The following is a 49,759-nucleotide window of genomic DNA, read 5'->3' as shown; positions in this document are numbered from 1 at the left end:
CCCCGGACCACCGCCCCCGCCTGGACCGCCCGACCCGGTACCGCCCTCCCCGGTACCGCGCCCGCCCGGCCCCGGCCCGGACCCGGTCCCCGAGCCGTCCCCGGCCCCCACCCCGCTCCGTTAGGGGCGGCCCCGCACCACCGAGGAGGTGCTGATCATGGCGATCGCCACGGTCAATCCGGCCACCGGCGAGACCCTCAAGACCTTCGACGCCCTCAACGCGGGCGAGCTCGAAGACCGTCTGGTCCTGGCCGAGCGGGCCTTCCAGGAGCACCGCACGACATCGTTCGCCCACCGGGCCGAGCTGCTGCACAAGGCCGCCGAACTGCTCGAAGCCGACCAGGAGTCCATCGCCCGCACCATGACCACCGAGATGGGCAAACCGCTGGCCGCGGCGCGCGCCGAGGCCGCCAAATGTGTCAAGGCCATGCGCTGGTACGCGACCCGCGCCGAGGAACTCCTCGCCGACGAGGCCCCCGACCCCGCCGACGTGCGCGACTCCGGAGCCGCCCGCGCCCTGGTGCGCTACCGCCCGCTGGGCACCGTCCTCGCGGTGATGCCGTGGAACTTCCCGCTCTGGCAGGTCGTGCGGTTCGCCGCGCCCGCCCTGATGGCGGGCAACACCGGGCTGCTCAAACACGCGTCGAACGTCCCGCAGACCGCCCTCTACCTGGAGGAGCTCTTCCGCCGGGCGGGCTTTCCCCGGGGCTGCTTCCAGACCCTGCTGATCGGCTCCGGCGCCGTCGAGGACGTGCTGCGTGACCCGCGGATCGCCGCCGCCACACTGACCGGCAGCGAACCGGCCGGCCGCTCGGTCGCCGCCATCGCCGGTGACGAGGTCAAGAAGACGGTGCTGGAACTCGGCGGCAGCGACCCGTACCTCGTCCTGCCCTCCGCCGACCTCGACAAGGCGGCCGCCACCGGCGTGCGCGCGCGGGTCCAGAACAACGGTCAGTCCTGTATCGCCGCCAAGCGGTTCATCGTCCACACCGATGTCTACGACGCGTTCGCGGAGCGGTTCACCGCGGGGATGGCCGCGCTGACGGTCGGTGACCCGATGGACGAGGGCACCGATGTCGGGCCGCTCGTCAGCGAGCAGGGCCGCTCCGACCTGGAGGAACTGGTCGACGACGCGGTCCACCGGGGCGCGCGGGCGATGTGCGGCGGCCGGCGCCCGCCCCGGCACCCCGCGGGCTGGTTCTACGAGCCGACGGTGCTCACCGGCGTCACCCCCGGGATGCGCATCCACCACGAGGAGGCGTTCGGTCCGGTCGCCACCCTCTACCGGGTCGCCGACCTGGACGAGGCGGTGGCGGTCGCCAACGACTCGCCGTTCGGGCTGAGTTCCAACGCCTGGACCCGCGACGCGGCCGAACAGGAGCGGCTGGTACGGGACTTGCAGGCCGGCGGCGTGTTCTTCAACGGTATGACGGCCTCGCACCCGGGACTGCCGTTCGGCGGCGCCAAACGCTCCGGCTACGGACGCGAGCTCTCCGGGCACGGCATCCGCGAGTTCTGCAACATCACCACGGTGTGGTACGGGCCCCAGGACTGAGCGTACGTGGGCGAACGTCGGCCGATCGGGGTCCGGTGGCGGGACGGGGACCGGCCCGGTTCCCGGGATCCGCGGACATGGGCGGATCCCGGGGAGCCCCTTCAGGCGGGCAGCGCGGCGAGCCAGCCGGTCAGCAGCCGGTTCACCTCGTCGGGGCGCTCCTGCTGGATCCAGTGGCCGCAGCCGTCGAGGACGTGCGAGGAGACCAGACCGGGCAACGTGGTGGGGTACGCCTCGATCGCGTCGGCCAGCCAGGTCGTGGAGGCGTCCAGAGCGCCGCCGATGAACAGGGACGGCTGGGGGATGGGGGCGCCGTCGAAGTCGGCGAGATCCGCCCAGTCGCGGTCCATGTTCCGGTAGCGGTTGAGCGCCCCGCGCATCCCGGTCCGCTCGAACTCCCCGGCATAGACGTCGAGATCGTCCTCGCCGAGCCAGCCGGGCAGCTTGCCGGCCGGGAACCGGTCGCGGAGCTGTCCGCCCCGGCCGATGAAGTGCGGGTCCGGTGCGCCGGGTGCGGGCATGGTGTCGCCCGAGAAGGCGGCGTAGAAACCCGCGAGCCAGCCGCGGATGTCGGGTTCCATCTCGCTCTCGGCCCGTCCGGGCTCCTGGAAGTAGGAGACGTAGAACTCCTCGTCCCCGCCCATCCGCGCGAAGATCTCACCGGGCCGCGGTCCGCCGCGCGGGGCGTAGGGCACGCTCAGCAGGCCGACTGCGCGGAAGACATCGGGCCTGAGCAGGGCGGTGTTGGCGGCTGTGGTCGCGCCCCAGTCGTGGCCCACGACCACCGCCGACCGCTCGCCCAGGGCGTGCACCACGGCGACGTTGTCCTCGACCAGGTCGAGCATCCGGTACGCGGCCGTGTCCTCGGGTTTGGCGGAGCGGCCGTAGCCGCGGACGTCGACGGCGACCGCGCGGTACCCGGCGGCGGCCAGTGCCGGCAGCTGGTGGCGCCAGGAGTACCAGGACTCCGGGAACCCGTGGAGCAGCAGGACCAGCGGCCCGGTGCCCTGCTCCACCAGATGGATCCGGCCGGCGGGAGAGGGGACCAGACGGTGGGTGCGTTCCGTGGCCTGGGCGGGTTGCGACATGAATCCTCCGGGGCGTCGAGCTGTTCTTGGCCGAGCGCGGCGGCAGGCCGGTTCCGGAACCGGATGCGGTCCGCCGTCCGAGCCATGATCCATCGGCGGGCGGCGGTCGCCATGGCCTCTTTGCCGTCTACGCAAAGAGGTCGGCCCTTCGGGGTTCCCGGCCGGGCGCACCCCGAAGGACAGACGGCCGGCCACCGCACGCCGCCCGTGAGGGAGTTCAGCGTCCGGGCTCCGGGCCGGGAGCGTGCGGAGCCCCCGGAGCCCCCGGAGCGTCCGCCGCGTGCCCCTTCTCCGCCCCGTCCCCCGCGTCCGGTACGTCGAACTCGCACCACAGCGCCTTGCCGGAGCCGCGCGGTTCGGCGCCCCAGCGGTCCGCGAGCGCCTCGACCAGCATCAGCCCGCGGCCGGAGGTGGCGGTCTCGCCGGGGCTGCGCCGTCGTGGCCACTGGCTGGAGCGGTCCTCGACCTCCAGCCGGATCCGCCGCGGGGTGCCGGGCAGCAGCTCCACGCAGACCAGGGCGCCGCTCTCGGTGTGCGTCAGCGCGTTGACGATCAGCTCGGTGGCGGCGACCTCCACATCGTGCGTCACGGCGCCCGCCCGCCACTGGTCGAGGGTGCGGCGCAGCGCCGAGCGGACCTGCGCCGTCCCGGCGGGATCCGCCTGGTGGATGTGGAGCCGCAGCCGCGGTGTGGTGGCCGGTCCCGGGCCCGGCAGCCGGTGCAGCAGCAGGAGGGCCATGTCGTCCTCCGAACCGGGCTCGGCCCACAGCTGGTCCGAGAGCTGGTCGGCGAGGGTCTCCAGCTCCGCGGGCCCGGTGCGGACCGCCTCGGACAGCGCGTCGATGCCCGCCGAGATGTCCTGGCCCGGCTGCTCCACCAGACCGTCGGTGCACAGCAGCAGCGTCGATCCCGGCTCCAGGAACAGCTGGGTCTCCGGGAAGTGGTCGTGCCCGAAGACCGTGGCCAGGCCCAGCGGCAGACCGCCCGGGATCTCCGGCCAGTCGATGTGCCGGGAACTGTCACTGATCAGCGGACCCAGGTGCCCGGCCCGCGCCACGTGCAGCGCCCCGGACTCCAGATCGGCCTGGATGTACGTACAGGTCGCGAACCGCTCGGTCTCCAGCTCGGCCAGGAAACGGGAGGCCCGCACCAGCACGGTCTCCGGTGTGTGCCCCTCGCTGGCATAGGCGCGCAGGGCGATGCGCAACTGGCCCATCACGGCCGCCGCATGGGTGTCGTGGCCCTGCACATCGCCGACGACCAGCCCGGTTTGGCCCTGCGGCAGCGGGATCACGTCGTACCAGTCGCCGCCGATGTCCCGCCCGACGCTCGCCGGGTGGTAGCGGACGATGAGCTCGCCGCCGGTGATGGACGGCACCCCGCGGGGCAGCATCGTCGCCTGGAGCTGCGTCGCGAACTCCCGCTCCTGGTCGAAGAGGGTGGCCCGCTGGAGCGACTGCGCGACGACCCCGGCCAGCGCCAGCGCCAGGTTCCGGGCCTCCGCCGACTGCACCGACGGTTCGGCGTTGAACAGCCCCAGCGACCCGATGACGGTGTCCTGGGCGACCAGCGGCAGGAACGCCGAACTGCCGGCCGGCAGCATCTCGGCGTACCGGCGCAGCCGCGGGTAGCGGGCGATCAGCTCGCCCCGGGTGCTGAGAAACGTGGGCCGCCGCGAGCGCACCACATGGGACAGCGGCAGGGTGTCGTCCACCCAGGAGTGCGTCATCCCCTCGGGCACCTCGCCCGCCAGCCCGGCGGTCGTGATGACCTCGAACCTGCCTTCCGTCACCAGCCCCAGGAGCAGCGCGTCGGCCCCGAACCGCTGGGCGCCCTCGGTGTCGGCGAGCACCCGCGTGACGTCCTCGACCGACAGCGCGCGGGCCAGCGCCGCCGTGGCGTGCTGCACCATCACGGTCTGCCGCTGCCGCTCCTGCTGGCGCGAGCGCAGCAGCGCGGAGTCCGCCAGCTCACCGGTCGCCTCCCGGACGATGCCGATGATGCGGTACGGCAGCCCGCTGCCGTCGTGCAGGATGCGGCCCTGGGTGTGCGTCCAGCGCAGCGCCCCGCCGCGGCACCGGACGCGGAAGTACACGCCGTAGGACGAGCTGCCGTCCTGGAGGGCCTGGGCGAGCGTCGAGTCCATCCGCCGACCCTCGTCGGCCGGTACCCGTGCGGACAGCGACTGCGGTCTGCCGTCGTACTCGTCCGCGCGCAGATCGAAGACGGCCAGCGCGCCGGAGTCCAGGATCATGCGCCCGCTGTCCAGGTCCCAGTCGAAGGTGCCCATCCGGTTGAGCGAGAGCCGGGTGTGCAGGCCGACGGGCTCATGGCGGTACATCGCGGGCGCGTCCTCCGTGCCCCGGCGCGGATCCCGGCCGGTACGCGGGTCGTACCCGTCGCGCCGTGGCCGGTGCTGTCCGGTCATGGCGTGCGGCGCCCCGGCCCCGGGACAGGCGCGCCCCCTGCCCTCGGTCGCGCGCCGCGGACCGGGGCCGATATCCACCGGAACGCGGCCATGCGCTCACCTTAGGCCGGGGCGGTGACCCGCGCATTCCCGGAACGGCGTAGCCCGGCCCACAGCCGTACGCGCCCCCGCGGCGACCGCTCCCGAGCGGGCGGCGAGCCGGTGAACGGGGCGGGCAATCAGCCGGGGGCTCCGGAACCGGGAGCGGACGCGGAAGCCGGTGCCGATGCGGGCGGGGGTGACGGTGCGGGTGCGGCGGGGGCCGGACGCGCCTGGGCCAGTGCCATCAGCCGGTTGAGGCGCAGGGTGAGGGTGCGTACCGACGGCCGGCCGCCGTTCAGCCTGCTCAGCGCGGTCAGCGAGACGGCGGGCGCGGCCAGGCGCAGCCGGGCGGCCTCCAGGACCTCGGACGGTGCGGCGCCGCCGACCCGCGCCACCGCGTCGCGGACGTCCTGGGCCGTGGGCCCGCTGCTGTACGTGTTGCGCAGCAGCCGCTGGATCTCCGGCGTCCAGGCCAGCCCGGCGGCGGAGAGCAGCCGGCGGGTGGCGTCCAGCCCGTGCAGCACCACGAGCGGAGCCGGTCCGTCCGGCCGGATCTCGGCGGGGCGCAGCGCCACCGCCCCGGTCAGCGCGGCCACGGTGTCCGCGACGGCGGGTGAGGCGCAGACGATCTCGATCCGGCGGTCCTCCATCCCGTGCGCGGTGCGCACCCCCGGCACGACCGTCCCGCCGGCCAGGAACGCCGCCCGCAGCGCGGCCCGCCGGCAGCACTCCCGGGCGCGAGCGAGCAGCAGCGGTCGCGGCAGCTCGTCCGGACCGTGGAGCTCCGCGACGGGCGGCCGGGGGCCGGACGGATCGGGCTCCACCGCGTAGGCGCGCGACACGGGGTGGTGGAGCGGGCGGGGGACGCCGTCCGGACCGTGCGCGGCCGCTGCCCGCCGGCCGTCGTCCGCGCCGGGAGCCGGTACCACATACGTCCGGCAGGAGATCCCCCACAACGACCGCAGCAGCTCCTCCAGCCGCCGCGCGACCGCCTCGCCGCGTACGACGTACCGGGGGTGGCCGGCCACGCCGCCGGTGCCCTCGGCGGGGTCCGGCCCGTGCAGCAGTACCGCGGCTTCGGTCCGGGCACAGCAGCCGGCCGCGTACGGGGTCCGGGCCAGTGCGTCCGCGACCACCTCCGCGGCGTCCTGGTCCAAGAACGCGGTGTGCCGGTCCGGGATCCTCGCGTCGGCCATCTCCGCTCCTCTGCGCGTCCGTACCGGTCCGGGGACCCGTGCGGACGCCTCGTTCTCACCGCACTTCGGGCCGCCCCCTCGCGTACACCGCTCCGGCCGGCTGTCGCCGGCCGCCGGCGGCGGCCCGTTGTCGAGGCTAGTCCCGCGGCCGGGCGCCGGCGTCCTCCTCAGGGACCGGGTGGTCCCGGCCGCCGGGGGACCAAAGTCCCGGCCGCGCCGCCCCCGACGGCCCGTCGGAGCGCCTCAACGGCCGCCGGGGCGGGGGCGGTTCGCCAGCCGGCGCAGGGTCCGGCCGCAATGCCGGGCGTACGCGCGCTGCAGAACGGGGACCAGGGGGCCCGCGAGGCGGGTCCAGAACCGGTCCGGCCGGCTGAAGGCGGTGACGGTGAACCACACCGAGCCGTCCGCCCGCAGGGTGACCGTGAACGCCTCCTCGCCGCGCTCGGGGTGCCCGTCGCGGGTGCCGTACGCGAAGCCGACGCGGTCCTCCTCGGCCACGCTCCACACCACCCGGCACGGTGCCCGCAGCCGCAGCGGGCCGATGCCCAGCGAGACCTCGACGGCCCCCCCGGGGCGGCCCGCGGCGCGTCGGCCCGGATGCCGACGCCCGCCGCGCGGTGCATCCGGAAGGTGGTGACCGCCTCACCGGCCGCCGCCAGCACGGCGCGGCCGTGGCCGATCGGCATCTCCTGGTGGAGATGGTGATAGCCGGGCGGCAGCGGGGTGTGCCGAGTGCCGCCCACTTCGGGGTAGTTGACGTCGGTCATGCGGTGCGCTCCTTCGGGGCGGGGACGGCCGGTGCCGGGAGGCCGCGGGCCGGACCGCGGGCGCTCGGGGACGGGCTCGCCCCGGCCCGCAGTCGTTGCTGGGCGACCACGGCGCACAGGGCGAACCCGAGGGCGTTGCCGAGGCCGTGGGTGGCGGCCGTCCAGCCGAGCGAGAGGTGCGGCAGCCCCGTCGCCTCGCCGACCGCCCAGCTCAGGGCGAGCAGCATGGTCGCGACGAGGACGACCGCGGAGCAGCCGAGCAGCGCGCGGGTCGTCCGGTCCCGCCCGCGCGGCCGCAGCTCGCGCCAGGTCAGCAGCGCCACCAGCCACATGCCGCCGGTCAGTACGAGCGCGCCGGCCAGCTCGGCCCAGTCGTTGACGAAGTATCCGGCGAGCACCAGCAGGGTGCCCGCCGGCACGCTGTACGCCGCGGTCCGGCCCGCCCGGCCGGTGCCCGCACCGCGGCAGACCAGCCCTGCGACCAGCGCCGCGGCGAATCCGGCGAAGTGGAAGTGCGCCACGGTCAGTGCCAGGGTGTCGAGGTCGAAACCGAGCAGCCGGTGCCCCGCGCGCTCGGCGACCAGCGCGATCCCGGCGACGGCCGGAGTGGCCAGCGCGGTCAGCACCGCGATCTCGGACGGCGCGAGCGAGCGGGTGCGGGCGAGCCGCCGCGGGGCCTGCGCGGCGAGTACCAGGGTGGCCGCCGTGTACCCGGCCGCGCAGAGGACGGCGACCGGACCGCGCGGCAGCCAGAGCGCGGCCGAGCCCGCGAGGGCGGCGAGCGGCCAGCGCCGGCGGATACGGGTGAGCCGCCGCCCGCCGATGAGCGAGAGGCCCATCGGGATCACGACGAACATGCCGAGCATGACGAGGAGCGTGACCAGGACGTGCGCTGCTGCGGACACCGTGTCCCCTTCCGTGACCGGGTGTCCGACACGGTACGCGGAGAATTGAACGCGTTCAAGAATGCCCGTCCGGCGGCCACGCGGAAGGGCGCGGCGGCGGCTGGGGCGGTGCCGCGTCAGCAGGTGGCCCCGCCACCCGAGGCGCGGATGCGGGGCTCGGCCGGCGGGCCGCGCGGCGGGCGAGGGCGCCCCCGTCGCACGGCCTGGCGGCCCGTTTCACCCCAGCCGTACCACTGCCCGCTGGGTGACCCCTCCTGTCCCGCGGAGGTCGCCGAAGGTGAGGGTGAGGGAGGAACCGGTGGTGGCGGCGGTGAGTGTCGCGGGCCGGGACAGTACGGCCGCGACCGGCCGGGCCCAGGTCAGCGTCAGCGCGGTCCGGGCCCGCATCGGGTCGCTGACCCCGATGACGGCGGTGCCGTCGGACCTCTCGTGCACCGTCACGCTCGCGGGCGCGTCGGCGGTGAGCGGCCCCGCCGTCCCGCCGAACCAGAAGTTCACCCCGGTGAACCCGAGCGAGGGAACCGAAACCCCCTGGATGTCATCGGTGTTGACCAGGATCCGCAGCCAGCCCTCGTCCGCCGCCCGCTGCGCGGTACGGGCCGCGCTCGCGCCGGGCAGCAGGACATAGGCGTAACCGGCACCGGCCGGATCGGTGCCGTGGTCGGTGAGCAGGGTCAGATAGCGGCGTTCGACCGGGGTGGGGGAGCCGCCCGCGTTGATGTCCCGCCAGGCGCCGGTGCGCGCTTCGCGCAGCGCCTTGAGCGTCGTCCCGCCCGGGAACACATAGCCCGCGTGCCCGGCGAGATGCGCCCAGCGGGCGCCGGGCAGCGTCGCCGACCAGGGGTAGGCGGTGGGCTGCGGACGGTCGTCGACGGTGAGGGGCGCGCCACCTGCGGCGCCCAGGTTGCGGTTGTCGACGATCGTTTCGATCGATTGGCCGTCCTTGGCGGTGATGCCCGCGCCCAGGCAGACCACCGCGTCGTCGAGGAAGAACCAGGACTTCTTCGCGAGCAGAGTGCTGGCAAGCCCCTTGAGGTACTGGCCCGCGGTGGCGTAGCCGTCGGCCTCGCTGCCGCCGACCCAGGACACGTCCGGCCGGGCCGCGCCCCACGCACCGCCCTGGCCGTCGGCGAGCTTCTTGCGCGAGGCGGTGGTGCCGGGCAGCCGGGTCGGGTCCACGGTGGGCCAGAAGGAGTCGCTGTACTGGCCGTTGGCGAAGGTGTCGCCCCACCACGAGAGCATCCCCGAGCCGGTGTGCCAGCCGCGGACGTTCTCGCCGTTGCCGTTCTCGTAGTACGTGATGCGCCGGGACGCCATGGAGAGGGCGGCGGCCCAGCCGGGGCGCCGGTGCACCACCCGGTCCATACCGGGGAACTGCCGGTGGCCGGACGGCTCCGGGACGGGGGTCACCGAGGTGTCGTCCAGGACGTTCTTGAGCCGGGCCAGCGCGCCGACCGACAGGCTCGGATCGCTCAGTACGGGGGAGTAGTAGTCACGTTGGCACCACCCCTTGGCCAGCCCGCGCCAGCGGTCCCGCTCCGCCGCGCTCGCGCCCTCGCCGAGCAGCAGTATCGAGGCGATGACCGGGTGGCCCCGGAGGTGGTCGTTGGCCTCGGTCCCGGCGGGGTCGCCCGCGGCGACCCCGCGGCTGATCGCCCGGCCCGAAACGCCGTCCATCATCAGGCCGTTGAAGAGGAACGGCGCGTAGGAGTGCTCGACCGAGTCCAGGAACTGCTGGCGCTTCGGGTCGACGACCGCCCAGGGGGAGCCGCTGAGCAGCGCGAAGAGCCTGCTGAGGCCGTCGATCAGCACGGCGCCGTAGGAGCCGGTGTAGGGCACGTAGGTGTGCTGGACGATGGAGCCGTCGGCGTAGATGCCGTCGCCCGAGGTGACGTACGGGAAGACGGGGGTCAGGGCGTCCCGGGCCAGCGCGATCTTGCCGGCGTCCGCGCCCACGACCCCGCGCAGCGCCAGGACGCGGCAGAGGTCGACGCGGTTGGCGCCGGTGCTGGTACCGGTGTACGAGCCCACCGCGGAGTCCGGGACGAAGTGGTCGACCGCCGCGAGATAGCGGGTGATCCGGTCCGCGGCCAGCTGGTCGTACAGGAGGACGCAGCTGTCCAGGAGGGCCTGCGGGGCGCCGATCTGCCAGTTGTACCAGTTGCCGTAGCGGGTGGTCCGCTCGTTGTAGACCTGCTCGTAGAGGTGGTCGAGGCCGGTCCGCAGGGCCGTGGCGAGGGCCTGGTCGCCGGTGAGCCCGGTGCCGGGCTGCGCGTACGCCTGGGCCATCGTCCGCAGCCGGACGTAACTGGTCTGCAGCCGCTCCGAGTAGCCGAACGACTCGGGGTCCGTGTTCGGATCGGGGTCGGCGTACACCGCGTCCGGCCACAGCGACCCGTCGGCCGGTGCCATGCTCGCGAGCAGTCTCCCGGCGTCGGCGCCGAGGGTGGCGAGGCGGTCCTTGAACGGCTGGGCGGTGGGGCTGAATCCGGTGCCGAGGGTCAGCTCGCGCCAAGTGGTGCGCAGCGCGGCGAAGTCGGCGGCGGACGCGGCGGGCCGGGCCGGGCCGGTGCCGGTTCCCGTGCGGGCGGCGGCAGCGGCGGTGGCGGCGGGCAGCCCGGCGGCGAGGGAGACACCGCCTGCCGTGATGAGCAGGGAACGACGGGTCCATGGGTGCGTCATGGGGGCTCCGTGGCCGGGAGGCGGAAGACGGCGGAACGCCGCAGAGGGAGGGGGAGAGCGTCGGCGGTGCGGTGTGCCCGTATGAAACACGAGGGCCGTCAAACGCTCAAGAGGTTCACATCAAACGATCGAAACGATCGCTCGATCTCTTCGCTCACGGGTGCGGCGCGCCCGGCCCCCGCCACCGACGGCCCGCTTCCCCGCACCGGTCCGGCTCCGCCGTCCGGCCCTGCGACCACCGCGCCCCTCCGGCCACCGCCGCTCGCCCCTCGTCCGCCGTTCCGCCGCCTACCGGTCCGCCTCCCCGTGCCGCCCCGCCCCCGCCGCGAACCGGGCGGCGCCCGTCAGCGACTCCGCCAGTACGGCCTGCCCGTGGCGGAGTTCGGCCGCCATCGCGGCCTCCTCGGAGCACCCCTCCTGGTCCAGCAGGGCGGCGCGGTCGCTGCGCAGGCACGCCTGCGGGAGCCGAGCGAGCTCCGCCGCCAGCCGCTCCGCCGCCGCGCGCGCCGTACCGGCCGGCACCAGACGGTGGACCAGCCCGATGTCCAGCGCCTCGGCGGCCGGCACCGGACGCCCCGTCAGCACCAGGTCCCTCGCCCGGCTCGCCCCGATCAGCCGGGGCAGCCGCACCGTACCGCCGTCGATCAGCGGCACTCCCCAGCGGCGGCAGAACACCCCGAAGACCGCGTCCTCCTCCGCCACCCGCAGATCGCACCAGAGCGCCAGCTCCAGCCCACCGGCGACCGCGTACCCGGCGACCGCCGCGATCACCGGCTTGGACAGCCGCATCCGGGTCGGCCCCATCGGACCGTCACCGTCCGGCGCGACGCGGTTGCCGCGCTCGGTGCCGATCGCCTTGAGATCCGCACCGGCGCAGAACGTCCCGCCCTCGCCCCACAGCACCGCGACGCGCGCACCGTCATCGGCCTCGAACTCCCGGAAAGCATCGGCCAGTTCCGTGGCCGTCGGGCCGTCCACGGCGTTCCGGGCCGCCGGCCGGGACAGCGCCACCGTCGTCACCGGCCCGGCGCGTTCCACCCGTACGGTCATCGGCCCGCACCCGCCCCGCGCGCACCCATGCCATGTCCCCGCGCGGCACCCGCGCCGTTCACGCCACGCCTCATTCCGCGCCCCCGGCAGGGGACTTGAGCCGGGCGCGCTCCAGGATCGACGCCAGATCGGCACCGGCCGGCAGGGTGCCGAAGGCGTTGCCCCACTCCCCGCCGAGCCGCGAGGCGCAGAACGCGTCGGCGACCGCGGGATGACTGTGGCGCACCAGCAGCGACCCCTGGAGCACCAGCGCCATCCGCTCCGCCAGCGAACGCGCCATCAGCTGCGCCCGCTCCGGATCGGCCGCCCCGGCCAGCATCGTGCGCACCCCGGCCACCGCCGCGTCCAGCCGCCGGTCGGCGCCCGCGGCGGCGTCCACCTCCGCGAAGAACGCGTCCAGCGAGGCCGGTTCCTTGGTGAGCGCCCGCAGTACGTCGAGGGCGGCGACGTTCCCCGAGCCCTCCCAGATCGACATCAGCGGCGCCTCCCGGTACAGCCGCGGCATACCGGACTCCTCGACATAGCCGTTGCCGCCCAGGCACTCCAGCGCCTCGGCCGCGTGCGTACTGCCCCGCTTGCACACCCAGTACTTGCCGGCCGCCAGCGCCAGCCTGCGCAGCGCCGCCTCCGCCGCGTCCCCGGCGTGCGACCGGTCCACCGCCGCCGCCAGCCGCATCGCCAGCACCGTCGCCGCCTCGGACTCGACCGCGAGGTCGGCGAGTACCGAGCGCATCAGCGGCTGCTGGTCCAGCTCCCGCCCGAACGCCCGCCGGTGCGCGGTGTGGTGCAGCGCCTGCCGCAGCCCGGCCCGCATCCCGGCGGCGGAGCCGAGCACACAGTCCAGGCGGGTCATGTTCACCATCTCGACGATGGTCCGCACCCCGCGGCCCGGCTCGCCGACCGGCCAGGCCACCGCCTCGTCGTACTCGATCTCGGCGGACGCGTTCGAGCGGTTGCCCAGCTTGTCCTTGAGCCGCATCAGCCGCATGCCGTTGCGGGTGCCGTCGGGCAGCACCCGGGGCAGCAGGAAGCAGCTCAGCCCCTCCTCGGTCCGCGCCAGCGCCAGGAACAGATCGCTCATCGGCGCCGAGGTGAACCACTTGTGGCCGGTGATCCGGTACGTGCCGTCACCGGCCGGTACCGCGCGCGAGGTGTTCGTGCGGACGTCGGAGCCGCCCTGCTTCTCCGTCATCGACATGCCCGCGATCAGCCCCGCCTTGCCCAGCGGCGCGCGCAGCCCGAAGTCGTAGCTGCGGGCGGTGAGCAGCGGCTCGTACCGGGCGGCGAGATCCGGCGCGGCCCGCAGCGCGGGGACGGCGGCGTACGTCATCGAGACCGGGCAGCCGTGCCCCGCCTCGGCCTGCGACCAGACGTAGAACTTCGCGGCGCGGACGAGATGGGCGCCGGGGCGGTCGTCGGCCCAGGGCGCGGCGTGCAGCCCGTGCTCCACCGCGACGGTCATCAGCTGGTGCCAGGCCGGATGGAACTCGACCTCGTCCACCCGGTGCCCGAACCGGTCGTGGGTGCGCAGCCGGGGCGGCTGCTCCTCCGCCCACCGGGCCTGCTCCTGCACCGGCTCGGAACCGGCCAGCGCCCCCAGCTCGGCCACCTCCCGCACGCCCCAGCCGGCGCCCTCGCGCTGCAGCGCCTCCAGCAGGGCCGGTTCGTCCGCCGTACTGAACCCGGTCAGCGGCGGTGCCTGATTCACGACTTCATGGGTGACGGTCATGGCACCGACGTTACAGATTACGAACAGCTGTGGGAAGACTGTAAGAGCCGGGGAGGCCGGGCGCGGCTAGGATTTCTGCACACATGAACGACGACACCGCAACCGACACCGCAACCGAGACCGAAGCCGGCGCCGGCCGCGACGCAGGGGCGGGCGCCCTCGCGCTGCGGCCGCTCACCGCCCGCTCCATCGTGCTGAGCACCCTCCTCGGCCACCATCCGCCCCGGCTGCCCGCCCGCGCCCTGGTCCGGGTCGGGGAGCTCTTCGGCATCGCCGAGGGCACGGTCCGCGTCGCGCTCTCCCGGATGGTGGCCGCGGGCGACCTGCTCCAGCGCGACGGCTCGTACGGACTCACCGCCCGGCTGCTGGCGCGCCAGACCCGGCAGGACGCGAGCCGGTCGCCCCGGACCCGGCCCTGGGGCGGCGGCCGGGGCGAGGAGTGGGAGATCGCCGTGGTCGCCACCGCCGAACGCCGGCCCGCGGCCGAGCGCACCGCACTCCGCCAGGCGATGGCCGACCTGCGGCTGGCCGAACTCCGCGAGGGCAGCTGGCTGCGCCCCGCCAACCTCGACCGGCCCCGCCCGCCCGTCGCCACCGAGCAGTGCACCTGGTTCACCGGCACCCCGGACGGCGACCCGGCCGCACTGGTCCGGCGGCTGTGGGACCTCGACGGCTGGGCGGAGCGGGCGCGCGCTCTGCTGGCCGCGCTGGACCGCGCCGGCACCCCCGCCGACCGCTTCACGGTCGCGGCGGCGGTGCTCCGCCACCTTCTCGCCGATCCCCTGCTCCCCGGCGGACTGCTGCCACCGGACTGGCCGGGCGACGCCCTCCGGCTCCGCTACGCCGCGTTCGAGACCGAACTGCGGGAGCTGCTGCGGCAGTTCGTCGAACCGGGCCCGACTCGCTGACACCCTGTACGCGCGTCCCTCGCCGACGCACCGCACGTACTCACCGGCCCCGGCGGGCGGTGCGCGACGCCCCGCACTCCGGCCGCTTGCCCGGCGCACCCCGCCCGACGCCGGCCCCGCCCCCGCTCACCCCGCGTCGAGCGGGGCCCTGCGGCGGCGGATCTCGTACGCGGTCAGCACCACGGCCACCGTCAGCAGGCCCAGCCAGAACTGCGGGCGGCTGCCGGGCAGAAAGGCCATCGCGCCGGTCACCGTGCCCATCAGTGCGATGGTCACCCAGCTCAGCCACGGGAAGAGCCACATCTTCAGGGTCAGCCGCTCGGGCGCCGTGCGCTCCAGCTTCCGCCGCATCCGCACCTGGGCGACGGCGATCGCCAGATAGACGAACAGGGCGATGGCGCCATAGGAGTTGATGAGGAACTCGAAGACGACATCGGGGGAGGCCCAGGCCGCGATGACCGACAGATAGCCGGCCGAGGTCCCGGCGAGCAGCGCCCGGCGGGGCACCCCGCCGCGGCTGACCCGGGTGAAACCGCGCGGCGCGTCCCCGTTGCGGGTGAGCGCGAAGAGCATCCGGGAGGACGTGTAGAGCGCCGAGTTCAGGCAGGACAGCACGGCGATCAGCACGATGGCGTTCATCACCGTGCCGGCCGCCGGTACCGCCAGCCGGTCCAGCACCGCCGCGTACGGACTGACCTCGATCGCCTTCGACGTCCACGGCACCACGGCGACCACCAGAAAGACCGACAGCACGTAGAAGGCCACCACCCGCAGCACGATCGAGCGGATCGCCCCCGCCACCGCCCGCTCCGGTTCGGCCGATTCGGCGGCCGCGACGGTCACGATCTCCGCACCGGTGAAGAACCCCGTGCAGGGCACCACGGCCGCCAGGACCGCGCCGACGCCCTGCGGGGCGAACCCGCCGTGCGCTGTCAGCTGGTCCAGCCCGCCCCGGGCGTCCGGCCACAGGCCCAGTACATACAGCGTGCCGAGGAAGAGGAAGACGACGATCGCCACGACCTTGACCGACGAGAACCAGAACTCGAACTCACCGAAGGAACGGGCCGAGACCATGTTGGTCGCCGTCAGCAGCGCCAGCAGGACCAGGCTGACCGCCCACAACGGGGCCCCGGGCAGCCACAGCTGGACGATCCGGCCGCCCGCCACCGCCTCCACGGCCACCACGATCACGAAGAAGTACCAGTACAGCCAGCCGACCGTGAACCCCGCCCGGGGCCCGAGCGCCTCGCGGACATGGGCGTAGAAGGAGCCGAGCGCCGGGCGGGCGACGGTCATCTCGGCCAGCATCCGCATGATCAGCACGGTGAGCGTGCCGGCCGCCAGGAACGACAGCACGGCGGCCGGCCCGGTGGCCCGTACGACCACCCCGCTGCCGACGAACAGACCGGCCCCGATGACCCCGCCCAGCGCGATCAGCCGCATATGGCGCGGCTTGAGCCCCTGCTGGAGACCGCCGGACTCCGCGGCCGCTCCGGACGGTGCCGCGGAGCCCTGGGTGCTGTGCTGCGACGTTCCGGTACTCATGGGGGCCGACGCTAACGGGCCAATCGTGCGGCGCCGTTGCCGCAGTGTTGCACCGGTGTGGCGGCCCGGCGCGGGACCGCCGCCCGGTCACAGCGGCAGTACGCACACCGGCATCGGGGTCGTGAAGGGCGCGCCCGCGCGCCGCAGCGCCCCCGTCCGGGCGTCCACCGAGAACACCGTCACCGACGCCGACTTCTGGTTCGCCGCGAACAGCAGCCGCCCGTCCGGCGAGAACGCGAGCTGCCGGGGGAAGTCCCCGCCGACCGGCACGGTGTCCAGCAGCCGCAGCCGCGCCCCGCCCGCCGCCACGGCATAGCGGGTGAGGCTGTTGTCGCCGCGATTGGCGAGATACGCGAAGCGGCCGTCCCCGGTGACCAGTATCTGCGCCGGGTAACTGGTGCCCGCGCCGGTGCCGGTGGACTGCGGTGCGCCGGGCGTGAGCCGTCCGCTGCGCGGGTCGTAGCCGCAGACCACCACGGTGTTGTCCACCTCGTTCGCCAGATAGGCGAAGACGCCCGAGGGGTGGAACGTCAGATGCCGGGGGCCCGCGCCGGGCCGCAGCGCCGCGTATGACACCTGGGTCAGTTTCCCGGCGGAGGTGTCCAGCCGGTAGGTGTAGACGGTGTCGTTGCCGAGGTCGACGGCGAGTACATGGCGGCCGTCCGGGCTGGTGGCGATCTGGTGCGCGTGCGGGCCGTCCTGGCCGGGGCCGGGCGGCGGGGCGGTGTGCGCGACCAGATCGGTACGCGCCCCCAGCGCACCGCTGTCCGGGTCGATCGGGTGCACGGCCACACTGCCGGAGAGGTAGTTGGCGCTGAGCAGCCAGCGGCCGCCGGGGTGCACCGACAGATGGCAGGGCCCGGCGCCGCCGGTCGGCCGGCTGCCCAGCACCCTGGGCGCGCGGCCCGGCCGCAGCGCGATGGCCGTCACCCCGCCCCGCTGCCGCTCGTCGACCGCGTAGAGGGTGCGGCCGTCCGGGGCGAGCGCGAGATAGGAGGGGTCGGCGACGCCCCGCACGACGCCGGTGGCGGTGATCCGGCCGGTCCCGGTGTCGTATCTGCCCAGGCCGATGCCGGTGCCGCCGCCCGGCACGGAGGTGTACGTCCCCAGGAAGAGCGGCCGGCCGGGGCGGTGCCGGGCCTGCGCGGGGGCCGCGTCCCCGACCGTGACCACCGCCGCACCGGCCGTCGCGGCCAGCCCCGCCGCGACCGTCCCGACGAACCGCCGCCGGGCGATCCCGGTTTCGGCCCCTGGCTCTCCGCCCCTGCCGGTCCTTGTCCGTACCGCGCTCATGTCACCCCTCGGCGTCCGGCGATCTCGGCTGTGGCAGTCAGGGTGGCGTGCGCCGGTACGCGACGGCAAGAGGGGCGGGCGACGACGCGTGGTGCGCGGGGGAACTGGGGCGAGGGCCCGGCCGGTTGGGCTCCCGCACCGCCGCCACCGTCCCGTGCGGTGTCCGGACCGGCGTCCGCCGATGGCCGTCCGGCCCGGCATACCCGTACATCCCGATGATGAGCCTCGGCCCTCCCGTAGCACTGGAGTTGTACGCCATAACCCCCACGCCGACGGATTCGCCGCGGGGTCGGCGGCCCATAGTTTCTTGATCAAGACACGGGGATGACCGAGAGGCCATGGAGAGATGTACGACAAGGCATTCGCGCCCGAGTACCAGGGTGAGCTGGGGGCGGCCCTGGGGGTGAACTCCTCGTACGAGGAGGTGCTGACCATCGCGAGCCGTGCGCGGTCGGAAGCCGGTACGGCGCTGGAGCGGGCGCGCGCCGCGCTCGCGGTCGCCGAGGCCAACCGGCGGCTGGGCCGGGTGGCGGACGCCGGCGCCGCCTGGCGCGAGAGCTACCGCAGCGCACGCACCGCGGGTGACGCCGGCGCGATGTCCTGGGCCCTGTGGAGCGGCGGCACCCTGGCCCGCCAGTGCGGAACGCTGCCGCTCGCCCGCCGGCTGCTCACCCGGGCCGTCGCACTGGCCGACGGGAGCGGCGACCGCCTCGCTCACGGCTACGCTCTCGCCGGTCTCGCCGAGACCGGCCGCATACAGGGCGACTACCCCGCGGTCGCCGCACTCCACGAGCAACTGCTCGAACAGGGCCGGGCCCACGGCGAGGCCCGCCACATGGTGTGGGCGATGTCCGGTATCGCCCAGATGCACCGCAACACCGGCGACCACGCCAAGGCGCTGGAGCTGTTCGAGGAGTCCGCCCGAATAGCCACCGAGGCCGACGACGCCCGGGGCCGCGCCTGGTCGCTGCGCGGTATAGCCGACGTCCTGTCCGTCCAGGGGGAACCGGACCGGGCGCTGGCGCTGCTGTCCGAGGCGGAAGCCGTCTGCCGCGAGATGGACCTGGCGAGCGCGCTCGCCTACAACCACAAGATGCGCGGGAACGTCCTCTACCGGGCCGGACGTTACGAGGCGGCCCGGGACATGTACACCGTCGCGCTCCGGGAGTTCCGCGAGATGCACGAACCGCGCGGTGTGGCCCTGTCCCGCCTGGGCCTGGCCAAGTCCCGCGCCCGGCTGGGCCGCGACCGCGACGAAACACTCGCCGAACTCGCCGAGCTGGAGCGCGACTTCGGCCGCATCGGACTGCGCCACGCCCACGACATGGTCATCGCCTTCCGCACCGAGGTGACAGGGGCGCCGACGGCAGAGACTCCCGTACCGAGCTGCGCCACCACCACACCCCGGTCGCCCGCAACTCCCGCCAGATAGCGAAGCGGTACCGCAAGACCCGGCCCGCACCCGCGCGGGCGGCGGATCGGGGAACGGATCGTGGCGCGGCGGCCGCAGTGACAGCCCTTTGACGGAAAGACCAAACGCGAAGAAGGTTTCCATGCCGCCGTGAAGGGTCCTGAGATCCTGGTGTGAGTAACAGAAAGACCCGTTGGTCCACGCCAACGGGTCCTCCCATTTCCGCTACCTGATATCTCCGTATGCCGGGTCGCAGGGCTCACCTCACACATTCAGGCAGCCAGTCCGGCCTTCTTCGCCATGTCCGTCAGGTCCGGCCTGCTTCGCTGGTGAAGGATGAAAAGAACTCGAAGAACTTCCCGGCTCATGGGGTGTACCTCCGCCATCTGAGGAGCGACCGCGAAGGCCGCTTTGAGTGCTTCCTCGGCTCCGGCGTAGTCCTTGAGTGCCATGCGGGCACGCGCTGTGTCGATATAGAGCCGGCCCAGTCTCGAAGGGCGGAGCCCGGACGGGTGAGTCTTGATCAGGGGCTGAGCCATTCGGGAAGCCTTATCAGGTTTGTCCAGCTCCACGAGCGCGGCGAGATCGTACAGGGCGGTGTTCCCCGATCCGAACGTAAGGTTGTGGGCGAGGACGTCCCCACGGGGAATCCGTCCGGCGAGCGCATTCGCCTTTTGTGAATGCGCTTCCGTGGCCGCCTTGTCCTTGTACCTGGAAGCAAGCACCACTCCACGAAGATGGAGTGAACCCAGTGCGACGACGGAGATCATCTCGTCAGCCATCACGCGTTCGAACTGAACGATGGCCCGGTCGATAATTGCCAACCCATCGTCATATTGACCTGCGGATTGGTACGTTCCGGCCTCGTTCCAGGCGGTAGCCGCCTCTGCCACCGGATTCCATGTCTGTCGGGCAGCCCATTGCTGGCGGGACACGATCATTTCTGCCAGGTCTGGCTGAACCAGCCGATGAGCGACGGCGTAGGCGCATCCGTATACGTCAGCCACATCGCCCCAAGCGACGGCATCGCCGCCGGCTGTCATGGCTGTGGCGGTCACCCGTCCCAGAAGCTCGGGAAGCATCCTGAGCAGTTCGAGGTAATTTGTGTTGGACCTCAGTTCGGCAGCCTTGCGGAGGTCTTCTCGCAATTCGTCGAGCGGTGGCACATCTTCCTTGGGGAGGGTGTGACGCCGGACAGCGTTTCGCACGTCCTCAAGAAGGTCACTCTGCTCGGACGGGCCCAGGAAGGGCTGCCCGTAGATCCTCGCAGTACTGACGCGAAGGGCCTTGGCGATGGACGCCACGTTGGGTGGCGTGGCCGCCCTCTCGCCACTCTCGATCTTGCGGAGGAGAGAGACGGAGATGCCCGCAGCGCGGGCCACCTTTGTCTGCCCGAGTCCCCTCGCCTTACGGAGTACCTGAATGTTCTCACCTGCGGCGGGCGTGCGCGTGCTGTCCATATGGTCACTCTGCCCGGCGGATATGTGGGCGCCAACAAGTTCCTTCCCTCGAACAGTAGTTGTGGCACTTATGTGTCAACTGATCTTGGCCCTCTCCGGTTCACTCCATGTATTGGCATCGCAACCGAGGAGTGAGGACAATGGCTGCCCCGCTGATCCGGACGCCTCATCAGGTCACAAGTGACATACGTCTACGCCTGGACGATGCTCTGCGCCGAGCCGGGTTCGACGCCGAACCGTCGGTGGTGACGGTCGGCGAAGTGGAGGGCGTCAAGATCAACCGAGTGCGTATTCCGGCGCTGTCGCTCTCGCAGGCCCGGTGGCTTGCCGGGAAGCTGGGCGGCCAGGTGAGTGGAACGGCGCAGCCGACAGCGAGCGTGGTGCGGAAAGAACTGGACGGGGCCCTGCGCGCAGCCGGTGTCATCGCGCAGCCGTCGGAAGTCGTGGTGACCACTCTGCTCACCCGCAGGGAAAACAAGCTCATCCCTCCGTCACTGTCGATCGGACAGGTCATGCGGCTCGCGATGATCCTGGAGGGCTGCCTTGGCGGCGGTACTGACGAGGTGAGCTGCTGATCGCGAAATCCCGGCCCTGGCGAGGCTGCCGGAGCCGCTTCATTCGCCCGAAGCCGGAGTGCGTGAGACCGGCGGTGCGGTGAGGCGTACCGGAGGGAGCAGTTCGCGTACGTACTCGCGATGCCAGCAGGCCCCGGTTTCGCGCAGTTCTCGCCAGGTGGTGAAGCGGTACCGGAACACGCGGGCGCGGACGTACCGCGGCGGACGGTCCGGGAACGGGTTGTGCCGCAGCAGTCCGAGCGTGTCGCGGTCGTTCAGCAGCAGCCGCAGGAGGAAGCCCTCGAACCACGGCAGGCCGTAGGCCGGGGAGAGGGCCACGAACCAGAGCAGCCAGTCGAGCCTCAAATGGAAGGGCGCGAACTGGCGCGGCCAGCGCCGGGGGTCGTCGGGCTTGCCATGGAAGCCGTACTCCTGCCACCCCGCGTCGGCCGGAACCTCCCGGTCGGCGCGTTCGAGCACCGGGCGCCCCTGGCCGCTGCGCCGCCGGTACCAATCCACGTGGTGCCGGTCCAGCGGCTCGCCGTGGAGCTCGTGCGCCGGCCGGACGGTGCCGGGCCCGGTCGCGGCGTCCGTGGTGCCCTCGATGACGATCTCCCGGCGCACGCGGGTGATGCTGCCGAAGGCGCCGTAGGAATTGACCAGATGCAGCGGCTCGTAGGACGTGTTCATCCGTTGCTGCCGGGTGAGCAGATTGCGCGCCGGCCGGTAGCTGAGCGCGGCGACGAGGGCGGTGACGGCGATGACGAGGACCGTGAACCAGACGGGAGGCGAAGCCGGGGCCTGTGGTCCGGCCGTCCACAAGGGGCCGACCGCCGACAGCGCCAGCGCGATGGTCAGCCAGTTCAGCCAGGCGAAGTTGCCGGAGAACACCAGCCACAACTGGGTGGCGGCCATCGCCAGGGCGGCCCAGCCGGCCACCGGCTGCGGGGTGAACAGCAGGACGGGCAGGCCGAGTTGCGCCACATGGTTGGCGGCCACCTCGGCCCGGTGCAGCGGTCTGGGCAGATGGTGGAAGAACCAGCTCAGCGGGCCCGGCATCGGCTGGGTCTCGTGGTGGTAGTAGAGGCAGGTCAGATCCCGCCAGCAGCGGTCGCCGCGCATTTTGATCAGCCCGGCCCCGAACTCCACCCGGAAGAGCAGCCAGCGCAGCAGCCACATGACCAGCACCGGGGGCGCGATCGTGGCATTGCCGAGAAAGACGGCGAGAAAGCCCGCCTCCAGCAGCAGCGACTCCCAGCCGAAGCCGTACCAGGTCTGCCCGACGTTGACGACGGACAGATACATCACCCACAGTGCCGCCCACATCACCATCGACGCCCACAGCGGTACGGCATCGGCGGCGCCCGCCGCGACGGCCGCCGCCAGCAGCGCCCCGCACCATGTCCAGGCCGCGAAGAAGCGGTCGGAGTAGCGCAGCTGGAAGACCGAGGGGGCGGCACGGAACGGCACCCGCGCCACGAACTCGGGCACCGGGAGCATCCCGCGCGCCCCGATCAGCGCCCGGAACTGCCGCGCCGCCGCGACGAACGCGGTCAGGTAGAGCACGGCCAGCATCCGCTGGAAGATCAGCCGGCCGAGCCCGTAGTCGGTATCCGTGAACCAGTCCACCCGCCCATGGGTAGCACCGCGGCCATGGGCCCGGGTGACAGGCGCGCGCGGCGGGGACCCGGGCGGGCGGATCGGCGGGGTGGGCGGGCGCCCGCAGTGGGACCGGGCGGCGGCCGTGCCCCGGTGCCGGCGGCCCCGGCGGGCGGGCGGCGCGGTCATCCGGCTGCCGGACGACCATTAAGAGTGCGTAGCGGAAGATGACCGGCCGCCGGGCGGGTGCGGAGCGGCCGGCGGCCGGTCATCGGTGCGCCCACCAGCGGCTCGGCGCGGCGGGGTGGATTTTCGGCCGTCCGGACGGATGCCCCTGTCGCCGGAAAAAATCGCGCGCTCCGGGTGTGAAGTCGTTAGTCTGGGGTACGACGGACGACCTTTACGGGAGACGCCAACACCATTGGCCCGTCGCGGGAACGCCACAATCCTTGGCCGACCTCCCGGTTCGTGAAGAAGGCGCCACCGCGTCGGACCAATACCTCGATGAAGGAGTACGTGGTGGCAGTGCACAAGGTTCAGTACAAGCAGCCCCGCTTGAAGCAGGTGGACCGGCCGGGCCGGATCAAGGAGGTCCGCAACCTGGAGGTCTGGGGCCGCTGCGTTCCGGTGCGTCTCGCCGGCTGTGACGACGATCCGGCCGAACCGTATATCTTCCGCGGCATCGACTGATCCCGCCGGCCGACCGGACCGCGCCGTTCGCCCGGCGCGGCCCGTCGGCGGAAGCGGCCGGGCGAGGGCAGCCGCCCCCGGCCGGCCGGACCGGCCCCGGGTGATCAGGGGCGGCGCCCCAGCAGGCAGAGCAGCCGGGTCTGGTCGTCGGCGTCCGCCGGCGGCTCGACCGGAGAAGCGAACAGGCCCGACCCGTCGAGTCCCGCCGCGTACGGCTCCACCTCGCGCAGCGCCGCGGTCGCCAGCCGACCGGGCAGTTTCTCCTCGGCGCCGATCGCCCGTGACAGGTCCCAGGCGTGCACCACCGCATCGGCCATCATCTGGGCGCAGTACGCGTCGGCCGGACTCGATCCGTAGGACAGCTGGACCGTGCGGTCCAACGCACCCGGCGCGGCGAACGCGGCCACGGCGGCCACCGCCGCCCGGTCCCAGACCGCGGCCGGATCGTCGCCCAGCCGGTCGCCGTCGAAATCCGAGCCCACGTCCGCGATCGTCGCGCCGTCCCGCACCAGACGGGGCACCCAGAGCTGCTCGGCGGTCAGATGGTTCACCAGATCGCGCACCGACCACTCCGTGCACGGTGTCGGGGCGTCCCACTGGTCGTCGCGGACGGCGTGGACCCGGGTGCCGAAGAGTTTCAGCGCCTCGCCGTGGGCGCGCAGGATGTCGTCGTGGCTCATGCTCCCCGAGGATAGGAGCGGGCCCGGAGCGCCGCGCCCCGACGCACGGCGGACCCCCGGATCACGCCTCGCGCGAGACCCCCGGGTACGCCGTCCGGCCGCTGCCGCCGTCCCGGCCCGCGCCGCCGGCCCGTACGGCGCAATGCGGGCAAAGGATTTCGCCGCGCGGGGTGCCGGGACCCGGGTGCCGGCCGGCCGCGGGGCGCGGACCGGCCGGCACCGTACGGACGGTCCGCGGTCAGCCGGCGTACAGCTGACGCCGCGGCACGATCTGCTGGGACTGGCTCGGGCTCGACCAGAACAGCTTCATATACGCCTCGCCGGTCTGCTGGGTGTAGTCGATCCGGATGTCGTGCCGGTGCCCGGCCGTCAGGGTGACGGTCCCCTTGTCGGTCTGCGGGCCGTGCGGGGTGGCGCTGTCGATCACCAGCCTGCCGTCGATCCAGAGCCGGACGGTGTCGTCCGAGACGGTCGTGAGGGTGTACGTCTCGCTGAAGCGCGGCTGGATGCTGCCGGTCCAGCGGGTGCTGAAGTGTTCGGCGGGGATCGACGGGTCGGGCGAGCCGTCGAAGCGGTAGGACTTGTTCACGGTCGGATCGACGGTGGTCACCGCGGGCGGGCCGGTGAACGTGTCGTTGGCCCAGCTCCGTGCCGTCAGCCCCCGCCCGGTGCCGGGTGGCGCCGCCGCCGGGGGCTTGATGGTGAGCCGGATGACGCTCGCGACGGGGCCGGTGGCCGCGCCGGACGGGGTGAGGTCGAAGCCGTCGCCGGCCGGTGTGACCGTCACCCGTTGGCCGCTGCCCAGTACCCGGGCCGAGGTGATCGTGAAGGCTTCCCTGGCCGTCAGGTGCAGCGGCCGGCCGGCCGCGGGCCAGGCGGTCACGGACGCGTACAGGTCGTTGCCGCGCCGGGCGACCGCGCCCCAGGAGGGGGTCGCGACCAGCCCGGTGTACCCGGCCCCGTACACCGCGTCGCCCTGGCCGTGCGCGCGCAGCCACCGGCCGGCCTCGCGCAGCCGGTCCACGGACGGCTGCGGCACGCGGCCGCGCTTGTCCGGTCCGACGTTCAGCAGGTAGTTGCCGCCGCGGCTCGCGACGTCCAGGAGGTTGCGGACGATGGTCGCCGGAGACTTCCAGTGGGTGTCGTAGCGGGCGAACCCCCAGTGGTCGTTGAGCGTCATGCAGCTCTCCCACAGCTGCCCGTCGACCGGCGCCGCGGGAATCTCCTGCTCCGGGGTGCCGAAGTCGCCGTCGACCACACCGCGTTTGCCGACGCGGTTGTTGACGATCAGCTCCGGGTTCAGACCGTGCAGATACGTCTGGAGTTCGGCGCCGTCCTTGCGGGACCAGGTGTTGACGGGATCGACCGCGTCCCATTCGCCGTCGAACCAGAGCAGGGCCGGGTCGTAGTTGTCCACCAGCTCCTTGAGCTGGGCGTACATCCGCTTCTTGTAGCGCGGGAAGGTCGCCGGGTCGGCGAAGTCCGGGTCGTGCCAGTCCCAGATCGAGTAGTAGAAGCCGAGTTTGATCCCGGCGGCGTCGGCGGCCCGCTTCAGCTCGGCGAGGATGTCGCGGTGCGGATCGAAGGCGGAGTGGTCACGCAGATTCCAGGAGTTCTGCTTCGTCGGCCACATCGCGTAGCCGTCGTGGTGCTTGGAGGTGATGACGATATAGCGCTGGCCGGCGTCCTTGGCGGCCCGGACGATCGCCTGGGCATCGAAATCGGCCGGGTTGAAGGTGGCGGCCTGCTTCTCGTAGGCATCGTTCGGGATCTTGCATTCGCGCTTGATCCACTCGGCGTCGCGGCAGACCGTGCCGTCGGGCCGGGTGTACTCGCCCTCCAGGTTCGAGTACGCGCCGAAGTGGATGAACATCCCGAAGCGGTCCTGCCGCCACCAGGATGTGCGGTCGGCGGTGAAGGGATCGTCGGTCGCGTGGTTGGTGCCCGGCCCCGTGGCGGGCCGCGGCGCGGGCTTCGCCGCGGCCGCGGGCCCGCCGGTGGTCAGCAGCAGGGCGCTGAGCAGTCCCAGCACTCCCAGCAGCTGGGGTGGTCTCGAGCGGCTGTGCCATCGCAGCATGCGCGTGCTCCTTCGGTCCGTCGGTCACGTCCGTGCCTCCCGTGCACCCCGCATGGTGCAGGCGCACCCGCCCGTACCGGAAGACCTCGGACGCGATAAACATCGGAGCACCTGCCGCGTATCTTCCGTAACGGAGGCCGAAGTTGGGGGAGTCGGGGGAGTTGAGGTGGTCAGACCTCGGATCTCAGGGGAGGGCGGGGCGGGTGGCCGAGAAGCGCGCCCGGCCGGGGCGCGGCGGGTGTCCGGTCCGTGCCGGTGCCGCCGCGGCGCTCTTCAAAGGGGGCCCGGATACCTGTTCAATGGGCGCGGCCGTACCCCAGGGGAGGCACCATGGACACCGTCCGACCACCCGCCATCCGCTCGGCCGGGCACGCGCGCGGCTATCCCGAATTCCTCGACCGCGCCGCGCGGATCGCCACCGGTCTGCGGGACCTGGGCGTCGGGCCGGGCGACCGGATCGCCCTCGTACTGCGCAACGAGCCCGCCCATCTGGAGATCACCGCCGCGGCCGCCCTCCTCGGCGCCGCGGCGGTGCCCGTCAACTGGCATTTCCGGCAAGACGAGTTACGCCATGTGCTCACCGACAGCGGCAGCACGGTCGTCTTCGCGCACACCGACCTGCTGGCCGCGGTGATGGCCGCACTCCCCGACGGCGTACGGGTCATCGAGGCGCCCGTCCCCGCCGGGGTCGCCGCCGCCTGCGGGATCGCCGCACCGCCCGCCACCGGGGCGCATCCCCTCCTGGACCGCTGGCTGGCCGGGTACCCGCCGCTGACCTCGGCGGCCGGTGAACGGCCGTCCACCGTCATCTACAGCTCCGGAACGACCGGACGCCCCAAGGGAGTTCTGCGCGCACCGGTCGCCTCCGAGCAACTGACCGAAACGGTGCGGTCGTTCCTGGAGCACTTCGCCATCGCCCCCGGCGGGCGGACGCTCATCCCCGCACCGCTCTACCACGCCGCGCCCAGCGGGCACGCCGCCCTCGCGCTCGCCGCCGGACTGGACATCACGCTGATGCCGCGCTTCGACGCCGAGGAGTTCCTGCGGCTGATCGAACGCCACCGCATCGAGCAGACCCAGGTCGTGCCCACGATGTTCGTCCGGCTGCTGCGGCTGCCCGGGGAGGTGCGCGAGCGCTACGACCTGTCCTCGCTCACCTCGGTCGTGCACGCCGCCGCGCCCTGTCCGCCGCATATCAAACAAGCCATGATCGACTGGCTGGGACCGATCGTCCGGGAGTACTACGGCGGCAGCGAGACCGGCGCGGTGACCTGGTGCGACAGCGCGGCCTGGCTCGCCCACCCGGGCACCGTCGGACGGGCCGAAGGGACCTGCGCGGTAGCGGTCCTCGGCCCCGGCGGGCGGGTCCTGCCGGCCGGGGAGACCGGCGAGGTCTACCTCCGGCCCGATGACAACTGGCCGCGGTTCACCTATCTCGGCAACCCCGCCGCACGCACCGCGATGGAGACACCGGGCCTGCCCGGATACGTCACCCTCGGCGATATCGGCCATCTCGACGCGGACGGCTACCTCTACCTCAGCGACCGCCGCAACGACATGGTGATCTCCGGCGGCGTCAACATCTATCCGGCGGAGATCGAGGGCGCGCTGCTCGCCCTCGACGGCGTACGGGACGCGGCGGTCTTCGGCATCCCCGACGAGGAGTACGGCGAGGTGCTCGCCGCACACATCCAGACCGAACCGGGCGTACACCTCGGCGCCGAGGAGGTACGCGCCCATGTCGCGGCGCGCCTCGCCGGACACAAGGTGCCCAGGGCCGTGGTCTTCGAGGAACGGCTGCCGCGCGACGAGTCCGGCAAGCTCTTCAAACGGCGGCTGCGGGACCCGTACTGGGCCGGCCGCGACCGCGCGATCTGAGCCACCCCGCCGCCGGACCGCACCACGGCCGGCGGCGGCCCGGCGCGCGCCGCGTCACCCGTACGCCCGCATCCGGAAGCCGACCGGCCCGGCGGCACCCCGCGTCGACGGTCACGGACGCAGCGCCCGGCTCACCGCGGACCGTCCGCCACCCGCACCGCCTCCAGCAGGACCAGCCGCTCCGGAAAGAGCGTCGGCGCCCGTACCCCCGCCTCGGCCAGTACCCGGCCGGAGAGCGTCACCCCCCGCTCCCACCAGGGCGGCGGCGCGGTGAACGGCCCCTCGGGGCGGTCGCCCGGCGGGAGCGGCAGTACGCGGTACTCGTCCTCGGGCGGGAGACCCGGCAACCGGACCCGGCCCGCCGGGGAGTGCACGCCCGTCGCGGTCTGCACGAGGGCGAACACCGCCCGCGCGCCGTCGGCGGCCACCACGCCGTGTACCCACAGCGCCGGATCGGGGTGGTCGGCGCGGACCACCGTCCCGGTGTGCAGCAGCGGCCGCAGCGCGCGGTACAGCGCCACCCACTCGGCCAGCCGCGCCCGCTCCGCCGCGCTCGCGGCCGTCAGGTCCCACTCGATCCCGAAGTGCCCGAACAGCGCCGTGCCCGCGCGGAAGTCGAGGCTGTGAGTGCGTCCCGTCGTATGGGAGAGCGGCGCCCCGACGTGCGCGCCGAGCAGTTCGGGCGGCAGCAGCAGCCCCGTCCAGCGCTGGATCCGCTGGCGCTCCAGCGCGTCGATGCAGTCGCTGGTCCACACCCGGTCGGTGCGCTCCAGTATCCCGAGGTCCACCCGGCCGCCGCCCGAGGAGCAGGACTCGATCTCCAGGTGCGGGTGCCGGGCGCGCAGCGCGTCCATCAGCCGGTAGACGGCCGCGGTCTGACGGTGCGCCGGGGCGTCCACCAGATCGCGGTTGTGGTCCCACTTGAGGTAGTCGATACGGTCCGCGCGCAGCAGGGCGTCCAGGCGGCCGAGGACGTACCTGTACGCGTCCGGGCGGGCCAGATCGAGGACCTGCTGATGGCGGGCGGCGGGCGGCGTCCTGGCGGGGGTGGCGGCCAGGATCCAGTCGGGGTGCGCACGGGCCAGCCCGGAGTCCGGGCTGATCATCTCCGGCTCCACCCACAGGCCGAACCGCATCCCCAGCCCGTGCACGGTCTCGATCAGCGGCGACAGCCCGGCCGGCCACACCCGCTCGTCCATATACCAGTCGCCGAGCCCGGCCCGGTCGTCCCGCCGCCCCCGGAACCACCCGTCGTCCAGTACGAACCGCTCCGCGCCCGCCTCGGCCGCCACCCGCGCCAGCCGCTCCAGCGTCGCCGGGTCCTGGTCGAAGTAGACGGCCTCCCAGGTGTTGAGGGTGACCGGGCGCGGGGAGACCGGGTGCCGCGCGCGGGCCCGCAGGTGGCGGTGGAAGCGGCCGGACAGCTCGTCCAGGCCGTGCCGCCCGTAGGAGCCGTGGAGCCAAGGCGAGGTGTACGAGTCCCCGGGGGCGAGCCGGATCTCGCCGGGCAGCAGGAGTTCGCCGCCGGCCAGTACGGCATGGCCCGCCGGGGTGCGTTCGGCGAGCGAGCGGTGGTTGCCGCTCCACGCCACATGCAGCCCCCACACCTCGCCGGACCGGAAGCCGAAGCCCGGCTCACCGGCGATCTGCAGCAGCGTCGCGTCACTGCCGGTGCGCCCGCGCCGGTTCTCCCGCAGATGGGTGCCGAGGGTGAACGCGTGCCGCTGCGGGGCGCGTTCGCGCAGATGCCGGCCGGTCAGGTCGAGGATCTCGGTGGCCTGCGGCGGGACCGGCAGCGCCGGCGTCAGCTCGCCGAGGTGGTACGGACCGGGCCCGGTGTTGGTGACCTCGGCGCGCAGCCGCACCAGCCCGGCATCGGTGAGTTCGATCTCCAGCGTGAGCGTGAGTCCGACGTCCGCGTCCGCCGCCTCGACCCGCAGCCGACGCTGCCCGGCCACCACGGAACGGCCGCGCACCGTGAACGCGGGCGCGGCCGCGCAACTGTCGCGGTGGCCGCTCAGCCCCGGGGTGCCGGGCCAGCCCGCCGACGCCTGCGGCAGCACGCTCAGCGCGAACGGCTCGTCCAGGTCACCGGCGACGGCCGGCGCGGCCTCGGCGGCGACGAGTGCGGCGAGCCGGCCGGGCGACAGCTCGCCGAGGTCCGCGCCCCAGTGCGGGACGCGCGGCAGACCGGTACCGGACAGATCCAGCACCAGACTCGTACCGGCGGCCCGGAAGTGCAGCAGATCGGCCATGGGGGATCCCTTCGTGGCGGGCGTACCGGGCCCGGCGGCGCCGCTCACGCGGGCAGCCCCCAGCGCGGCGCCGGTTCGTTCGGCGCGACCGGCGCGATCCGCATCGGCGGCCGGTCGCCGCGCGCGGTGACCACCGCCGTACCGCCCTTGTCCAGCGCGATCCGGACCGTGCCGGCCGCCACCTCCTCGTACGGCAACGGGCGGCCCCGTCCGTCCCGCACCTCGACCGGGCCGGCCGGCAGCGAATGCCGCAGGACGCAGGGCGCGCCCGCCTCGCTGCGCAGCCGGACCCAGCGGGTGCGGCCGTCCTCGCGGGCGGCGCCGAGCAGGAACGCGCCCTGGGTGCGGAAGTCGTGCACCGTCACCGACCGCCACGCCCGCGGCAGCGCCGGGAACACCCGGATCACCCCGCCCCAGCTCTGGCACACCATGTCGTGCAGCGACTGCGCCGCGGACAGCGGTGTCTCGATGACCGGCCCCGACTCCTGGTACATCGTGTTCGGCCGGATGAAGCGCGTCAGCAGCTCGCCCAGGTACCCCAGCGCCTCCTCGCCCCGGCCCATCTGCGCCGCGATGGAGGCCGCGCCGGTGAAGGTGTAGCCCTGCAAGGCGCCCTCGAAGCCCACCCAGTGGCGCAACGACCGCTCGATCAGGTCCCGTTGGGCGGGCTGCTCCCAGTTCACCTCGTACAGCGGATAGACCGCGAGGAGATGTGAGTAGTGCCGGTGGGACTTGGCGAACGGGACCCCGGCGCCGATCATGAAGCCGTTGCCGTCCACCGGGTACGGTGCCAGCCTGGCCAGCACCTCGCGCCAGCGGCCGGCCGACGGGTCGCGCACGCCCAGGGTGTCGGCCGCGTCCAGCAGGGTGGCACAGCCCCAGCGCAGCAGCATCAGGTCGTAGTTGCAGTCGGGGGCGTTCACGCCGTACTCGGGGGAGAAGGTCGCGGGCAGATGCAGCCTGCCGTCGGGGCCGGGCTCCAGGAAGTGCAGATAGTAGGCGACGGCCCGGCGCAGCAGCGGGAAGAGGACCTCGCGCAGCACCCGCCGGTCCATGGTGTGACGGTAGGTCAGCCAGACGTTGTGCAGCGCCCAGGTGAGGTTGCCGACCTCCGGTGTCGGCGGGTCCTGGCCCGGTATGCCGACCGCGTAGCCGCCGTTCGCCGCGTCACCGCCGTTGCGCAGCCGGGTGTCGGTGGTGCGCGCAATGCCCGCCGAGTCCTTGCGGTACGGGGCGTCCAACTGGTCCGACAGCCCGTCCCGGAACTCGCCGAGCGCCCGGGTCACCGCGTCGAGTTCGAGATGGTTGGCGCCGTGGATCAGCCAGTACTCCAGCTGCACGTTGAGGTTCCACCAGGTCGCGGGCCACGGCGTCGGCTCCAGCCAGGGGCCGCAGGTCGCCATGACCGGTGCGTCGGCGCGGGCCGCGGCGGCCACCTTGTAGAGCTGGATCCAGTAGAAGCGCTGGAGCCTGGCGTCCGGGAAGGACAGGAAACCGCGCCGGTAGTAGGCGTGCCACCAGGCGCGGTGACCGGGGGCCACCGCCCCGTACGGCAGCGCGGCCACCGTGCGTACGGAGCGCAGGGCGCGGCCGAGGGCGGTGGTGGCGGGGTGCGAATGCGCGACGGCCGCGTACAGCGTGCGGGCACCGCCCCGGTCCGTCCGCTCGCGCCAGGCCGTCACATGCTGCCCGCCCGCCAGCAGCGGCTGGACCGCGGCCCGCACCCCGCCGTGGTCGGCGACCTGCGCCGGCGGATTGGCGGTGTACCCCGCGGGCAGCGGTTTGAAGGCGGCGCGGGGGCTGATCGCCTCGGCCGGATGGAAGACCCAGCGGAAGGCGCGCTCACCCGCGCTCGGCCGGACCTCGACCGCCAGCACGGAACGGGAGTTGTGGACATGGGCGCGCAGCTCCAGGGTGCCCCGGTCGGTGGTCAGGGTGCCGGTCAGCTCGGCGTCGCGCAGCCGCAGCCGCCAGTCGACGCCGGTGATCGTGCCGGCCGGTTCGAGGGTGAAATGGCCGACCGGTAGCCGGGCGAGACCGAAGAGGGAGCCGAACTCCAGCCGGTGGTCCTGGACTTCGCTGTGCTGGACGGTGAAACGGATGGCGTTGGCGTCCGGTTCCGCGTAGATCCCCGACCCGAGGAGGGCGTTGCCGAGGAAGGGGCCCTCGTACCAGGTCTTCGGCAGCCGCTGCCACACCAGGTCCGCGTCGGCGAGGACGGTCACCCAGGGGTCGGCGTCCGCCGAGTGGGCCGGGGGTGCGGCGGCCGCGTCGGGCGCGGCCGCGACGAGTCCGGCGGTACCCGCCGCACCGGCGGCCAGCGCGGCGGCGCCGAGGACGCTCCGCCGGGACGGGGACGGAGCGGGGGAGGCGGAGCCGGTCATCGGAACTCTCCATCGGCGCGGGGGACGGGGGAGGCAGGAGCGGCGGAGGCGAGACGGCGGCAGCAGGTGCACGGGAGGGGCGGCCGGGGCGGGGTCACGGCAGGCCCCAGGGCCGGGCCGGGCCCGTGGCCGGCACCTCGCGCGGACCGGCATCCGGGTCGGTGCCCCGCGGCGCGACGAACGCCGTACCGCCGCGCGGCAGGCCGACGGCGATCCGGCCCGGCCCGGCGGAGCGCCACGGCAGCGGCCGGCCCCGGCCGTCGGACACCGTGCACGCGCCCTCGATACCGTGCTCCAGCACCAGCGGCGCACCCGCCTCGCTGTGCACCCGTACCCAGCGGGTCCGCCCCGCGGACCGGTCGGCGTCCACCAGGAACGCGCCCTGTGTGCGCAGCGACGCGAAGGAGACATCGGGCCACCGGCGGGAGACCGAGGGAAAGACCTTCAGTACCCCGCCGTGCCCCTGGAGCACCATGTCGAGCATCGACTGCACCCCCGTCAGCGGGCTCTCCAGCGCGAAGTTCTTCCCCTCCCGGTACATCGTGTTCTCGGTCAGCTGACAGTCCGCGGCGGTGTTCCGGTCGGTGAAATACGTCAGCAGGTCCAGCGCCTGCTCCGGCGCGCCCATCACCGACGACATCGAGGAGGACACGGCGTAGCTGTAGCCGTGCCAGCTGTCGCGCATCCCGGCCCAGTGCGCGAAGCTCCGGCGCATCAGGTCCCGGTCGGCGGGCCGGTCCCAGACCCGTTCGCGCAGCGGGTACAGCCACAGCAGATGCGAGTGGTGGCGGTGCGAGGCGGCGAGCGGGACGTCCGCGCCGATCAGCACACCGTCGGCCGGATCCTGTGCGTAGGGGACCAGGCGGGTGGCGATCTCCCGCCGGCGCCCGGCGCGCGGGTCCGCGATCCGCAGGGTGCGCGCCGCGTCGAGCAGGGTGCGGGCCGCCCAGCGGATGAGGGAGAGGTCGTAGGTGCAGTCGGCGGCGTCGGCGTACTCGGGGGAACGGGTGGTGGGCAGGTGCAGACGGCCGTCGCCGCCCTCGTGCAGGAAGTGGTCGTAGAAGTTCAGCGCCCTGGCGAGGACGGGGAAGAGCACATCGCGCAGGATCGCGCGGTCCATGGTGTGGCGGTACGCCAGCCAGACGTTGTGCAGGCCCCAGGTCAGATTGCCGAAGTTGTCGGAGATCCGGCCGGAGCCCGGTACGCCCACGTTCCACTCCCCGGCCCGCAGCTGCCAGTCGGAGGGATGGCCGAGTGCGTAGCTCTGCCCGTCGCGGTAGGCGGGTGGTACGGAGAGCGGCAGGTTCGCCTCGAAGCGGCGGAACGCGGCGGTCACCGAGTCGAGTTCGAGGTGGTTCGTGCCGAGGTAGCCGGTGGAGGCGATCTGGACGTTGAGGTTCCACCACAGCCCGGTCCAGTTGTTGCCGGTCTCCGGGAACCACGGACCCCACTCCGACAGCGCGGGACCGTCGGCGCGGGTGGCCGAGCCGAGCTTGTAGAGCTGGATCAGGTAGAAGCTCTGGAGCCGCTTGTCCGGCACCGACAGCAGACTGCGCCGGTAGTAGGCGTGCCACCAGGCGCGGTGCTCGGCGACCAGCCGGTCCGGGTCGGCGGCGAGGGTCGCGGCGACCGCCCGGACGGCCTCCCGCGTCGTCGCGGCCGGGTCGCCGGGGGAGCGGTAGACGAGATGGGCGGCGAGCAGCCGGTCGGAGCCGACCCGGCGCTCGCGCCAGGCGGTGCTCCAGCCGCCGCCGGCCAGCAGTGGCTGCTCGACGACCCGGGTGGCGTCCGTGGTGGCGGTGCGGGGGTCGGGGTTGGGGGTGTAGTCGGCCGGTCTGCCGGAGGTGCGGGTGGTCGCCGCGGTCAGCCAGGTGAACGACCAGGCCGCGCCGGACTCGCCCGCGCTCGGCCGCGTCGAGAGCAGCAGCGCGGAACGGGCGGTGTGCACCAGCGCGGCGAGGCGGACACTGCCGCGGGTGGTGGTGACGGTGCCGCGCAGCTCCGCGTCCCACAGGTCCAGTGACCAGTCCACGGCGGTGACGGTCCCGGCGAGGGTGAGCGTGAAGTACCCGATGGGCAGCCGCGAGTAGCCGATCCCGGCCCGCCATTGGCCGCGCTGGTCCTGGACCTCGGTATGGCTGAGCATCACCTTCAGGGTGTTGGGCGTGGGGCCCGCGTAGATCTGGCAGCCGAGCCGCCCGTCGGCGAGGAACGGCGCCTGCTGCCAGCCGTCCGGCAGCCTGCGCCACGTCATGGCGGCGGCGCGGACGGCGGATTCGTACGGGTCCGGGTGCGGGGCCGCGGTGGTGCCCCGGCCGGTGGCGGCCCAGGTGGCGCCGGATCCGGCGGCCCAGGCGCCGGCGGTGCCGGCGACCGCCGCACCGGTGAAAGCTCTTCGCGAGAGATCGGTCATGGCGGCGCCTCCGGGTCTCGTCCCTGAACTCCCCCCGCATAGTGCAGGCAGCCCCGGGGTTCCGGAAGACCTCCGGCACCACAAACATCGGATGAACTCACGCCAACAGGGCGAGGGGGATGCCTAATTGGCGGCCGTTGCGCCTCCTTCAGGCGGATACCTCGGATGTCAAGAGGGTGGGTGTCCGATACAGGGCGCGGCCCGGGTCAGCCCTGCCACAGCCGGGCGAGGACCTCGTTCACCACGTCGGGACGCTCCTGGTGCGGGGCGGGGCGGTCCGCCGAGCCGCCCCGGCTCCCACCCCCGCCGGTCAGTATCCGGCCAGCTCCGCGAGCACCCGCGCCCGCGCCAACTCCCCTGCCCCGGCCTCGGGATCGTCCGTGTCCGCGTACCACAGTGCGCTCTCCACGCCCCGCGCCACCGACCAGGCCAGCAGCCGCGCCGGATCCTCGTCCAGCACCTCGGCGACCAGCGCGTAGCGGTCGCGGAGCACCGGCCGCGGGTCCGGGTGCGCGAACGGGTCGTCGATCTGCATCAGCAGCGGCCACGGGTCGTACGCCGGGTCGCCGGCCATCGGTTTGGGGTCGATCGCCAGCCACGGCAGGCGCTCGGCCGCCAGCACATTGCCGGGGTTGAAGTCGCCGTGCACCACGACCTCGCGGGCGGCCGTCGCCGGGAGGGTGCGCAGCAGGTCCGCGCCGAGCGCGACCAGCCCCGGATCGTAGCCGGGCCGCAGCCGGATCATCCGCTCCTGGAGCACATCGGCCCACTCGGCGCACACCAGATCCACCCGCTCCAGCTCGCCCTCCGGCGGCGCGGGCGCGGCCCACAGGTCGCGCAGCAGACCGGCGGCGAGCGCCAGCCGCTCGGCGGGCGGCAGCGGGTGGCCGGTGAGCGGGGTGCCCGGTGTGCACCGTTCGATCAGCAGCGCGCCGCGCTCGCGGTCCCAGCGGTGCAGCCGTACGGCGCCCGCGCCGTCCCAGGCGCGCAGTCCGGGTGCCTCCCCCTCGGCCTCGCGGTGCGGCCAGGTCACCTTGAGCACCGCGGGCGAGCCGTCGGGCCGTTCGCACGGCGCCACCCAGGAGCAACTGCCGCCGTGGAACGGGGCGCCGAGCCGCAGCTCCCACCGCTCCTCGACCTCCCGGACGATCCCCGGCAGCCGGTCGAGCCAGGCCCGCCCGGACGGGGACCGCCCCAGCTGTGCGACCACGGGCAGTTGGGCGGGGAAGCGGTCTTCGTCGTGCGGGGTGCGGGCCATCGGGGCAGCGTAGCGACGGGCCGCCGGGGCTGCGGCGCCGGGCCCGGCGGCGGGTACGGGGACGGCCGGGCGCGCGGCGATGTGCCGGGGCCGCGGCGGCCGGACCCCCGGCCCGCGCAGGGCCGTACGAGGGGATCGTCCCGGACACCGCCGCGAGATCGCTCTTCATACGTATGACTGCTGGTAAGTGTTCGGGCATGAGCGCGTACCCCCGCTGTGCGGCCCTCGCCGTGCTCGCCGCACTCGCCGTGGCCTGCGGCGGCCCGCACCTCGCCCCGCCGCCCCCGGCGCCCAGGCCGCGCGGCAACGCGGGCGCCCCCGTGTCCCGTGTCGCCCACCAGCGGCCGTTCACCCTGGTCGCCTCCGGGGACATCATCGCGTCGCACCCCGCCGTACTCCGCACGGCACATGACGACGTACCGGACCAGGACGCCGAGTACGACTACCGGCCGATCCTGGCGGGCGTGCGGCCGGTGATCTCCGCCGCGGATCTCGCACTGTGCCAGCTGGAGACCCCGATCGGCCCGCTGTCCGGACCGTTCACCGCCCAGGCGCCGCCGCAGCTCGCCACCGCCCTCAAGGCGACCGGCTTCGACTCCTGCGCCACCGCCTCCGAACACGCCCTGGACCGCGGCGTCCCCGGCGTACGCCACACCCTGAAGGTCCTGGAGACGGTCGGGCTGCGGCACGCCGGCTCGGCCCGCAGCGCCGCCGAGGGCGCCCGCCCCGCGCTGCTGCGGACCCACGGTGCGCGGGTGGCCCAGCTCTCGTACACCTATGGCACCGGCGGCGCGCAGCGCCCGGCGGCCGCCCCGTGGACGGTGAACCTCCTCGACGAGCAGAAGATCATCGCGGACGCGCGGGCGGCCCGCCGGGCCGGTGCCGATGTCGTGGTGGTCAGCCCGCACTGGGGCACCGAGTACCGGACCGCCCCCAACGAGCAGCAGATCAGGCTCGCCCACGCGCTGACCGCCTCACAGACCGACGGCCGCCCCGATATCGACCTGGTCATCGGCGCCCATGCGCACACCCCGCAGCCGTACGAGAAGGTCAACGGCACCTGGGTCGTCTACGGTCTGGGCGACCAGCTCTCCGGCGCCATGCGGAAACCGCAGGGCAACTGGGGCACCATCGCCCGCTTCCGGTTCGTCCCGCCCGACGAGGAGGGCGAACGCTGGCAGGTCACCGAGGCCGAGTACTTCCCGCAACTCGTCGTGCAGCGGCCGAAGGTGCGGGTGGTCGATCTCACCAGGACCCGCGGCCACGCCGACGTCCGCAAGAAGATCAAGAAGGCGGTCCTCAGCCGGGGCGCCGCGGCGGACGGGCTGACGATGGGGAGATGACCACGGGCCCGGCCGGTGCGCGCGTATGCCCGGCCGCCCCGGTGTGAAACCCTGGTGACGCACCACGGCGACCAGGCCAGGGAAGGGACCGGAGGGCAGTGAGCGAGAGTGCGGCCGTCCGGCCCCGGAACCCGCGCGGCCAGGGCGAGCGCCTGCGGGCCGACCTCCTGCGGGCCACCGAGCGGCTTCTGGAGGAGGTCGGCAGCGAGGACGCCCTGTCGCTGCGCGCGGTGGCCCGCGAGGCCGGTGTCGCCGCCCCGAGCATCTACCGGCACTTCGCCGACAAGACCGAACTGGTCTGGGCGACCCTGGAGGTCAGCTTCGAGCGGCTGGCGCAGGCGATGACGCAGGCCGCCGCGCGGGCCGACGCCGACGACCCGGTGGAGCGGCTCCGCGCCCAGCTGCGCGCCTACTGCCGCTACGCCGTCGCGCACCCGGCCACCTACCGCCTGCTCTACGAGACCCGGCAGACCCCGGTCGGCCCCGACCGGCTGTCCGGGCACCCGGCCCGGCTGCTCGTGCACAGCTGGTCCGATGCGCTGGCGGCCTGCGAGGCGGCCGGCTGGCGGGTGCGCGGCACCCGGACCGAGGCGCCGGGCATGCTGTGGTCGTCGGTGCACGGCCGGGTCATGCTCTGGCAGGTCATGCCGAGCCGCAAGGACGCCAGCCGGCTGGACCGGTTCGTGGACGAGATCCTGTTTCTGCTCCTTGAGCGCTGAGCGCTGAGCGCTGAGCGCTGAGCGCTGAGCGCTGAGCGCTGAGCGCCGGGCCCCGGACGCCGAGCCCCGGGTGCCGTCGGCTCCGGCCCGCTCCCTGCCCCGCCGTCACCCACCGGCGCACTGAAGCAACGTCATTTCCCGTACCCCGACCCGTTTAGGTGGTCGATACATGTGTAAGTTTACAAGCGTTAGGCGAACGTCCGACCCATGGCGCACGCCCCTGCCGGTGTGCGCGCGAGGAGCGTGATGAGCGAAATGACCCGTCCCACCGCCGCGGCACCGCTGCCCGTCCGGCCCCCGAGCGGCTGCCCCGCAGGTCCGCCCCCGCACGCGGACCTGCTCGACCGGGGCGACCCGCACACCGCGTTCGGCGTGCTGCGCACCACGGAGCCGATCTCCAAGGTCTCCCTCGCGGACGGGAGCTGGGCCTGGCTGGCCACCCGCTACGCCGACATCCGGGCGATTCTCGGCGACACCCGCTTCAGCTCCGACCCCACCGTCCCCGGCTACCCGCTCAGTGGTATGACCGGCGGCGGCAACACCGACAACCGGGGGTTCATCCGCCGGGACCCGCCCGAGCACACCCGGCTGCGCCGGATGGTCACCCGGGAGTTCATGGTCAAGCGCGTCGAGGCGCTGCGCCCGCGGATCCAGCGCCTCACGGATGACCTGTGCGACGCGATGGAGCGGACCCGGGAGCGGACGGACGGGCCGGTGGACCTCGTCGAGGCGCTCGCACTGCCCGTCCCGTCGCTGGTCATCAGCCTGCTGCTGGGCGTCCCCTACGACGACCACGAGACCTTCCAGCGGCTCACCGGCACCCTGCTCGCCCGCGCCGTGCCCGACGCCGAGCGGGCGGCGGCCCGCGGCGAACTCCGCGACTATCTGGACCGGTTGGTCACCGCCAAGGGGGCGGCGCCCGGCGACGACATCCTCGGCCGGCTGATCACCGAACAGCAGCGGACCGGCGAGATCACCCACGACGATGTGACCGCCTTCGCCGCGCTGCTGCTGATCGCCGGGCACGAGACCACCGCCAACATGATCGGCCTCAGCGCCCTCACCCTGATGCGCGACCCGGAGGCCGCCGACCGGCTCCGCCGGGACCCCGCCCTGATCCGGGGCGCCGTCGAGGAGTTGCTGCGCTTCCACAGCATCATCCGCAACGGACCGCGCCGGGCCGCCACCGCCGATATCGAGATCGACGGGCACCTCATCCGGGCCGGTGAGGGCGTCGTGGTGGCCGTCGCCTCCGCCAACCGCGACGACCGCGTCTTCGCCGACGCCGACCGGTTCGACCCCGGCCGCCCCAACGCCCAGCACCATGTCGCGTTCGGCTACGGCATCCACCAGTGCCTGGGCCAGGCGCTCGCCCGTGTCGAACTCCAGGTGGTCATCGATACGTTGCTGCGCCGGTTCCCCGCGATGCGGCCCGCCGTACCGGTCGAGGAGATTCCGTTCCGTACCGATATGTCGATCTATGGCTGTCACGCGCTGCCCGTCACCTGGTGACATGGGCACACACCGGCGTCACCTCGTGACGCCGGGCGGCTCACCCGTACCCCGGTTACCTTTCCACCTCACCTCCGACGGGAGCTTTCCGCCATGAAGATCACTCTTGACGCCGACGCGTGCTGCGGCGCCGGCCAGTGCGTACTGATCGCGCCCGAGGTCTTCGACCAGCGCGACGAGGACGGCGTGGTCGTCCTCCTCGACGCCGAACCGCCCGCCGAGCGGCACGACGCGGTCCGCGAGGCGGCCGCCATCTGCCCGGCCGCCGTCATCGGGATCCACGCATGACCGCCCGGCCCATCGCTGTCGTCGGCGCCGCCGCGGCCGGGCTCGCCGCCGTCGAGGCGCTGCGCCGCTTCGGCTGGCGCGGCCCGCTGACCCTCATCGGCGACGAACCCCATCTGCCCTACGACCGGCCGCCGTTGTCCAAGCAGCTGCTGCACGGCGTCTGGGAGTCCGAGCGGCTGCTGCTGCGCACCACCGAGCAGCTCGACCCGCTCGGCCTGGACCTGCGGCTCGGCACCCGGGCGACCGGCCTCGACACGGCCACCCGCACCCTCACGCTCGACAGCGGCGAGCGGCTCGACTGTGCCGGGGTGATCATCGCGACCGGTGTCGTGGCCCGCACCCTGCCCGGCGCCGACCGGATCGCCGGGGTGCACACCCTGCGTACCCTCGACGACGCGCTGGCCCTGCGCGCCCGGCTGGCGGGCCCCGGCCGGCGGCTGGTGGTCGTCGGCAACGGCGTACTCGGCTGCGAAGCCGCCGCGGTGGCACGGGAGTTGGGCCATGACGTCACCCTCGTCGGCCGCGGCCCGGTGCCGATGGCCCGGACCGTCGGCGCCGAGGTCGGCGCACTGCTCGCCGAGGAACACCGCGCGCGGGGCGTACGGCTGGTCACCGGCGCCGTGGACGGATTCGAGACGACGTCCGCAGAGGGGGCAGCGGCGGCGGAAGGGGCGGCGGCCGGGACCGGCGACGCACCGGGCGGACCGGCGGTCACCGCCGTGCGGCTGACCGACGGCACCCGGCTGCCCGCCGACACCGTGCTGCTCGCCATCGGTTCCGAGCCCGCCGTCGGCTGGCTGCGCGGCGACCCGGCGCTGGACACCACCGACGGGCTGCGCTGCGACGCGTACTGCGCCGCCGCCCCCGGCATCTACGCCGCGGGCGACGTGGCCCGCTGGGACCATCCGGCGCACGGCCTGCCGCTCCGCTTCGAGCACCGGCTGAACGCCACCGAGCAGGGCATGGCCGCCGCCCGCAACCTGCTGGCCGAACTGGCCGAGGAGACCCGGGCGGCCGCCGGGACCGACCCGGCCACGGACACCGCGGCGACCACCACCGCGGACGAGGCCCCCGCGCCCGCCCAGGAGCGCCGCCCCTTCGCCCCCGTGCCGTACTTCTGGTCCGACCAGTACGACATCAAGATCCAGGCGTACGGGCTGACCGACGGCGCCGACCAGGTCGAGACCACCGTCCTGGACCGGGCCGAGCGCCGTACCGTCGCCCTCTTCGGCCGGGGCGGCACCGCCGTCGGCGTGCTGGCCGCCGGGCTCCCGCCCCGCCAGCTGCGGGCCCTGCGCGCGGTCGTCGCCACCCCCGTCCCGTGGGAGGAGGCGCGCGCCACGGTCCGTGCCGTCACCACCGGCTGACCGTGCCCGATCATGGAGGGATGACCGACTCGTACGTACGGGTGCGCGGAGCCCGTGAGCACAACCTCCGCACGATCGATGTGGACATCCCGAGGGACGCGCTGGTCGCGTTCACCGGGGTGTCCGGATCGGGCAAATCCTCCCTCGCCTTCGGCACGCTCTACGCCGAGGCGCAGCGCCGCTACTTCGAGTCGGTGGCCCCGTACGCCCGCCGCCTGATCCACCAGGTCGGCGCCCCCAAGGTCGAGGACATCACCGGTCTGCCGCCCGCCGTCGCACTGGAGCAGCGGCGCTCCGCGCCCACCGCACGCTCCTCGGTCGGCACCGTCACCACCCTCTCCAACTTCCTGCGCATGCTGTTCTCGCGGGCCGGCGACTATCCGGCGGACGCGCCCGAACGGCTCGACTCGGACGCGTTCTCGCCCAACACCGCCGCCGGCGCCTGCCCCGAATGCCACGGCCTGGGCCGGGTCCACCGGGTCACCGAGGACTCCCTCGTCCCCGACCCGGCGCGCTCCATCCGCGACGGCGCCGTCGCGGCCTGGCCCGGCGCCTGGCAGGGCAAGAACCTCCGCGACATCCTCGCCACCCTCGGCCACGACATCGACCGCCCCTGGCGCGAGCTGCCGCGGGCCGACCGCGAGTGGATCCTGTTCACCGACGAACAGCCCGTCGTCACCGTCGAGCCGGTCCGCGCCGCCGGCCGCATCCAACGCCCCTACCAGGGGCAGTACATGAGCGCCCGGCGCTATGTGCTGCACACCTTCGCCGACTCCAAGAGCGAGACGCTGCGCAAGCGCGTACGGGGCTTCCTCGTCGCCGAACCGTGCCCGGTCTGCGCCGGGCGGCGGCTCCGCCCCGAGGCACTGGCCGTCACCTTCGAGGGCCACGACATCGCCACCCTCGCCGGTCTGCCGCTGAGCGCCCTCGCCGGTCTGCTGCGCCCCACGGCCGGGCGCCCCGACGACGGGGTGGCCCCGACGCTCGCCCGGGACCTGGTGGCCCGCATCGAGGTGCTCACCGAACTGGGCCTGGGCTACCTCAGCATGGACCGGCCCTCGCCCACCCTCTCCGCGGGCGAGCTCCAGCGGCTGCGGCTCGCCACCCAGCTGCGGTCCGGCCTCTTCGGCGTCGTCTACGTCCTGGACGAGCCGTCCGCCGGACTCCACCCGGCCGATACGCGCTCGCTGCTCACGGTGCTGGGCCGACTCAAGGAGGCCGGCAACTCGCTGTTCGTCGTGGAGCACGACATGGACGTGGTGCGGCGCGCCGACTGGATCGTGGACGTCGGCCCGCGGGCCGGGGAGCACGGCGGCCAGGTGCTGCACAGCGGCCCGGTCGCCGCCCTCGCGGACGTCCCGGCCTCCGCCACCCGCCGGTTCCTCTTCGCCGCCGAACCGCCCGCCGACCGGACGCCGCGCCGCCCGTCGGGCACGCTGGCCCTGTACGGCGTCACCCTGCACAATCTGCGCGGTCTGGACGCCGTCTTCCCGCTCGGCGTCTTCACCGCCGTCACCGGCGTCTCCGGATCGGGCAAATCGACGCTGGTCACCCGCGTCCTGGCCGAGGCCGTGCGGGAGCACCTCGGCACCACGGCCGAGGAACGGACCGCGGAATCCGGCCCGGACGCCGACGCGGACACCGGGGCCGACGCCGGTCCTACGGCACGGGCCCAGCTCACCGGCGCCCGGGGCCTGGCGGCGGTCGACCGGCTGGTACGGGTCGACCAGAAGCCGATCGGCCGCACCCCGCGCTCCAACCTCGCCACCTACACCGGGCTGTTCGACGCCGTCCGCAAGGTCTTCGCCGCCACCGACGCGGCCCGTGCCCGCGGCTACTCGGCGGGCCGGTTCTCGTTCAATGTCGCCGGCGGCCGCTGCGAGACCTGCCGGGGAGAGGGCTTTGTCGCCGTTGAACTCCTCTTCCTGCCCGGTACGTACGTGCCCTGCACCGACTGCCACGGTGCCCGCTACCGCCCCGAGACGCTGGAGATCACCTACCGGGACCGGACCGTCGCCGACGTGCTGGCGATGACCGTCGACACCGCCGCCGGCTTCCTCGCCGACCTCCCCGCGGCCGCCCGCAGCCTGCGCACCCTCCAGGACGTGGGCCTGGGCTATCTGCGGCTCGGCCAGCCGGCGACCGAACTCTCCGGCGGCGAGGCACAGCGCATCAAACTGGCCACCGAACTCCAGCGGACCCGCCGCGGCCACACCCTCTACCTCCTCGACGAGCCCACCACCGGACTGCACCCCGCCGACACCGAGGTGCTGCTGCGCCAGCTGCACGGACTGGTGGACGCGGGCCACACCGTGGTCGTCGTGGAGCACGACATGGGGGTGGCCGCGGGCGCGGACCACGTCATCGACCTGGGACCGGGCGGCGGCGCGGACGGCGGCCGGATCGTCGCCGCGGGAACCCCGGCCGAGGTCGCGGCCGCGCCGCACAGCCGCACCGCGCCCTACCTGGCCCGGCGCCTGTCCGGTACGGAGGCGTGAGGCCGGACCCGGGGCGGCCCCGGAAGGGTGGACCGGCACCGCGTCGGTACGGTGCCGGTCCCGGCGGGTGGTGTGCTCAGCTCCGGCCGTCGGGCCGCGGGTGTGCCGAGCGGCCCACCGGCGGTGGCGCGGCGCCGTCGCCGGTGCCCCAGGCGGACGGTTCCGGGCCCACCGAGAAGGCCAGTTCGCGGGCCGTGCGGAGATCGGCGGTGGTCAGATAGGTCCGGTCGTGCGCGGCGCCGCCCAGGCGGACCGACTGCACATAGCGGTCGGTGGCCGAGGTGCCGGGCGCCGTGACGGTGAAGTGGCCCGCCGGGTAGTAGCGCCGGTCCAGGGTCAGGTCGACCCGGTCGAAGACCGGAGTGCTCAGTCCCCAGGTGCCGGTGCCCGGCTGCACGGGGAACACCCCGATCGAGGAGAGCACCATCCACGCCGACATGGTCCCCAGATCGTCGTTGCCAGTCATCCCGGCCGGGGTGTCGGTGAAGAGCGTCAGCGCCGCGTGCACCACATCCGTCGTCTTCCAGGGCCGGCCGGTGGAGAGATAGGTGTACGGCGAGATGAGGTCGGGCTCGTTCTGCGGGTTGTACTTGTCCGCGTTGTCGTAGTCGTACGGCCCGTTGACCCATACCTGGCGGGCGGTCCGCCCCGGGTCCTGGAGCAGCTCGGGGTAGGCGAAGAAGGAGTCCAGGCGCCGGTCGGCGGCCGCCTTGCCGCCGATCAGGTCCAGCATCCCCGGCAGGTCCTGCGGGACCAGCCACTGGTACTGCCAGGCGGTGCCTTCGTGGAACCCCTCGCTCCGGGCCGGGTCGGCGGGCCCGGTGAAGGCGCCGTGCTCGTCACGGGCCCGGAAGAACCCCGTCGAGGGGTCGAAGATGCTGCGGTAGTTGCGGGCCCGCGCCGCGTACCGGTCGGCGTCCGCGCGGTGGCCCAGATCGCGCGCCATCTGGGCCAGCATCGCGTCCGACAGGGCGTATTCGAGGGTCGCCGAAGCGCCGTGGTCGAAGTCGGAATCGCCGGGCTTGGAGTGCGTGCGGCCCTTGATGTACGGGGCGAACCCACCCGCCAGGTACTCCGCGTTGGCCTCCCGGCCCACGGCGGGGGAGGCGGCGGGCGGCACCCCGTCGGCGTTCTTGCGCAGCGCCGCGTACGCCTCCTCCTCGTGGCCGGTCAGCAGCCCCTGCTGATAGGCGTTGGTGAGGTACGGCGTGACCGGATCGCCGGTCATGATGTTCGTTTCGACCGTTCCGTAGCCCCACTTGGGCAGCCAGCCGCTCTCCTTGCCGATCCGCAGCACCGACAGCGCCATGTCCCGGGACTCGCGCGGCGCCAGCAGCGCCAGCAGCGGTGCCTGGGTGCGGTAGGTGTCCCACAGGGACCAGTTCTGGTAGTAGGTGAACCCCCGGGCGCGGTGTGTGCGCTTGTCCCACCCGGTGTAGCGGCCGTCCACGTCGCTGCCGGTGTTCGGCGCGAGGAAGGACCGGTAGAGCGAGGAGTAGAAGGTCCGGCGCAGGGTGGTGTCGCCGCCCGTCGCCCGCACCACGCCCAGCCGCCGCTCCCAGGCGGCGTCGGCCGCGGTCTTCGTCGCGTCGAAGGAACGGCCGCCCTCGGCCCGCAGATTGCGGGCCGCACCCGCCGCGTCCACGTAGCTGAGGGCAGTGGTGGCCTCGACGGTACGGTGCGCGCGGGTGTCGAAGCGGACATACGCACCGTGCCGGCCGCTGGCGGTGGAGCTCCGGGCGCCGGGCGTCACCGTGTCGCCGTCCCAGATCCCGTAGGACGCGAACGGCCGGTCGAAGCGGGTGAGGGTGTGCACGGTGTACGGCTCGGTGTCCTGGCAGAAGCCGCGGCCGGTGAGGGTGGTGCGAACGGTGCGCGAGTCCAGCACCTCGACCCGGGTGGTGACCGTCTTGTGCAGCGACTGGCCCGCGTTGAGCAGCACATTGGCCTTGTCGGTGGCCGGGAAGGTGTAACGCTGCTTGCCGGTACGGGCGGTGGCGGTCAGCTCCGCGGTGATCCCGCCGTACGAGGACAGGCCGACGCGGTAGTAGCCGGGGCGGGCGGACTCGTCGTCGTGGCGGTAGGCGGCCGCGTACTTCGCGTAGTCGGTCTCGGTGATGTCGCCCGTGGTGGGCAGCACGGGCAGATCGCCGCCCAGCCCGCAGCCGACGCCGGACAGATGCACCGAGCCGAAACCGCGGATGTGGTCGTCGTCGTAGTCGTAGCCGGTGTTGTGACCGGTGTCGGGGGAGAGCTGCACCATCCCGAAGGGGACGGCGGCGCCGGGAAAGGTGTTGCCTTCGTGCTGACTGCCGATGAACGGGTTGACCAGGTCGGTGAGCGGGCCGGCCGGCTGCGCGGCCCGCGCGCCGGGGACGCCGAGCGCACCCCCGAGGAGCACGGCCGCCAGCACCGCCCCCGCGGTACGCAGCCGGATACGACGGAGCCATGGCATGGTCGGGACCTCCGGAGACTCATCGCTGAGCGGACGGCCGACCGGGCGGCGGATGCGCCCCGGCCGATCGACAACGTTGTCAGACGGGTGATTCATTCTTGACGCTTGTCCGGTGCGCGTCAAGACCACGGGAGGGTGAGTGGGGGTGTGGGGTGCCGTCGTTTCCGGAGGCAGGGATCGAGCGCATCCGGCATGCGGGGAACAGGGCGATCGACTCAGGTCTGATGGAGGGTGGGGCCGGGACGACGTATCACTTCACTCAGGAAGGGAAGGTGCTGTCGGTCGCGGTCGGCAGGAGCGGGCTGCTGCTCCGCACGCCGTCGGGCCCCGGCCGCACCACCTCCGAGGAGGGGCGGTCGGGACCCGGGTGGCCCGGCCGGTCAGGCTGCCTGGCTGCGCCAGGTGCCGAGGACGGCCTGAACGGCGCTGGAGACCTGGTCCTGCCGGCTTCGGTCGGCCCACAGATGGGCGTCGTGCTCGGTGAGCTTCACCGTTTCGCCGGCCTCGTCGACCGTGGCGGTGAAGTTGAACTGCCGGGTCTCGCGCCCGCCGGCGGAGCGGTAGTCGAAGTGGCCGAGATAGCTGCCGACGGCCGCGACGGTCAGCCCGGTCTCCTCGGCGACCTCGCGCCGCAGGGCCTCGGTCAGGCTCTCACCGTCGTCGACACCGCCGGAGGGCAACTCCCACAGGCCGCCGAGGTATTCGTCGGCGGCGCGGTGCAGCAGCAGCACCTTCCCGGCCCCGTCCGTGATGATGGCACCGACGACCAGCTTGTCGATGCCATCGCCTTCAGCGGCGCGGGTCAGGTCTTCGAGAAGGGCGGCATCGACGGTTGACATCACAGCAAGTCCTTGTGGTGGGCGGCGACTTTGGCGATGGCCTCGGTATAGGCGTCGACGAGGGGGATGTCCTCCTCGCGGTGCCACACCGGCAGCTTGAGGGTTGTGGCGTGCACGTGCTCGGCGGCGGGGAAGTCCCCAGGCGCGGGGCCCCGGCGTTCAGCGTAGCCGGGCAGCAGGGCCCCGGGGTGCCGGAAGAGGGCGTGAGAGGTGAGGGGGCGGGTGGATCCTGGCCGGTCCGCCTCGACAGCGCCTTCGGCGTGTACCGCGTCGAGGAACCGCCGGAGCGGGAGCCCTTCGAATTCCGCCGGTTCGTACCGCAGCGGCAGCGCGTACCAGGACGGCCCGGCCGAGGCGGACACATGCGGCACGCGGACACCGGGCACCTCGTCCAGGGCCGCGCACATCCGTGCCGCGATGGCCCGGCGCCCGGCCAGGTAGCCGTCCAGCCGGGGGAGCTGGGAGTGCGCGAGGGCGGCGGCCAGCGGGTGGATACGCAGTTTCAGGCCCATGCCGGTGACGGCGAACCGGGCGAGCGGATGGGAGGCGGGGATCTCGCGGCGGCACCGCTTGTTGTACTGGCCGTGCAGCAGCACCCGGTAGTACAGCTCGCTGTCGTCCGTGGCGACGACCCCGCCTTCGCCGGCGGACAGCGGCTTGGGGCCATTGAGGCTGAACGCGGAGGCGGCACCGAATGTGCCGGTGCGCCGGCCGTTCCAGGTGGCGCCGTGCGCGTGAGAGCCGTCCTCCAGCAGCATCAGACCGTGCTCGTGGGCGAAGGAGACCAGCGCATCCATGTCCTCGGGCAGCCCCCACAGATGCACGGCCACCACGGCCTTCGTGCGGGCCGTGATCCGGCGGGCGGCGTCGTCGAGGTCGAGCTGTCCGCCGTCGTCGACGTCGGCGAGGACCGGGCGGGCGCCGAGGTGGAACAGGGGCGTGGCAGTCGCATGGAAGGTGAGCGCGGGCACGATCACCTCGTCCCCCGGACCGATGCCGGCCGCGGTGTACAGGGAATGCAGCGCGGCGGTGCCGGTGCAGGTCGTCACGGTGTGCCGGACGCCGAGGTACGAGGCGAGCGCGTCCTCCAGCTCGGCGACGATGCCGGAGCGGTCCGGGATCGAGACGGCCGTCTCCAACTGGGCGGCGACCGCACGGCGGTCGGCCTCCTCGATCGGCGGCCACGCGAAGTGCGGGCCCGGGACGGTGAGGGCGGGGGCGCCGCCGAGCAGGGCGAGCGGTGAGTCGTTCATACCAGGAACTCCTTCGGGTCCACCGGGCGGTTGGCGGCCTGTGAGGCATAGGCGGCGGCCAGGAACGCGGCGTGCGGCAGGTGCGCGGCCGGGCCCGACGGGTTGGGGCTGGTGCCGTCCAGGACGCGGCAGAAATGGTCGATCTGCGTGGCGGGCGCGCACGGCCAGGCCGGTTCGCGCACCAGCGACTCGATCACCTGCCCGGCCGGGTCCAGACGCCGCAGGGTGCCGCGCTCGACGGTCACGGTGCCGTGCGGACCGGTGACGGCCAGGCGCTCGGTCCTGGGACCTGCCGAGCGGGACACCAGCAGCGAGCCGTACAGGCCCGAGTCGTAGGCGAGATGGACCAGTGCGGTGTCCTCGGCGTCGTAGTCCGCACCCGGTGCGGCGGCGGCCGAGGTGTCGGCCAGGATGCGGTCGGGCAGTCCGAGGTACCAGATGAGCAGGTCGATCAGGTGGTAGCCCATGTCGGCCAGGCATCCGCCTCCGGCGAGGTCGGCCCGGCCACGCCAGCCGGCGGCCGGGTCGGGGCAGTGGAAGGTGTACCGGCCTTCGACCAGGTACGGGGTGCCGATCTGTGCCAACAGCCCGGCTGCGGCGGCGTAGAGGGGGTGAAGGCGGCGCTGGACGGTGACCATCAGCTCGATCCCCGTCTTCGCGCACAGAGAGGCCAGCTCGGCGGCCTCGTGCGGGTCGGTGGCGAACGGCTTCTCCTTCATCACGTGCGTCCCCGCCCTGGCGCAGACCTCGATGACCTCCCGGCCGACGTGATGCGGCACCGCGGCAATGACGAAGTCCGGCCGCACCTCCTCCAGCAGGCGCGTCAGATCGGCGAAGCCGGGCACCTGGTGCGCCTTCGCGGTGGCTTCGGTCCGGTCCGCGTCGACGTCGCACACGGCGACGAGCTCGGCGAGCCGGCAGTCGGCCAGAGCGGGAAGGTGGTCTTTGTGGGCTTGACTGCCCAGTCCCACCACGGCGGCCCTCTTGGTCACACTCATTGCTCACACCTCTTCGACTGCGAGGCGGCGACCCGCCGACTGCGGACCGCCTGCGCTTCGAGGACACCGCGCCCGCCACCTGCGCGGCAGGGGCGCCGGCGGCGAACGCAAAGCCGCTTGCATCCGGTGCAAACCACCTGTCCCGCCCCGGTGGGCGCCGCTACGGTGAGAGGCGGCGCGCCTCTCGGCTACGAGCGGGGACGGTATGGATGCGGTCGGAGCGCGGGCGGTGCCTGCGGTGAACGTGACTCCCGGTGAGCTGGTCCGCAGTGCGCGCAAGGAACAGCGGCTGACGCTGGCCCAGCTCGGGGCGGTGACCGGCTACTCGGCGGCCCAGGTCTCGCGATACGAGCGGGGCGTCTCGCCGCTGACGGACGTGGTGGTACTGCGGCGCTTTGCAGACGCGCTCGGCATCGCGCCCCAGGCGCTCGGTCTGACCCCTCAGCCAGACGTTCGACATGGGCGCGTGATCGGGCCGACCGCCGCCTACCCCCGTCTTCCCGGCCCTAGTACTGCAACGACACTCCGTGATGCCCTCTGCGTTGGTAATGGCTGATGCGGGCTCGTGCTTGGGTCTTTCTTCGCCATAGTGACCATGCGA

Annotated in this window: 34 protein-coding genes and 1 pseudogene; 13 read left to right on the top strand and 22 right to left on the bottom strand. The window is 73.6% G+C overall.

Going from position 1 to position 49,759, the window contains the following annotated elements:
- Positions 1–157: 157 nt before the first annotated feature.
- The gene (locus IH09_RS29995) at positions 158–1,555 is read left to right on the top strand and encodes an NADP-dependent succinic semialdehyde dehydrogenase (RefSeq protein WP_052860665.1); all 1,398 of its coding nucleotides are present in this window, start codon (positions 158–160) and stop codon (positions 1,553–1,555) included.
- A 101-nt stretch (positions 1,556–1,656) separates the two neighbouring features.
- Here IH09_RS29995 and IH09_RS29990 read toward each other — a convergent pair whose 3' ends face one another.
- The 8 genes and pseudogenes from IH09_RS29990 to IH09_RS29955 all read right to left on the bottom strand — a co-directional run bounded on the left by IH09_RS29990 (position 1,657) and on the right by IH09_RS29955 (position 13,481).
- Positions 1,657–2,643, bottom strand: coding sequence for an alpha/beta fold hydrolase (locus tag IH09_RS29990; protein WP_052860664.1), 987 nt, complete (start codon positions 2,641–2,643; stop codon positions 1,657–1,659).
- A gap of 217 nt (positions 2,644–2,860) precedes the next feature.
- Entirely contained in the window at positions 2,861–5,071 is a 2,211-nt protein-coding gene (locus tag IH09_RS29985) for a SpoIIE family protein phosphatase (protein ID WP_110952666.1), read from the bottom strand.
- A 218-nt stretch (positions 5,072–5,289) separates the two neighbouring features.
- Entirely contained in the window at positions 5,290–6,348 is a 1,059-nt protein-coding gene (locus IH09_RS29980) for a hypothetical protein (RefSeq protein ID WP_052860663.1), read from the bottom strand.
- A gap of 243 nt (positions 6,349–6,591) precedes the next feature.
- A pseudogene (locus IH09_RS29975) lies at positions 6,592–7,115 on the bottom strand (DUF1990 family protein).
- Positions 7,112–7,981, bottom strand: a complete 870-nt coding sequence (locus IH09_RS29970; RefSeq protein ID WP_110952667.1) for a YndJ family protein — start codon at positions 7,979–7,981, stop codon at positions 7,112–7,114. The pseudogene IH09_RS29975 and the gene IH09_RS29970 overlap by 4 nt, the downstream one beginning before the upstream one ends.
- A gap of 255 nt (positions 7,982–8,236) precedes the next feature.
- Positions 8,237–10,702: a polysaccharide lyase 8 family protein gene (locus IH09_RS29965; protein ID WP_052860662.1), complete on the bottom strand. Its 2,466-nt coding sequence runs from the start codon at positions 10,700–10,702 to the stop codon at positions 8,237–8,239.
- 288 nt (positions 10,703–10,990) lie between these two features.
- Positions 10,991–11,752, bottom strand: a complete 762-nt coding sequence (locus IH09_RS29960; protein ID WP_052860661.1) for a crotonase/enoyl-CoA hydratase family protein — start codon at positions 11,750–11,752, stop codon at positions 10,991–10,993.
- A gap of 70 nt (positions 11,753–11,822) precedes the next feature.
- Positions 11,823–13,481, bottom strand: a complete 1,659-nt coding sequence (locus IH09_RS29955) for an acyl-CoA dehydrogenase family protein (RefSeq protein ID WP_052860660.1) — start codon at positions 13,479–13,481, stop codon at positions 11,823–11,825.
- 83 nt (positions 13,482–13,564) lie between these two features.
- Here IH09_RS29955 and IH09_RS29950 point away from each other — a divergent pair, with 83 nt between their 5' ends.
- On the top strand, positions 13,565–14,389 hold the full coding sequence (locus IH09_RS29950; RefSeq protein ID WP_052860659.1) for a PaaX family transcriptional regulator C-terminal domain-containing protein: 825 nt from the start codon (positions 13,565–13,567) through the stop codon (positions 14,387–14,389).
- 126 nt (positions 14,390–14,515) lie between these two features.
- On the opposite strand, the gene IH09_RS29945 is transcribed toward IH09_RS29950, so the two are convergent.
- Positions 14,516–15,934 carry an amino acid permease gene (locus tag IH09_RS29945; protein ID WP_052860658.1) on the bottom strand — a complete coding sequence of 473 codons (1,419 nt, stop codon included), beginning with the start codon at positions 15,932–15,934 and terminating at the stop codon, positions 14,516–14,518.
- Positions 15,935–16,021: 87 nt separating this feature from the next.
- Positions 16,022–17,227, bottom strand: a complete 1,206-nt coding sequence (locus tag IH09_RS29940) for a lactonase family protein (protein ID WP_052860657.1) — start codon at positions 17,225–17,227, stop codon at positions 16,022–16,024.
- Between the two features lie 346 nt (positions 17,228–17,573).
- On the opposite strand from IH09_RS29940, the gene IH09_RS29935 reads away from it, so the two are divergent.
- Positions 17,574–18,659 (top strand): tetratricopeptide repeat protein, encoded by a 1,086-nt coding sequence (locus IH09_RS29935; RefSeq protein ID WP_052860656.1) that lies wholly within the window; start codon positions 17,574–17,576, stop codon positions 18,657–18,659.
- Between the two features lie 251 nt (positions 18,660–18,910).
- On the opposite strand, the gene IH09_RS29930 is transcribed toward IH09_RS29935, so the two are convergent.
- The gene (locus IH09_RS29930) at positions 18,911–20,098 is read right to left on the bottom strand and encodes a helix-turn-helix domain-containing protein (RefSeq protein WP_052860655.1); all 1,188 of its coding nucleotides are present in this window, start codon (positions 20,096–20,098) and stop codon (positions 18,911–18,913) included.
- 140 nt (positions 20,099–20,238) lie between these two features.
- Between IH09_RS29930 and IH09_RS29925 the strand changes: the two genes are divergently transcribed.
- Complete coding sequence (locus tag IH09_RS29925) at positions 20,239–20,673, top strand: hypothetical protein (protein ID WP_052860654.1); 435 nt, start codon at positions 20,239–20,241, stop codon at positions 20,671–20,673.
- A gap of 39 nt (positions 20,674–20,712) precedes the next feature.
- Here IH09_RS29925 and IH09_RS29920 read toward each other — a convergent pair whose 3' ends face one another.
- A complete protein-coding gene (locus IH09_RS29920; RefSeq protein WP_052860653.1) occupies positions 20,713–22,281 on the bottom strand; it encodes a lipase maturation factor family protein in 1,569 nt (522 codons plus the stop codon).
- Positions 22,282–22,770: 489 nt separating this feature from the next.
- Here IH09_RS29920 and IH09_RS29915 point away from each other — a divergent pair, with 489 nt between their 5' ends.
- Positions 22,771–22,941 (top strand): hypothetical protein, encoded by a 171-nt coding sequence (locus tag IH09_RS29915; protein ID WP_172450374.1) that lies wholly within the window; start codon positions 22,771–22,773, stop codon positions 22,939–22,941.
- Between the two features lie 104 nt (positions 22,942–23,045).
- Here the strand turns inward: IH09_RS29915 and IH09_RS29910 are convergent, their stop codons facing one another.
- Positions 23,046–23,621, bottom strand: coding sequence for a TIGR03086 family metal-binding protein (locus IH09_RS29910; protein WP_052860651.1), 576 nt, complete (start codon positions 23,619–23,621; stop codon positions 23,046–23,048).
- Between the two features lie 238 nt (positions 23,622–23,859).
- Positions 23,860–25,698: an alpha-L-fucosidase gene (locus IH09_RS29905; RefSeq protein ID WP_052860650.1), complete on the bottom strand. Its 1,839-nt coding sequence runs from the start codon at positions 25,696–25,698 to the stop codon at positions 23,860–23,862.
- Positions 25,699–26,028: 330 nt separating this feature from the next.
- On the opposite strand from IH09_RS29905, the gene IH09_RS29900 reads away from it, so the two are divergent.
- Complete coding sequence (locus tag IH09_RS29900) at positions 26,029–27,576, top strand: AMP-binding protein (RefSeq protein WP_052860649.1); 1,548 nt, start codon at positions 26,029–26,031, stop codon at positions 27,574–27,576.
- 131 nt (positions 27,577–27,707) lie between these two features.
- On the opposite strand, the gene IH09_RS29895 is transcribed toward IH09_RS29900, so the two are convergent.
- The 4 genes from IH09_RS29895 to IH09_RS29880 all read right to left on the bottom strand — a co-directional run bounded on the left by IH09_RS29895 (position 27,708) and on the right by IH09_RS29880 (position 35,886).
- Entirely contained in the window at positions 27,708–29,831 is a 2,124-nt protein-coding gene (locus IH09_RS29895) for an alpha-galactosidase (RefSeq protein ID WP_052860648.1), read from the bottom strand.
- Positions 29,832–29,875: 44 nt separating this feature from the next.
- Positions 29,876–32,215 (bottom strand): glycosyl hydrolase family 95 catalytic domain-containing protein, encoded by a 2,340-nt coding sequence (locus IH09_RS29890; protein ID WP_052860647.1) that lies wholly within the window; start codon positions 32,213–32,215, stop codon positions 29,876–29,878.
- A 94-nt stretch (positions 32,216–32,309) separates the two neighbouring features.
- Positions 32,310–34,628 (bottom strand): glycosyl hydrolase family 95 catalytic domain-containing protein, encoded by a 2,319-nt coding sequence (locus IH09_RS29885; RefSeq protein WP_052860646.1) that lies wholly within the window; start codon positions 34,626–34,628, stop codon positions 32,310–32,312.
- A 310-nt stretch (positions 34,629–34,938) separates the two neighbouring features.
- Positions 34,939–35,886, bottom strand: a complete 948-nt coding sequence (locus IH09_RS29880; RefSeq protein ID WP_052860645.1) for an aminoglycoside phosphotransferase family protein — start codon at positions 35,884–35,886, stop codon at positions 34,939–34,941.
- Positions 35,887–36,083: 197 nt separating this feature from the next.
- Between IH09_RS29880 and IH09_RS29875 the strand changes: the two genes are divergently transcribed.
- The 6 genes from IH09_RS29875 to IH09_RS29850 all read left to right on the top strand — a co-directional run bounded on the left by IH09_RS29875 (position 36,084) and on the right by IH09_RS29850 (position 43,613).
- Entirely contained in the window at positions 36,084–37,229 is a 1,146-nt protein-coding gene (locus IH09_RS29875; RefSeq protein ID WP_052860644.1) for a CapA family protein, read from the top strand.
- A gap of 98 nt (positions 37,230–37,327) precedes the next feature.
- Positions 37,328–37,948 carry a TetR family transcriptional regulator gene (locus tag IH09_RS29870; protein WP_052860643.1) on the top strand — a complete coding sequence of 207 codons (621 nt, stop codon included), beginning with the start codon at positions 37,328–37,330 and terminating at the stop codon, positions 37,946–37,948.
- 246 nt (positions 37,949–38,194) lie between these two features.
- Positions 38,195–39,460, top strand: coding sequence for a cytochrome P450 (locus IH09_RS29865; RefSeq protein ID WP_240150644.1), 1,266 nt, complete (start codon positions 38,195–38,197; stop codon positions 39,458–39,460).
- Between the two features lie 93 nt (positions 39,461–39,553).
- Entirely contained in the window at positions 39,554–39,748 is a 195-nt protein-coding gene (locus IH09_RS29860) for a ferredoxin (RefSeq protein WP_052860641.1), read from the top strand.
- On the top strand, positions 39,745–41,115 hold the full coding sequence (locus tag IH09_RS29855) for an NAD(P)/FAD-dependent oxidoreductase (protein WP_052860640.1): 1,371 nt from the start codon (positions 39,745–39,747) through the stop codon (positions 41,113–41,115). Before IH09_RS29860 ends, IH09_RS29855 begins: the two co-directional genes overlap by 4 nt.
- 20 nt (positions 41,116–41,135) lie before the next feature.
- A complete protein-coding gene (locus IH09_RS29850; RefSeq protein WP_052860639.1) occupies positions 41,136–43,613 on the top strand; it encodes an excinuclease ABC subunit UvrA in 2,478 nt (825 codons plus the stop codon).
- A 76-nt stretch (positions 43,614–43,689) separates the two neighbouring features.
- Here the strand turns inward: IH09_RS29850 and IH09_RS29845 are convergent, their stop codons facing one another.
- The 4 genes from IH09_RS29845 to IH09_RS29830 all read right to left on the bottom strand — a co-directional run bounded on the left by IH09_RS29845 (position 43,690) and on the right by IH09_RS29830 (position 49,158).
- Positions 43,690–46,068, bottom strand: coding sequence for a GH92 family glycosyl hydrolase (locus tag IH09_RS29845; RefSeq protein WP_052860638.1), 2,379 nt, complete (start codon positions 46,066–46,068; stop codon positions 43,690–43,692).
- 380 nt (positions 46,069–46,448) lie between these two features.
- Positions 46,449–46,907 (bottom strand): NUDIX hydrolase, encoded by a 459-nt coding sequence (locus tag IH09_RS29840; protein ID WP_052860637.1) that lies wholly within the window; start codon positions 46,905–46,907, stop codon positions 46,449–46,451.
- Complete coding sequence (locus tag IH09_RS29835; RefSeq protein ID WP_052860636.1) at positions 46,907–48,160, bottom strand: DegT/DnrJ/EryC1/StrS family aminotransferase; 1,254 nt, start codon at positions 48,158–48,160, stop codon at positions 46,907–46,909. Before IH09_RS29835 ends, IH09_RS29840 begins: the two co-directional genes overlap by 1 nt.
- Entirely contained in the window at positions 48,157–49,158 is a 1,002-nt protein-coding gene (locus IH09_RS29830; protein ID WP_052860635.1) for a Gfo/Idh/MocA family protein, read from the bottom strand. The genes IH09_RS29835 and IH09_RS29830 overlap by 4 nt, the downstream gene beginning before the upstream one ends.
- 205 nt (positions 49,159–49,363) lie before the next feature.
- Between IH09_RS29830 and IH09_RS38095 the strand changes: the two genes are divergently transcribed.
- Positions 49,364–49,714 (top strand): helix-turn-helix domain-containing protein, encoded by a 351-nt coding sequence (locus tag IH09_RS38095; RefSeq protein WP_110952665.1) that lies wholly within the window; start codon positions 49,364–49,366, stop codon positions 49,712–49,714.
- Positions 49,715–49,759: the final 45 nt, after the last annotated feature.

Source organism: Streptomyces celluloflavus (assembly GCA_000720995.1).
GTDB classification, from domain to species: domain Bacteria; phylum Actinomycetota; class Actinomycetes; order Streptomycetales; family Streptomycetaceae; genus Streptomyces; species Streptomyces celluloflavus.
The sequence above is the reverse complement of the archived record's forward strand: the minus strand, read 5'-3'. Positions and strand labels throughout refer to the sequence as shown.

Bases quoted from the DNA above. Each gene is read 5' to 3' on its own strand.
- IH09_RS29995 (WP_052860665.1), top strand. From the start codon at position 158: ATGGCGATCGCCACGGTCAATCCGGCCACCGGCGAGACCCTCAAGACC.
- IH09_RS29990 (WP_052860664.1), bottom strand. From the start codon at position 2,643: ATGTCGCAACCCGCCCAGGCCACGGAACGCACCCACCGTCTGGTCCCC.
- IH09_RS29985 (WP_110952666.1), bottom strand. From the start codon at position 5,071: ATGACCGGACAGCACCGGCCACGGCGCGACGGGTACGACCCGCGTACC.
- IH09_RS29980 (WP_052860663.1), bottom strand. From the start codon at position 6,348: ATGGCCGACGCGAGGATCCCGGACCGGCACACCGCGTTCTTGGACCAG.
- IH09_RS29970 (WP_110952667.1), bottom strand. From the start codon at position 7,981: ATGCTCGGCATGTTCGTCGTGATCCCGATGGGCCTCTCGCTCATCGGC.
- IH09_RS29965 (WP_052860662.1), bottom strand. From the start codon at position 10,702: ATGACGCACCCATGGACCCGTCGTTCCCTGCTCATCACGGCAGGCGGT.
- IH09_RS29960 (WP_052860661.1), bottom strand. From the start codon at position 11,752: ATGACCGTACGGGTGGAACGCGCCGGGCCGGTGACGACGGTGGCGCTG.
- IH09_RS29955 (WP_052860660.1), bottom strand. From the start codon at position 13,481: ATGACCGTCACCCATGAAGTCGTGAATCAGGCACCGCCGCTGACCGGG.
- IH09_RS29950 (WP_052860659.1), top strand. From the start codon at position 13,565: ATGAACGACGACACCGCAACCGACACCGCAACCGAGACCGAAGCCGGC.
- IH09_RS29945 (WP_052860658.1), bottom strand. From the start codon at position 15,934: ATGAGTACCGGAACGTCGCAGCACAGCACCCAGGGCTCCGCGGCACCG.
- IH09_RS29940 (WP_052860657.1), bottom strand. From the start codon at position 17,227: ATGAGCGCGGTACGGACAAGGACCGGCAGGGGCGGAGAGCCAGGGGCC.
- IH09_RS29935 (WP_052860656.1), top strand. From the start codon at position 17,574: ATGTACGACAAGGCATTCGCGCCCGAGTACCAGGGTGAGCTGGGGGCG.
- IH09_RS29930 (WP_052860655.1), bottom strand. From the start codon at position 20,098: ATGGACAGCACGCGCACGCCCGCCGCAGGTGAGAACATTCAGGTACTC.
- IH09_RS29925 (WP_052860654.1), top strand. From the start codon at position 20,239: ATGGCTGCCCCGCTGATCCGGACGCCTCATCAGGTCACAAGTGACATA.
- IH09_RS29910 (WP_052860651.1), bottom strand. From the start codon at position 23,621: ATGAGCCACGACGACATCCTGCGCGCCCACGGCGAGGCGCTGAAACTC.
- IH09_RS29905 (WP_052860650.1), bottom strand. From the start codon at position 25,698: ATGCTGCGATGGCACAGCCGCTCGAGACCACCCCAGCTGCTGGGAGTG.
- IH09_RS29900 (WP_052860649.1), top strand. From the start codon at position 26,029: ATGGACACCGTCCGACCACCCGCCATCCGCTCGGCCGGGCACGCGCGC.
- IH09_RS29895 (WP_052860648.1), bottom strand. From the start codon at position 29,831: ATGGCCGATCTGCTGCACTTCCGGGCCGCCGGTACGAGTCTGGTGCTG.
- IH09_RS29890 (WP_052860647.1), bottom strand. From the start codon at position 32,215: ATGACCGGCTCCGCCTCCCCCGCTCCGTCCCCGTCCCGGCGGAGCGTC.
- IH09_RS29885 (WP_052860646.1), bottom strand. From the start codon at position 34,628: ATGACCGATCTCTCGCGAAGAGCTTTCACCGGTGCGGCGGTCGCCGGC.
- IH09_RS29880 (WP_052860645.1), bottom strand. From the start codon at position 35,886: ATGGCCCGCACCCCGCACGACGAAGACCGCTTCCCCGCCCAACTGCCC.
- IH09_RS29875 (WP_052860644.1), top strand. From the start codon at position 36,084: ATGAGCGCGTACCCCCGCTGTGCGGCCCTCGCCGTGCTCGCCGCACTC.
- IH09_RS29865 (WP_240150644.1), top strand. From the start codon at position 38,195: ATGAGCGAAATGACCCGTCCCACCGCCGCGGCACCGCTGCCCGTCCGG.
- IH09_RS29860 (WP_052860641.1), top strand. From the start codon at position 39,554: ATGAAGATCACTCTTGACGCCGACGCGTGCTGCGGCGCCGGCCAGTGC.
- IH09_RS29855 (WP_052860640.1), top strand. From the start codon at position 39,745: ATGACCGCCCGGCCCATCGCTGTCGTCGGCGCCGCCGCGGCCGGGCTC.
- IH09_RS29850 (WP_052860639.1), top strand. From the start codon at position 41,136: ATGACCGACTCGTACGTACGGGTGCGCGGAGCCCGTGAGCACAACCTC.
- IH09_RS29845 (WP_052860638.1), bottom strand. From the start codon at position 46,068: ATGCCATGGCTCCGTCGTATCCGGCTGCGTACCGCGGGGGCGGTGCTG.
- IH09_RS29840 (WP_052860637.1), bottom strand. From the start codon at position 46,907: ATGTCAACCGTCGATGCCGCCCTTCTCGAAGACCTGACCCGCGCCGCT.
- IH09_RS29835 (WP_052860636.1), bottom strand. From the start codon at position 48,160: ATGAACGACTCACCGCTCGCCCTGCTCGGCGGCGCCCCCGCCCTCACC.
- IH09_RS29830 (WP_052860635.1), bottom strand. From the start codon at position 49,158: ATGAGTGTGACCAAGAGGGCCGCCGTGGTGGGACTGGGCAGTCAAGCC.
- IH09_RS38095 (WP_110952665.1), top strand. From the start codon at position 49,364: ATGGATGCGGTCGGAGCGCGGGCGGTGCCTGCGGTGAACGTGACTCCC.